General features: G+C 71.2%; 54 protein-coding genes, 2 tRNA genes and 1 riboswitch (1 of these 57 only partly in view). Of the genes, 18 read left to right on the top strand and 38 right to left on the bottom strand.

The window, feature by feature from the left end; translation table 11 throughout:
- The 3 genes in view from ACZ7MF_RS22720 to ACZ7MF_RS22710 are tightly spaced (at most 32 nt apart) and all read right to left on the bottom strand, a layout consistent with a single transcriptional unit that may run on beyond the window.
- Positions 1 to 490, bottom strand: the beginning of a protein-coding gene (locus tag ACZ7MF_RS22720; protein WP_471480090.1) for an ABC transporter ATP-binding protein. It extends 554 nt beyond the left edge of the window; the window shows 490 of its 1,044 coding nt (coding positions 1–490); it begins with the start codon at positions 488 to 490; its stop codon lies off the left edge, out of view.
- Positions 491 to 522: 32 nt separating this feature from the next.
- Entirely contained in the window at positions 523 to 1,374 is an 852-nt protein-coding gene (locus tag ACZ7MF_RS22715; RefSeq protein WP_471479165.1) for an ABC transporter permease, read from the bottom strand.
- The gene (locus tag ACZ7MF_RS22710) at positions 1,367 to 2,173 is read right to left on the bottom strand and encodes an ABC transporter permease (protein WP_471479163.1); all 807 of its coding nucleotides are present in this window, start codon (positions 2,171 to 2,173) and stop codon (positions 1,367 to 1,369) included. Before ACZ7MF_RS22710 ends, ACZ7MF_RS22715 begins: the two co-directional genes overlap by 8 nt.
- A gap of 194 nt (positions 2,174 to 2,367) precedes the next feature.
- Here ACZ7MF_RS22710 and ACZ7MF_RS22705 point away from each other — a divergent pair, with 194 nt between their 5' ends.
- Entirely contained in the window at positions 2,368 to 4,830 is a 2,463-nt protein-coding gene (locus ACZ7MF_RS22705; RefSeq protein WP_471479161.1) for a transglycosylase domain-containing protein, read from the top strand.
- Here ACZ7MF_RS22705 and ACZ7MF_RS22700 read toward each other — a convergent pair.
- From ACZ7MF_RS22700 to ACZ7MF_RS22690, 3 genes are all read right to left on the bottom strand, one after another.
- The gene (locus tag ACZ7MF_RS22700) at positions 4,824 to 5,144 is read right to left on the bottom strand and encodes a DMT family transporter (RefSeq protein WP_003975912.1); all 321 of its coding nucleotides are present in this window, start codon (positions 5,142 to 5,144) and stop codon (positions 4,824 to 4,826) included. The two genes, ACZ7MF_RS22705 and ACZ7MF_RS22700, sit on opposite strands and share 7 nt — an antisense overlap.
- Positions 5,145 to 5,175: 31 nt before the next feature.
- A riboswitch (guanidine-III (ykkC-III) riboswitch) is annotated at positions 5,176 to 5,243 on the bottom strand.
- A 61-nt stretch (positions 5,244 to 5,304) separates the two neighbouring features.
- The gene (locus tag ACZ7MF_RS22695) at positions 5,305 to 5,661 is read right to left on the bottom strand and encodes a GroES family chaperonin (protein ID WP_003975911.1); all 357 of its coding nucleotides are present in this window, start codon (positions 5,659 to 5,661) and stop codon (positions 5,305 to 5,307) included.
- A gap of 23 nt (positions 5,662 to 5,684) precedes the next feature.
- Positions 5,685 to 6,017: a DUF3618 domain-containing protein gene (locus ACZ7MF_RS22690; RefSeq protein ID WP_356858505.1), complete on the bottom strand. Its 333-nt coding sequence runs from the start codon at positions 6,015 to 6,017 to the stop codon at positions 5,685 to 5,687.
- A gap of 94 nt (positions 6,018 to 6,111) precedes the next feature.
- Between ACZ7MF_RS22690 and bcp the strand changes: the two genes are divergently transcribed.
- Both bcp and ACZ7MF_RS22680 read left to right on the top strand, forming a co-directional pair.
- Positions 6,112 to 6,579 carry a thioredoxin-dependent thiol peroxidase gene (gene bcp, locus ACZ7MF_RS22685; RefSeq protein WP_471479158.1) on the top strand — a complete coding sequence of 156 codons (468 nt, stop codon included), beginning with the start codon at positions 6,112 to 6,114 and terminating at the stop codon, positions 6,577 to 6,579.
- A 42-nt stretch (positions 6,580 to 6,621) separates the two neighbouring features.
- Positions 6,622 to 6,708: transfer RNA gene (locus tag ACZ7MF_RS22680), tRNA-Leu, on the top strand.
- A gap of 16 nt (positions 6,709 to 6,724) precedes the next feature.
- On the opposite strand, the gene rdgB is transcribed toward ACZ7MF_RS22680, so the two are convergent.
- The 4 genes from rdgB to ACZ7MF_RS22660 all read right to left on the bottom strand — a co-directional run bounded on the left by rdgB (position 6,725) and on the right by ACZ7MF_RS22660 (position 8,983).
- On the bottom strand, positions 6,725 to 7,327 hold the full coding sequence (gene rdgB, locus ACZ7MF_RS22675) for an RdgB/HAM1 family non-canonical purine NTP pyrophosphatase (RefSeq protein ID WP_471479156.1): 603 nt from the start codon (positions 7,325 to 7,327) through the stop codon (positions 6,725 to 6,727).
- A gap of 46 nt (positions 7,328 to 7,373) precedes the next feature.
- The gene (locus tag ACZ7MF_RS22670; protein ID WP_356858511.1) at positions 7,374 to 7,778 is read right to left on the bottom strand and encodes a hypothetical protein; all 405 of its coding nucleotides are present in this window, start codon (positions 7,776 to 7,778) and stop codon (positions 7,374 to 7,376) included.
- Positions 7,779 to 7,935: 157 nt separating this feature from the next.
- Positions 7,936 to 8,673, bottom strand: coding sequence for a ribonuclease PH (gene rph / locus ACZ7MF_RS22665; protein ID WP_471479152.1), 738 nt, complete (start codon positions 8,671 to 8,673; stop codon positions 7,936 to 7,938).
- Between the two features lie 76 nt (positions 8,674 to 8,749).
- Positions 8,750 to 8,983: a PTS sugar transporter subunit IIB gene (locus tag ACZ7MF_RS22660; protein ID WP_003975905.1), complete on the bottom strand. Its 234-nt coding sequence runs from the start codon at positions 8,981 to 8,983 to the stop codon at positions 8,750 to 8,752.
- A gap of 159 nt (positions 8,984 to 9,142) precedes the next feature.
- Between ACZ7MF_RS22660 and ACZ7MF_RS22655 the strand changes: the two genes are divergently transcribed.
- Both ACZ7MF_RS22655 and ACZ7MF_RS22650 read left to right on the top strand, forming a co-directional pair.
- Entirely contained in the window at positions 9,143 to 10,438 is a 1,296-nt protein-coding gene (locus tag ACZ7MF_RS22655) for a PTS transporter subunit EIIC (RefSeq protein ID WP_356858516.1), read from the top strand.
- Positions 10,439 to 10,664: 226 nt separating this feature from the next.
- Positions 10,665 to 11,915, top strand: a complete 1,251-nt coding sequence (locus tag ACZ7MF_RS22650; RefSeq protein ID WP_471479149.1) for a PTS transporter subunit EIIC — start codon at positions 10,665 to 10,667, stop codon at positions 11,913 to 11,915.
- 111 nt (positions 11,916 to 12,026) lie between these two features.
- Here ACZ7MF_RS22650 and ACZ7MF_RS22645 read toward each other — a convergent pair whose 3' ends face one another.
- Entirely contained in the window at positions 12,027 to 12,779 is a 753-nt protein-coding gene (locus ACZ7MF_RS22645; protein ID WP_003975902.1) for an MBL fold metallo-hydrolase, read from the bottom strand.
- A gap of 204 nt (positions 12,780 to 12,983) precedes the next feature.
- Between ACZ7MF_RS22645 and ACZ7MF_RS22640 the strand changes: the two genes are divergently transcribed.
- Positions 12,984 to 13,151, top strand: a complete 168-nt coding sequence (locus tag ACZ7MF_RS22640; RefSeq protein ID WP_361001249.1) for a hypothetical protein — start codon at positions 12,984 to 12,986, stop codon at positions 13,149 to 13,151.
- 56 nt (positions 13,152 to 13,207) lie between these two features.
- On the opposite strand, the gene ACZ7MF_RS22635 is transcribed toward ACZ7MF_RS22640, so the two are convergent.
- The 7 genes from ACZ7MF_RS22635 to clpS form a co-directional block, all read right to left on the bottom strand.
- Positions 13,208 to 14,158 (bottom strand): PLP-dependent cysteine synthase family protein, encoded by a 951-nt coding sequence (locus ACZ7MF_RS22635; RefSeq protein WP_471479146.1) that lies wholly within the window; start codon positions 14,156 to 14,158, stop codon positions 13,208 to 13,210.
- Between the two features lie 6 nt (positions 14,159 to 14,164).
- A complete protein-coding gene (locus ACZ7MF_RS22630; RefSeq protein ID WP_388517616.1) occupies positions 14,165 to 14,443 on the bottom strand; it encodes a MoaD/ThiS family protein in 279 nt (92 codons plus the stop codon).
- A 99-nt stretch (positions 14,444 to 14,542) separates the two neighbouring features.
- Positions 14,543 to 14,638, bottom strand: a complete 96-nt coding sequence (locus ACZ7MF_RS22625) for a putative leader peptide (RefSeq protein WP_356858523.1) — start codon at positions 14,636 to 14,638, stop codon at positions 14,543 to 14,545.
- A gap of 79 nt (positions 14,639 to 14,717) precedes the next feature.
- Entirely contained in the window at positions 14,718 to 15,140 is a 423-nt protein-coding gene (locus ACZ7MF_RS22620; RefSeq protein ID WP_030180146.1) for a M67 family metallopeptidase, read from the bottom strand.
- A 166-nt stretch (positions 15,141 to 15,306) separates the two neighbouring features.
- Positions 15,307 to 16,734, bottom strand: a complete 1,428-nt coding sequence (locus ACZ7MF_RS22615) for an amino acid permease (RefSeq protein ID WP_471479144.1) — start codon at positions 16,732 to 16,734, stop codon at positions 15,307 to 15,309.
- 351 nt (positions 16,735 to 17,085) lie between these two features.
- Positions 17,086 to 17,694 (bottom strand): DUF2017 domain-containing protein, encoded by a 609-nt coding sequence (locus tag ACZ7MF_RS22610; RefSeq protein ID WP_471479142.1) that lies wholly within the window; start codon positions 17,692 to 17,694, stop codon positions 17,086 to 17,088.
- Positions 17,695 to 17,747: 53 nt separating this feature from the next.
- Positions 17,748 to 18,065: an ATP-dependent Clp protease adapter ClpS gene (clpS, locus tag ACZ7MF_RS22605; protein ID WP_087809089.1), complete on the bottom strand. Its 318-nt coding sequence runs from the start codon at positions 18,063 to 18,065 to the stop codon at positions 17,748 to 17,750.
- Positions 18,066 to 18,174: 109 nt separating this feature from the next.
- Here clpS and ACZ7MF_RS22600 point away from each other — a divergent pair, with 109 nt between their 5' ends.
- Together ACZ7MF_RS22600 and ACZ7MF_RS22595 are read left to right on the top strand one after the other, a co-directional pair.
- Entirely contained in the window at positions 18,175 to 19,521 is a 1,347-nt protein-coding gene (locus ACZ7MF_RS22600) for a nicotinate phosphoribosyltransferase (RefSeq protein WP_471479140.1), read from the top strand.
- Between the two features lie 94 nt (positions 19,522 to 19,615).
- Positions 19,616 to 20,203 carry a nicotinamidase gene (locus ACZ7MF_RS22595; RefSeq protein ID WP_003975893.1) on the top strand — a complete coding sequence of 196 codons (588 nt, stop codon included), beginning with the start codon at positions 19,616 to 19,618 and terminating at the stop codon, positions 20,201 to 20,203.
- Positions 20,204 to 20,213: 10 nt separating this feature from the next.
- Here the strand turns inward: ACZ7MF_RS22595 and ACZ7MF_RS22590 are convergent, their stop codons facing one another.
- Complete coding sequence (locus ACZ7MF_RS22590; protein ID WP_003975892.1) at positions 20,214 to 20,558, bottom strand: hypothetical protein; 345 nt, start codon at positions 20,556 to 20,558, stop codon at positions 20,214 to 20,216.
- Between the two features lie 146 nt (positions 20,559 to 20,704).
- Complete coding sequence (locus ACZ7MF_RS22585) at positions 20,705 to 23,050, bottom strand: immune inhibitor A domain-containing protein (protein ID WP_471479138.1); 2,346 nt, start codon at positions 23,048 to 23,050, stop codon at positions 20,705 to 20,707.
- Positions 23,051 to 23,487: 437 nt separating this feature from the next.
- Here ACZ7MF_RS22585 and ACZ7MF_RS22580 point away from each other — a divergent pair, with 437 nt between their 5' ends.
- Entirely contained in the window at positions 23,488 to 23,787 is a 300-nt protein-coding gene (locus ACZ7MF_RS22580; RefSeq protein ID WP_360999672.1) for a hypothetical protein, read from the top strand.
- Between the two features lie 13 nt (positions 23,788 to 23,800).
- On the opposite strand, the gene ACZ7MF_RS22575 is transcribed toward ACZ7MF_RS22580, so the two are convergent.
- Complete coding sequence (locus ACZ7MF_RS22575; RefSeq protein ID WP_471479136.1) at positions 23,801 to 24,454, bottom strand: RDD family protein; 654 nt, start codon at positions 24,452 to 24,454, stop codon at positions 23,801 to 23,803.
- Positions 24,455 to 24,716: 262 nt separating this feature from the next.
- On the bottom strand, positions 24,717 to 26,243 hold the full coding sequence (locus ACZ7MF_RS22570) for an RDD family protein (RefSeq protein WP_471479135.1): 1,527 nt from the start codon (positions 26,241 to 26,243) through the stop codon (positions 24,717 to 24,719).
- A 245-nt stretch (positions 26,244 to 26,488) separates the two neighbouring features.
- Between ACZ7MF_RS22570 and ACZ7MF_RS22565 the strand changes: the two genes are divergently transcribed.
- Positions 26,489 to 26,917, top strand: a complete 429-nt coding sequence (locus tag ACZ7MF_RS22565; RefSeq protein ID WP_356858543.1) for an SsgA family sporulation/cell division regulator — start codon at positions 26,489 to 26,491, stop codon at positions 26,915 to 26,917.
- A gap of 28 nt (positions 26,918 to 26,945) precedes the next feature.
- Here the strand turns inward: ACZ7MF_RS22565 and ACZ7MF_RS22560 are convergent, their stop codons facing one another.
- Positions 26,946 to 28,406 (bottom strand): FAD-binding oxidoreductase, encoded by a 1,461-nt coding sequence (locus tag ACZ7MF_RS22560; RefSeq protein WP_471479134.1) that lies wholly within the window; start codon positions 28,404 to 28,406, stop codon positions 26,946 to 26,948.
- Between the two features lie 91 nt (positions 28,407 to 28,497).
- Here ACZ7MF_RS22560 and ACZ7MF_RS22555 point away from each other — a divergent pair, with 91 nt between their 5' ends.
- Positions 28,498 to 29,934, top strand: coding sequence for a tetratricopeptide repeat protein (locus tag ACZ7MF_RS22555; protein ID WP_471479132.1), 1,437 nt, complete (start codon positions 28,498 to 28,500; stop codon positions 29,932 to 29,934).
- Between the two features lie 23 nt (positions 29,935 to 29,957).
- On the opposite strand, the gene hppD is transcribed toward ACZ7MF_RS22555, so the two are convergent.
- Entirely contained in the window at positions 29,958 to 31,103 is a 1,146-nt protein-coding gene (hppD, locus tag ACZ7MF_RS22550; protein ID WP_471479131.1) for a 4-hydroxyphenylpyruvate dioxygenase, read from the bottom strand.
- Positions 31,104 to 31,228: 125 nt separating this feature from the next.
- Here hppD and ACZ7MF_RS22545 point away from each other — a divergent pair, with 125 nt between their 5' ends.
- Genes ACZ7MF_RS22545 through ACZ7MF_RS22525 form a run of 5 tightly spaced genes read left to right on the top strand, consistent with a single transcriptional unit; the run spans position 31,229 to position 35,502 of the window.
- On the top strand, positions 31,229 to 31,720 hold the full coding sequence (locus tag ACZ7MF_RS22545; RefSeq protein ID WP_109032672.1) for an Lrp/AsnC family transcriptional regulator: 492 nt from the start codon (positions 31,229 to 31,231) through the stop codon (positions 31,718 to 31,720).
- A gap of 33 nt (positions 31,721 to 31,753) precedes the next feature.
- Positions 31,754 to 32,401, top strand: coding sequence for an ABC transporter permease (locus tag ACZ7MF_RS22540; RefSeq protein ID WP_115742374.1), 648 nt, complete (start codon positions 31,754 to 31,756; stop codon positions 32,399 to 32,401).
- Positions 32,394 to 33,644 (top strand): betaine/proline/choline family ABC transporter ATP-binding protein, encoded by a 1,251-nt coding sequence (locus ACZ7MF_RS22535; protein ID WP_471479129.1) that lies wholly within the window; start codon positions 32,394 to 32,396, stop codon positions 33,642 to 33,644. The genes ACZ7MF_RS22540 and ACZ7MF_RS22535 overlap by 8 nt, the downstream gene beginning before the upstream one ends.
- Positions 33,641 to 34,537, top strand: a complete 897-nt coding sequence (locus ACZ7MF_RS22530; RefSeq protein WP_471479127.1) for an ABC transporter permease — start codon at positions 33,641 to 33,643, stop codon at positions 34,535 to 34,537. Before ACZ7MF_RS22535 ends, ACZ7MF_RS22530 begins: the two co-directional genes overlap by 4 nt.
- Positions 34,534 to 35,502: a glycine betaine ABC transporter substrate-binding protein gene (locus ACZ7MF_RS22525; protein WP_471479125.1), complete on the top strand. Its 969-nt coding sequence runs from the start codon at positions 34,534 to 34,536 to the stop codon at positions 35,500 to 35,502. Before ACZ7MF_RS22530 ends, ACZ7MF_RS22525 begins: the two co-directional genes overlap by 4 nt.
- Positions 35,503 to 35,523: 21 nt before the next feature.
- Here ACZ7MF_RS22525 and ACZ7MF_RS22520 read toward each other — a convergent pair whose 3' ends face one another.
- From ACZ7MF_RS22520 to ACZ7MF_RS22505, 4 genes are all read right to left on the bottom strand, one after another.
- Entirely contained in the window at positions 35,524 to 36,303 is a 780-nt protein-coding gene (locus ACZ7MF_RS22520) for a S16 family serine protease (protein ID WP_471479124.1), read from the bottom strand.
- Between the two features lie 58 nt (positions 36,304 to 36,361).
- Entirely contained in the window at positions 36,362 to 37,024 is a 663-nt protein-coding gene (locus ACZ7MF_RS22515; protein ID WP_471479122.1) for an IclR family transcriptional regulator, read from the bottom strand.
- A 301-nt stretch (positions 37,025 to 37,325) separates the two neighbouring features.
- Positions 37,326 to 39,122 (bottom strand): DEAD/DEAH box helicase, encoded by a 1,797-nt coding sequence (locus ACZ7MF_RS22510; protein ID WP_471479120.1) that lies wholly within the window; start codon positions 39,120 to 39,122, stop codon positions 37,326 to 37,328.
- Between the two features lie 155 nt (positions 39,123 to 39,277).
- The gene (locus ACZ7MF_RS22505) at positions 39,278 to 40,759 is read right to left on the bottom strand and encodes an MFS transporter (RefSeq protein WP_471479119.1); all 1,482 of its coding nucleotides are present in this window, start codon (positions 40,757 to 40,759) and stop codon (positions 39,278 to 39,280) included.
- Positions 40,760 to 40,961: 202 nt separating this feature from the next.
- Between ACZ7MF_RS22505 and ACZ7MF_RS22500 the strand changes: the two genes are divergently transcribed.
- Positions 40,962 to 41,036: transfer RNA gene (locus ACZ7MF_RS22500), tRNA-Cys, on the top strand.
- Here the strand turns inward: ACZ7MF_RS22500 and ACZ7MF_RS22495 are convergent.
- The 10 genes from ACZ7MF_RS22495 to ACZ7MF_RS22450 form a co-directional block, all read right to left on the bottom strand.
- Positions 41,005 to 41,679 carry an SUKH-4 family immunity protein gene (locus tag ACZ7MF_RS22495; RefSeq protein WP_471479117.1) on the bottom strand — a complete coding sequence of 225 codons (675 nt, stop codon included), beginning with the start codon at positions 41,677 to 41,679 and terminating at the stop codon, positions 41,005 to 41,007. The two genes, ACZ7MF_RS22500 and ACZ7MF_RS22495, sit on opposite strands and share 32 nt — an antisense overlap.
- A gap of 161 nt (positions 41,680 to 41,840) precedes the next feature.
- Entirely contained in the window at positions 41,841 to 44,162 is a 2,322-nt protein-coding gene (locus ACZ7MF_RS22490) for a xanthine dehydrogenase family protein molybdopterin-binding subunit (protein WP_471479115.1), read from the bottom strand.
- Positions 44,159 to 46,435, bottom strand: a complete 2,277-nt coding sequence (locus ACZ7MF_RS22485; protein WP_471479113.1) for a (2Fe-2S)-binding protein — start codon at positions 46,433 to 46,435, stop codon at positions 44,159 to 44,161. The genes ACZ7MF_RS22490 and ACZ7MF_RS22485 overlap by 4 nt, the downstream gene beginning before the upstream one ends.
- Positions 46,432 to 47,325, bottom strand: a complete 894-nt coding sequence (locus tag ACZ7MF_RS22480) for an FAD binding domain-containing protein (protein ID WP_052841719.1) — start codon at positions 47,323 to 47,325, stop codon at positions 46,432 to 46,434. Before ACZ7MF_RS22480 ends, ACZ7MF_RS22485 begins: the two co-directional genes overlap by 4 nt.
- Before the next feature lie 242 nt (positions 47,326 to 47,567).
- Positions 47,568 to 49,205: a beta-N-acetylhexosaminidase gene (locus tag ACZ7MF_RS22475; RefSeq protein WP_471480088.1), complete on the bottom strand. Its 1,638-nt coding sequence runs from the start codon at positions 49,203 to 49,205 to the stop codon at positions 47,568 to 47,570.
- A 13-nt stretch (positions 49,206 to 49,218) separates the two neighbouring features.
- Positions 49,219 to 50,064, bottom strand: coding sequence for a carbohydrate ABC transporter permease (locus tag ACZ7MF_RS22470; RefSeq protein WP_356858578.1), 846 nt, complete (start codon positions 50,062 to 50,064; stop codon positions 49,219 to 49,221).
- Complete coding sequence (locus tag ACZ7MF_RS22465) at positions 50,061 to 51,053, bottom strand: carbohydrate ABC transporter permease (RefSeq protein ID WP_471479112.1); 993 nt, start codon at positions 51,051 to 51,053, stop codon at positions 50,061 to 50,063. The genes ACZ7MF_RS22470 and ACZ7MF_RS22465 overlap by 4 nt, the downstream gene beginning before the upstream one ends.
- Positions 51,050 to 52,348 (bottom strand): extracellular solute-binding protein, encoded by a 1,299-nt coding sequence (locus tag ACZ7MF_RS22460; protein ID WP_471479110.1) that lies wholly within the window; start codon positions 52,346 to 52,348, stop codon positions 51,050 to 51,052. The genes ACZ7MF_RS22465 and ACZ7MF_RS22460 overlap by 4 nt, the downstream gene beginning before the upstream one ends.
- A 242-nt stretch (positions 52,349 to 52,590) precedes the next feature.
- Positions 52,591 to 52,875: a DUF3039 domain-containing protein gene (locus ACZ7MF_RS22455; protein WP_356858584.1), complete on the bottom strand. Its 285-nt coding sequence runs from the start codon at positions 52,873 to 52,875 to the stop codon at positions 52,591 to 52,593.
- 30 nt (positions 52,876 to 52,905) lie between these two features.
- A complete protein-coding gene (locus ACZ7MF_RS22450) occupies positions 52,906 to 53,478 on the bottom strand; it encodes a YqgE/AlgH family protein (RefSeq protein WP_042826249.1) in 573 nt (190 codons plus the stop codon).
- Between the two features lie 233 nt (positions 53,479 to 53,711).
- On the opposite strand from ACZ7MF_RS22450, the gene murA reads away from it, so the two are divergent.
- Entirely contained in the window at positions 53,712 to 55,058 is a 1,347-nt protein-coding gene (gene murA / locus ACZ7MF_RS22445; protein ID WP_356858586.1) for a UDP-N-acetylglucosamine 1-carboxyvinyltransferase, read from the top strand.
- Positions 55,059 to 55,197: the final 139 nt, after the last annotated feature.

Genomic DNA, 55,197 nt, shown 5'->3' with positions numbered 1-55,197 from the left:
GGAGGAGTTCGACACAGCGGTCCAGGTTCTCGCGGTAACGGGCGTCCGGGATGCGGTACATGCGGTGCATCAGCCGGTAGGAGTCGATCAGCGGCAGGTCCCACCACAGCGTCGTGCGCTGCCCGAACACCACCCCGATGCGGTGCGCCAGCCGGACCCGCTCCCGGGACGGGTCGATGCCCGCCACCCGCAGCCGGCCGCCGCTCGGCGTCAGGATGCCGGTGAGCATCTTGATCGTCGTCGACTTCCCGGCGCCGTTCGGGCCGATGTAGCCGACCATCTCGCCGCGCGACACCGTGAACGACAGCCCGTCCACCGCCCGCACCTGCCGCCGCTCCCGCTTCAGGAAGCCCGTCTTCTTGCGCACGTCGAAGACCTTCTCGACGCCGTCCAGCTCGATGAAGGCCGCGGCGTCGGCCCCCGCCGCGGCGTCCGCCTCCGCCGCAGCCCCCGGTCCCGCCGTGTCCGCCGTGTCCGCCGTCTTCGCCATGTCCGCCATCTCCGTCGGCTCCCTCAGCCCTCTCAGCTCCCCGTACTCCGGTACGAACGCAGGCCCGCCCGCCAGGCCAGCCCCGCCAGCGCACAGCAGGCCGCGGCCGCCAGCGGCGGCGTGAACGCCACCCACCCGGGCAGGTCCAGCGGATACGGCCGCCCCAGCACATAGCTCGCCGGCAGCCAGTTCACGAACGCCAGCGGCAGCACGAACGTCGCCCCGCGCACCAGGTCCAGCGCGAACACGGTCGGCGGGTACTGAAGCATCGTCGTACCGCCGTAGGTGAAGGCGTTGGCCACCTCCGAGGCGTCCTGCGCCGCGAACTGGAACGCCCCCGCCGCCACGAACACCGCGCAGAAGATCCCCGCCCCGCTGATCAGCGCCACCGGCAGCAGCAGCACCTTCGCCGCCGTCCACTCGATGTCGACGACCACCAGCGCGTACCCGAGCACCAGCAGCCCCTGCACCACCCGGCCGAGACGGCGCAGCGCGAACCGGTCCGCCGCCACCTGCGCCAGCACCGGCGCCGGACGTACCAGCAGCGTGTCCAGCGTGCCGTCGCGCACCCGGCGGCCCAGCCGTTCCATGGAGCCGATCGCCAGGTCGGCCAGCCCGAACGACACCCCCGACAGCCCGTACAGGAACGCCACCTCGGGCAGCGAGTAGCCGCCCAGCGCGTCCACCCGGGAGAACATCAGCAGGATCGCCACGAAGTCCAGCGCGGTCATCGCGAAGTTCCCGAACGCCGTCAGCACGAAGGACGTCCGGTACGCCATCGTCGACCTGATCCACATCCCGGCGATCAGCCCGTACGTGCGCACCCCCTCGACGACGCGCCCGCGCCGTACCTCCGTCCGGGCCGCCTCGGCCACCTCAGCCACCCTGGACCACCACCCGTCGCGTCGCCGCCGACTGCACCAGCCGCCCCAGCGCCAGCAGCGCCACCGCCCAGGACGCCTGGAACAGATACGTCCGCAGCGGATCCGCCTCCCCCAGCAGCACGTCCGCCGGGCCCTGGAGCAGCGACGACCAGGGCAGCGCCCGCACCACGTCGCCGAGCACTCCCGGGAACACGTTCAGCGGCAGCAGCATCCCCGAGCAGAACAGCCCCGCCAGCCACGCCATCTGCGTCACGCCGGTGCCGTCGAGCAGCCAGAACGCCGACAGCGCCACCAGATAGCGCAGCGCGAAACCCACCACCATCGCCAACACCACCGTCACCAGGAACGCCGCCCACACGGACACCTCCCGCGGCAGCGCCACCGGGAAGAACAGCGACCCGAACACGAACGGCACCACCCCGCGGCCCAGCAGCTGGAACACCGCCCGCCCCACGTCCGCCGCAAGCCACCACAGCTGAAGATCCACCGGACGGTACAGATCGACGGCGACGTCACCCGTACGGATGCGCTCCATCAGCTCGTCCTCGAACCCGCCGCCCCCGATCGCCAGCGCCGCCAGCAGCGCCTGCCCCAGCCACACGAACGTCACGGCCTGCGCCTGGTCGTATCCTCCGAGCTGCGGTTTCTCGTCCCACAGGGCCAGATAGGTGTAAACCAGGATCAAACCGAAGACCGTGTTGGTGAACACCCCGGCGGCGGTGGCCGCCCGATACGTCGCGTACCGTCGGAATCCCCCCGCCGCGACGGCCACGTACAACCGCCCCGAGCCCGCACTCACAGCCCTCCCCTTCCGACCGGCACCAAAGCGCAGGAGCCTAGTGCGCCCCCGGGGACCCCTGCCACGGAATTTCACGGGTGTGCCGTCGAGTGGGAACGGAACCCGCGGTGCGAGAGTCTTCACCAGAAGAAACTCAGACGTTCCGAAAACCGTACGAAGCGAAGCAGAAGCCGAAACAGGAGTCCGTGCACGAGATGAGCGACGAGCCGCAGCCGCAGCCGCCGAACCAGGGCCGGGCCCCGAGAGAGTCCCAGGCGGCCGGCGAGGGGCAGACGGGCGAACAGGCAACGCCCGGAGCGCCCGCAGAGCCCGGGAAGGCGAAGAAGCCCAAGCGGCCGGGGCGCACCGGATGGCGCCGGCTGATCCCGACCTGGCGCATCGTGCTGAGCACCGTCGTCGTCGGCCTGCTGCTGATCGTCGGCGGCTTCTTCCTCGGCTACCACCTCGTGCAGATCCCCGCCGCCAACGCGCTCGCCACCAAGCAGTCCAACGTCTACCTGTACGCCGACGGCAGCGTCCTCGCCCGCGACGGCGAGGTCAACCGCGAGAGCGTCGGCCTCGCCCGCATCTCCAAGGACGCCCAGCACGCCGTCCTCGCCGCCGAGGACCGCGACTTCTACAGCGAGTCCGCCATCGACCCCATGGCGATGGTCCGGGCCGGCTGGAACACCGCCACCGGCAAGGGCAAGCAGTCCGGCTCCACCATCACCCAGCAGTACGTCAAGAACTACTACCTGGCCCAGGACCAGACCGTCACCCGCAAGGTGAAGGAGTTCTTCATCTCGATCAAGCTCGACCGGGAGAAGAGCAAGAGCGAGATCCTCGAGGGCTATCTCAACACCAGTTTCTTCGGCCGCGGCGCCTACGGCATCCAGGCCGCCGCCCAGGCCTACTTCGGCGTCGACGCCAAGGACCTCACCGCCGCCCAGGGCGCCTACCTGGCCTCCCTGCTCAACGCCCCCAGCCAGTACGACGTCGTCGCCCATCCCGAGAACCGGCCCGCCGCCGAGGCCCGCTGGAAGTACGTCATGAACGGCATGGCCGACAAGGGCTGGATCAGCACCGCCGAACGCGCCGCCGCGAAGTTCCCCAAGCCCAAGCAGTCCACCATCTCCACCAACATGTCCGGACAGCGCGGCTACGTCGTCAACATCGTCAAGAAGTACCTGATCGAGAACGACATCGTCGACGAGGAGGAACTCGGCCGCGGCGGCTACCGCATCACCACCACCCTCCAGAAGGACAAGCAGGACGCCTTCGTCAAGGCCGTCGACGACAAGCTGATGTCCCAGCTCGACAAGAAGGAACGCAAGGTCGACAGCTACGTCCGCGCCGGCGGCGCCTCCGTCGACCCGAAGACCGGCAAGGTCGTCGCGATGTACAACGGCATCGACTACGTCAAGCAGTACACGCCCAACGCCGTCCGCCGCGACTTCCAGGTCGGATCGACCTTCAAGCCCTTCGTGTTCACGTCCGCCGTGGAGAACCACTCCGAGACGCAGAGCGGGCAGATGATCAACCCCAACACCCGCTACGACGGCACCAGCGAACGCCCCGTCCAGGGCTGGAGCGGCGGCCGCTACGCCCCGGAGAACGAGGACCACCGCGACTACGGCCACGTCACCGTCCGCGAGGCCACCGACAAGTCCATCAACGCCGTGTACGCCCAGATGGCCGTCGACGTCGGTTCCGACAAGGTCAAGCAGACCGCGATCGACCTCGGGCTCTCCCCCGACACCCCCGAGCTGACCCCCTCCCCCTCCATCGCCCTCGGCGTCGCCACCGCCAGCCCGCTCGACATGGCCGAGGCCTACGCGACCCTCGCCAACCACGGCAGGCACAGCACCTACACGCTGGTCGAGAAGGTCATGAAGGACGGCAAGCAGGAGGTCGAGCTGCCCGAGCGGCGCGAGCACCAGGCGGTCAGCCGCGAGTCCGCCGACACCACCACGTCCGTCCTGCGCAGCGTCGTCCAGAACGGCACCGCCACCGCCGCCCAGGCCGCAGGGCGCCCCGCCGCCGCCAAGACCGGCACCGCCGAGGAGGACACCGCCGCCTGGTTCGCCGGATACACCCCCGACCTGGCCACCGTCGTCGCCGTCATGGGCCAGGACCCGAAGACCGCCGCCCACAAGCCCCTGTACGGCGCCATGGGCCTCGCCCGCATCAACGGCGGCGGGGCACCCGCCGAGATCTGGAGCCAGTACACCCGCAACGCCCTCAAGGGCGAACCGGTCACCGACTTCGACCTCCAGCTCCAGGACGGCGCCGACGTCACCGCGCCCCCGAGCAGCGACGCCTCGGACGAACCGGGCGACGGCGACGAGAGCGGCAGCAGCGACGCCTCCGACGGACCGGGCGACGAGGACGGCACCGGCTCCGAAACCCCGGGCGACTCCAACAGCGGCAGCACCCCGCCCGGCGACGACGGCGGCACCGAGTCCGACCCCCCGTCGACCGGCGGCGGCACCCCCACCACGGGCGGCCCCAGCACCGAGCCCGGCCCCACGGGCGGCGGCGACGGGGGCGGCGACGACTCCTCGAACGGCGGCACGGGACCGGGCGGCGGCGGGGACACCGACGGCGCGGGCGGCGGCGATTCGGACACCACCGCCGGCACGGTCGCCGGCATCCCCGTCACACCCCGGCGTCAGTGACCGGAGGTCGCCTTCAGCCCCACCACGGCGACCAGCAGCAGACAGATGAAGAAGATCCGGGCGGCGGTCGCAGGCTCCCCCAGCACCACCATGCCGAGCACCGCCGCCCCGGCCGCACCGATGCCCACCCACACGCCGTAGGCGGTACCGATGGGCAGCGTCCGCGCCGCGTACGACAGCAGCATCATGCTCGCGACGATCCCGGCACCCGTGAACACACTCGGCCACAGCCGCGTGAAACCGTCGGTGTACTTCATCCCGATCGACCAGCCGACCTCGAGCAGACCGGCGACGAACAACAGAACCCACGCCACGACAGACACCTCCGTGAACGAACTGAACGGTGGTGCGTCGTCTTTGCCTTCAGCCCGGTACGGCGCGTCTCGTCGGGGTGCTTCCCAAGGTAGCAAAGACAGGGGAAAGGGGCTGGTGACCTTGATCACCAGCCCCTGAAGTCCGACCTGGACCCGTGATTCAGAGGTACAACCCGGTGGAGTCCTCCGACCCCTCGAACCGGTCCGCCGCCACGGCGTGCAGATCACGCTCGCGCATGAGCACGTAGCCCACACCCCGCACCTCGACCTCGGCACGGTCCTCCGGGTCGTACAGCACCCGGTCGCCCGGCTCCACGGTCCGTACGTTCTGACCGACCGCGACCACCTCGGCCCAGGCCAGCCGCTTGCCGACGGCCGCCGTCGCGGGGATCAGGATGCCGCCCCCGGAACGCCGCTCGCCCTCACCGGTGTCCTGCCGCACGAGCACGCGGTCGTGCAGCATCCGGATGGGCAGCTTGTCGTCCTGGGGACCGTGCTCGTTTCTCTTGGCGCTCACGCCCTGAACCTACCTGCCCCCGCTCAGCGCCCGCGCCGCCGGGTGCCGCCGAACGCGAGCAGCCCCACGACCCCGACCACCACCAGCGCGACGGGCACGACCCGCTCCATCCGCGGGGCGCCCTCCTCGTCCACGAACTGCGCCTTCACGTCGCTCACCACGCGATTGACCTGGACGTATGCCCGCCCCAGCGTGTGATCGACACTGGAGGCGACCTTGGCCTTCGCGTCGTCGACGATCGTCTTCGGGTGCACCCGCATCCCGAGCTCGTCGAGCGTCTCGGCCAGCACCTCGCGGCGGCGCTTGATGTCCGCCTCGATCTGCGCCGGGGTCCTGATGTCCGACGTGTCCGCCACCGTACGCCTCCGAAGTCTGCTCTGACGCTGTCCCGGACAGTCTGTCAGCTCCGGGCCCCGCCGCACTGTCAGGACCCCCCGTTACGCTGGATCGATGAGCGAGCGACTCCAGCCCGGGGACACGGCCCCCGCCTTCACCCTCCCGGACGCCGACGGCAACGAGGTGTCCCTGTCCGACCACAAGGGCCGCAAGGTCATCGTCTACTTCTACCCTGCCGCGCTTACCCCCGGCTGCACGAAGCAGGCCTGCGACTTCACGGACAACCTGGAGCTGCTGACCGGCGCCGGGTACGACGTCATCGGCATCTCCCCCGACAAGCCGGAGAAGCTGGCCAAGTTCCGCGAGGCCGAGTCCCTGAAGGTCACCCTCCTCGCCGACCCGGACAAGAAGGTCCTCGACGCGTACGCCGCCTTCGGCGAGAAGAAGAACTACGGCCGCACCTACATGGGCGTCATCCGCTCCACGATCGTCGTGGACGAGGACGGCAAGGTCGAACGCGCCCTGTACAACGTCCGCGCGACGGGCCACGTGGCCAAGATCATCAAGGACTTGGGGATCTGACGGCGCTGCCCGACCAGTAGCATGGCCGGGCAGCAGCGCCGGGCGGCCGTGGTGGAATTGGCAGTCACGCTGGGTTTAGGTCCCAGTGGGGTAACTCCCGTGAGGGTTCGAGTCCCTCCGGCCGCACCAGTAGGTTTTCCGCTGCTCAGCCGAGCAGTTCCCGCACCACCGGTACCAGCGCCCGGAACGCCTTGCCGCGGTGGCTGATCGCGTTCTTCTCCGCTGCCGTCAGTTCCGCGCAGGTGCGGGTCTCGCCGTCCGGCTGGAGGATCGGGTCGTAGCCGAAGCCGCCCGTGCCGGCGGGGGCGTGGCGGAGGGTGCCCTTCAACTGGCCCTCGACCACTCGTTCCGTGCCGTCCGGGAGGGCCAGGGCCGCCGCGCAGGCGAAGTGGGCGCCCCGGTGTTCGTCGGCGATGTCGGCGATCTGGGCGAGGAGGAGGTCGAGGTTGGCCTTGTCGTCGCCGTGGCGGCCGGCCCAGCGGGCGGAGAAGATGCCGGGGGCGCCGTTCAGGACGTCGACGCAGAGGCCCGAGTCGTCGGCGACGGCGGGCAGGCCGGTGGCCTCGGCGAGGGCGTGGGCCTTGAGGAGGGCGTTCTCGGCGAAGGTGACGCCGGTTTCCTTGACGTCGGGGATGTGCGGGTAGGCGTCCGCGCCGACGAGGTCGTGGGGCAGGCCCGCGTCGGCGAGGATGGCCCTCAGTTCGGTGATCTTGCCGGGGTTGCGGGTGGCGAGGATGAGGCGGGTCATGGGGGCCAGTATTCCGGACCCCCCGCCCGGTCCGACCGAGCCCTCCCTACGGCGTGCAGACCTTCGTCAGTTCGCCCGCCGCGTCGGTGACGGGGCTGAGGTCGGGGGTCTCGTCGCCGTTCTCGACCGAGGTGCGGACGTTGTCGACGGCCTTGCCGAGGTCGTCGACGGCCTTGTTGACGTCCGTGTTGTCGGTCTGGTCGCCGATCTTGTCGAGGTTCTTGTCGATGGAGTTGAGGGATTCCTCCCACTGGGTGGGGTCGTCCGCGTTCTCCACGGCCTGCTGGAGTTCGGTGACGCTGTCGGCTATCGCGTCGGCCGTGCGTACGCAGTCGAGTGCCTTGTCGACGGCGTCGCAGCCGGTGGTGAGGCCGGCCGTCAGGGCGATGGTCGCCACGGTGGCGACGGCGGTGGCGGTGCGGCGAAGGCGGCGGTGGCTGCTCGCGGCCATGGGTCTCGGTCCTCCCCTTGGGACAGGGCCGGGCGGCCCGTGTGCGGTGCGGCGTCGGGCGTACGGCAAGGTCTGCCGTACGCCCGTGGTGCTGTACTGCTAGGGACGCGTCCGCGGGCGGCCCAGTTGCCTGCCGTTGGCGTTCCCTTTACTCGCTTTACCTTTCGAGGACCGCGTCGAGCGCCTTGCGCTGGAGTTCGGCCAGTTCCGTGCAGCCGGCGGTGGCGAGGTCGAGCAGGGTGTTGAGTTCGTCGCGGGCGAAGGGTTCGGCCTCGGCGGTGCCCTGGACCTCGACGAAGCGGCCGTCGCCGGTGCAGACGACGTTCATGTCGGTGTCGGCGCGGACGTCCTCCTCGTAGCGCAGGTCGAGGAGCGGGGTGCCGTCGACGATGCCGACGGAGACGGCGGAGACGGTGCCGGTGAGCGGCTTGCGGTTGGCCTTGATCAGCTTGCGGCCCTGGGCCCAGCCGATGGCGTCGGCGAGGGCGACGTAGGCGCCGGTGATGGCGGCGGTGCGGGTGCCGCCGTCGGCCTGGAGGACGTCGCAGTCCAGGACGACGGTGTTCTCGCCGAGTGCCTTGTAGTCGATGACGGCACGCAGGGACCGGCCGATGAGGCGGCTGATCTCGTGGGTGCGGCCGCCGATGCGGCCCTTGACGGACTCGCGGTCGCCGCGGGTGTTGGTGGCGCGGGGAAGCATGGCGTACTCGGCGGTGACCCAGCCTTCGCCGCTGCCCTTGCGCCAGCGGGGGACGCCTTCGGTGACGGAGGCGTTGCAGAGGACCTTGGTGTCGCCGAAGGAGACGAGGACGGAGCCTTCGGCGTGCTTGCTCCAGCCGCGTTCGATGGTGACGGGGCGGAGCTGCTGGGGGGTGCGGCCGTCGATTCGTGACATGCGGGTGAGCCTAGCCGCCCATGGGGAAGGGGCCCGTCCCGGTGTGGGAAAGGCCCCTTGCCGGTGAGCCGGTGGCTCACATCATGTCTTCGATCTCCGCCGCGATCGGGTCGGCGTCGGTGCCGATGACGACCTGGATGGCGGTGCCCATCTTGACGACGCCGTGGGCGCCGGCGGCCTTGAGGGCGGCTTCGTTGACCAGCGCGGGGTCGTTGACCTCGGTGCGGAGTCGGGTGATGCAGCCTTCGATCTCGTCGATGTTGTCGATGCCGCCGAGGCCGGCGACGATCTTTTCAGCCTTGCTGGCCATGTTCCTTCTCCCTGATCCGAACCGCTTTTGTGGCAGTAACCCACAGTTGGCCCATCTTCGCGAGCGGTCATGCGGTGGGTACCGAATGATGGCGTCACGGCGGCGGAGCCGTCTGTCAACTGGTCTACACCAGTGTACCGGCGACCGGATGGAGACCGGATGAGTGCCGACAGCGCGGTCAGTCCCGCTCGCGCCCGCTGGAACACGGCGTTCCAAGGGTTGCAGAAGATGGGTCGCTCTCTTCAGTTGCCCATCGCGGTCCTGCCCGCCGCCGGCATTCTCAACCGGCTGGGGCAGCCGGACGTGTTCGGGGACGACGGTCTGGGCTGGACGAACGTCTCGAAGGTGATGACGGGCGCGGGCGGTGCGCTGCTCGACGGGTCGCTGGGGCTGCCGCTGCTGTTCTGCGTGGGCGTGGCCATCGGGATGGCGAAGAAGTCGGACGGTTCGACGGCGCTCGCGGCGGTGGCGGGGTTCCTCGTCTACTACAACGTGCTGCGGCAGTTTCCGGAGGACTGTCCGGAGGGATCGAAGGTGGTCCCGCAGGTCGGGTGTCAGGTGACCGACGGTTCGGGGGAGGTGACGGCGTTCGTCTTCCAGAATCCGGGGGTGTTCGGCGGCATCGTGATGGGGTTGCTGACGGCGTACTTCTGGCAGCGTTTCCACCGGACGCGGCTGGTGGACTGGCTGGGCTTCTTCAACGGCCGTCGGCTGGTGCCGATCATCATGGCGTTCGTGGCGATCGTGTTCGCGGCGCTGTGTCTGTGGGTGTGGCCGCCGATCGGTGACGCGCTGGAGAGTTTCAGTGACTGGATGACCGGGATCGGCGCGTGGGGCGCGGGGGTGTTCGGTCTGGCGAACCGGGCGTTGCTGGTGATCGGTCTGCATCAGTTCCTGAACGTGCCGATGTGGTTCCAGTTCGGTTCGTACACGAAGCCGGACGGCACGGTGGTGCACGGTGACATCAACATGTTCCTGGCGGGCGATCCGGACGCGGGGCAGTTCACGACCGGCTTCTTCCCGATCATGATGTTCGCGTTGCCCGCGGCGGCGCTGGCGATCACGCACTGCGCGAAGCCGAACCGGCGCAAGGAGGTCGGCGGCCTGATGCTGTCGGTGGGGCTGACGTCGTTCGTGACGGGGATCACCGAGCCGCTGGAGTACTCGTTCCTGTTCATCGCGCCGTTGCTGTACGCGGCGCACGCGGTGCTGACGGGTGTGTCGATGGCGGTGACGTGGGCGCTGGGGGTGAAGGACGGGTTCAGCTTCTCCGCGGGGCTGATCGACTACGTCATCAACTGGAATCTGGCGACCAAGCCGTGGCTGATCATTCCGATCGGGCTGTGTTTCGCGGTGGTGTACTACGTGGTCTTCCGGTTCGCGATCACGAAGTTCGATCTGAAGACGCCGGGGCGGGAGCCCGACGAAGAGGTGGAGGACGTCACCAAGGTGTAGACCAGTTCCGCACTCACGTACCCTTTGAGGGTGGTCTCGCGAAGGCCCCCGGACCGGCGGTCCGGGGGCCTTCGCCGCGCCCTCGCACGTGTGTGAGCAGGGGACTTGGCCGGGTACTGCGCGTAGCGGCCCGGTCGCGGAATCACGGGTTCCTTACGCCGCCTTCATCGTGCTACAACAGGTCTACACCACTGAGTGGTGTAGACCACCACCCGATGGAGGAAGCATGAGCACCGCCACCGACACGGCGGCCCCCGCAAAGAAGCGGGGATCCGGTCTTTTCCAGGGGCTGCAGAAGGTAGGCCGCAGCCTCCAGCTCCCGATCGCCGTGCTGCCGGCCGCGGGCATCATGGTCCGCCTCGGCCAGCCGGACATCTTCGGCGCGGACGGCCTCGGCTGGGACAAGGTCGCCGCCGTCTTCAACAACGCGGGCGGTGCCCTCACCGGTTCGCTGCCGATCCTGTTCTGCATAGGCGTGGCCATCGGCTTCGCCAAGAAGGCCGACGGCTCGACCGCACTGGCCGCGGTGGTCGGCTTCCTCGTCTACAGCAAGGTGCTCGAGGCCTTCCCGGTCACCGAGGCGGTGGTCAAGAACGGCGAGGACGTCGCCGCGACCTACAACGACCCGGGTGTGCTCGGCGGCATCATCATGGGTCTGCTCGCCGCCGTGCTGTGGCAGCGGTACCACCGCAAGAAGCTGGTGGACTGGCTCGGCTTCTTCAACGGCCGGCGCCTGGTGCCGATCATCATGGCCTTCGTCGGCATCATCGTGGGTGTCTTCTTCGGTCTGGTCTGGGAGCCCATCGGCGACGGCATCTCCAACTTCGGTGAGTGGATGACCGGCCTCGGCTCCGGCGGCGCGGCCCTCTTCGGTGGCGTGAACCGCGCGCTGATCCCGGTCGGCATGCACCAGTTCGTGAACACGGTGGCCTGGTTCCAGCTCGGTGACTTCACCAACTCCGCCGGGGACGTCGTGCACGGTGACATCACCCGCTTCCTGGCCGGTGACCCCTCCGCCGGCATCTTCCAGTCGGGCTTCTTCCCGATCATGATGTTCGGTCTGCCGGCCGCCGCCCTGGCCATGGCGCACACCGCCCGCCCGGAGCGCCGCAAGGCCGTCCTCGGCATGATGCTCTCGCTGGCCGCGACCTCCTTCGTCACGGGTGTGACCGAGCCGATCGAGTTCTCGTTCATGTTCATCGCGCCGGTCCTGTACGTGCTGCACGCGGTGCTGACCGCCGTGTCGATGGCCGTGACGTGGGGGCTGGGTGTGCACGCCGGGTTCAACTTCTCGGCCGGTGCCATCGACTACGCGCTGAACTGGCACCTCGCCACCAAGCCATGGCTGATCATCCCGATCGGTCTGGTGTTCGCGGCGATCTACTACTTCACGTTCCGCTTCGCGATCGTCAAGTTCAACCTCAAGACCCCGGGCCGCGAGCCCGAGGAGGAGATCGAGGACCTCACCAAGGCGTGAGCCCCGGCCGTACGGCGTGACGAAGGCCCCGGAACCGCGAAGGTTCCGGGGCCTTTGCGCTGCTGTCCCGCGGGGGTCGCGGGGGGCGCGGGCGTCGCTGGTGTCGTCGGCTCAGATCTCGTACACCGCGCCCGCGGCGGCCACCTCCACCGTCCCGTCGTACACCTCGCGCGCGTCGGCCAGGTTGACCGCGGGGTCGGTCCACGGGGGGATGTGGGTGAGCACCAGGCGCCGGGCGCCGGCCCGGGCGGCGCTCTGGCCCGCCTCGCGTCCGTTGAGGTGCAGGTCGGGGATGTTCTCCTTGCCGTGCGTGAAGGCGGCCTCGCACAGGAACAGGTCGGTGTCGCGGGCGAGTTCGTCCAGCACGGGGGTGGCGCCCGTGTCGCCGGAGTACGTCAGGGAACGGCCGCCGTGCTCGACCCGGACGGCGTAGGCCTCCACGGGGTGGGCGACGCGCTCGGTGTGCACGGTGAACGGGCCGACCTCGAAGGTGGACGGCTTGACCGTGTGGAAGTCGAACACCTCGCTCATGGAGGAGGCGGACGGGGTGTCGGCGTAGGCGGTGGTCAGCCGGTGCTCGGTGCCCTCGGGTCCGTAGACCGGGAGCGGGGCGCAGCGGCCGCCGTCGTGCCGGTAGTAGCGCGCCACGAAGTAGGCGCACATGTCGATGCAGTGGTCGGCGTGCAGATGGCTGAGGAAGATCGCGTCGAGGTCGTAGAGACCGCAGTGGCGCTGCAGCTCGCCGAGGGCGCCGTTGCCCATGTCGAGGAGCAGCCGGAAGCCGTCGGCCTCGACGAGGTAGCTCGAGCAGGCCGATTCCGCGGACGGGAACGACCCCGAGCAGCCGACGACGGTGAGCTTCATGAAGCAGAAACCTCCGCTGGCGCGTGTGGAGAGACGGGGGTCGTGCGGTCCGTCGAGCGTAAGGCGCAAAACCTGCGGTCGCTCCTCCACCAGGGGCCGTTGTGGGCGAACTCACCTGTGGGATCACCGGTTCGGCTGGAAGCGGGGAGTGCGGGGCCACGGAAGGGGCGCGCGGTTGCGGCGTGCGCCGGTACCGTCGTCGGTATGGACACGTCCTGGTGGCTCGTCTTCGCGGCGGTGGTGCTGCTCGCGCTCGTGGCGACGCTCGTCGACGGCTGGGGCCGGGGCCGGCGGCCTCGTGGCCGGGGGCGGCGTCCCCGGGGCCGGCGGGACGGGCGCGGCGGGCCCGGCGGGCGGGGGCCCGAGAGCTGAAGCGCCCCGCGACGCGTACGTCGCGGGGCGCTTCGCCGTTCTCCGGGGAGGAGCCGTCAGGCCCAGAGCTGACCGTGGAGGGTCTCGATGGCCGCCTCGGTCGTCTCGGCGGTGTAGACGCCGGTCGACAGGTACTTCCAGCCGCCGTCGGCGACGACGAACACGATGTCCGCGCTCTCCCCCGCCTTGACCGCCTTCTTCCCGACGCCGATCGCCGCGTGCAGGGCGGCGCCGGTGGAGACGCCCGCGAAGATGCCCTCCTGCTGGAGCAGCTCACGGGTGCGGGTGACCGCGTCGGCGGAGCCCACCGAGAAGCGGGTGGTGAGGACGGAGGCGTCGTAGAGCTCGGGGACGAAGCCCTCGTCGAGGTTGCGCAGGCCGTAGACCAGGTCGTCGTAGCGCGGTTCGGCGGCGACGATCTTCACGTCCGGCTTGTGCTCGCGCAGGTAGCGGCCGACGCCCATCAGCGTGCCCGTCGTCCCCAGGCCCGCGACGAAGTGCGTGACCGAGGGCAGGTCGGCGAGGATCTCGGGCCCGGTGCCGGCGTAGTGGGCGCCGGCGTTGTCCGGGTTGCCGTACTGGTAGAGCATCACCCAGTCCGGGTGTTCGGCGGAGAGTTCCTTGGCGACGCGTACGGCGGTGTTGGAGCCGCCCGCGGCCGGGGAGGAGATGATCTCCGCGCCCCACATGGTGAGCAGGTCCCGGCGTTCCTGGGAGGTGTTCTCGGGCATGACGCAGACGATGCGGTAGCCCTTGAGCCTGGCGGCCATGGCCAGGGAGATGCCGGTGTTGCCGCTGGTCGGCTCCAGGATGGTGCAGCCCTTGGTGAGGCGGCCGTCCTTCTCGGCCTGCTCGATCATGTGGAGCGCGGGGCGGTCCTTGATCGAGCCGGTCGGGTTGCGGTCCTCCAGCTTGGCCCAGATGCGGACGTCGGCGGACGGCGACAGCCGCGGCAGGCGCACCAGAGGGGTGTTGCCCACCGCGGCCAGCGGGGAGTCGTAGCGCATCGGCGATCAGGCCATGCCACCGGCGACCGCCGGCAGGATCGTGATGCTGTCGCCGTCGGACAGCTTGGTGTCGATGCCGTCCAGGAAGCGGACGTCCTCGTCGTTCAGGTAGACGTTGACGAAGCGGCGGAGCTGCTCACCCTCGACGATGCGGGCCTGGATGCCCGTGTGCCGGGTCTCGAGGTCGGCGAAGAGCTGGGCGAGGGTGTCCCCGGTGCCCTCCACCGCCTTCTGGCCGTCGGTGTACTGGCGGAGGATGGTCGGGATGCGGACCTCGATGGCCATGGCTGAGTGCTCCTGTCGGAAGTTTGTCGTGGGTTCGTAGGGCGCGCGGCGGCACACGTCTGCACGCCGCGGCTCACGGCCGTACGGCGGCAACGAAGATCAACAGATGGCGCTTTTCAGCCTGCACAGGTCGACGTGCAGCCGCGCCACGAGCAGCATGCCCGGCGCCTTGTCGCTCACGTCGAGAAGAACCATGGGCTCATCGTATCGATTCCCGGTCCGGCATCCGGAGTGTGATCTCACCTGCTGGACCATTTCCGTCCGCTGAATGGGATCAGTACGCCTCGACGACCTTGACCTCCTCTTCCGTGACCTCGCCCTCCACGATGCGGAACGAGCGGAACTGGAACTCACCGGCACCGTCGGTGTCCGCGGTGGAGACGAGGACGTAGTGGGCGCCGGGCTCGTTGGCGTAGGAGATGTCGGTGCGGGAGGGGTGCGCCTCGGTGGCGGTGTGCGAGTGGTAGATGACCACCGGCTCCTCGTCGCGGTCGTCCATCTCGCGGTAGAGCTTGAGGAGGTCCTGCGAGTCGAACTCGTAGAACGTGGGCGAGCGGGCCGCGTTGAGCATGGGGATGAACCGCTCGGGGCGGCCCTCGCCGACGGGACCGGCCACCACGCCGCACGCCTCGTCGGGGTGGTCCTCGCGCGCGTGGGCGACGATCTGGTCGTACAGGGCCTGTGTGATGGTCAGCATGCGGCCAGGATAGACAGACGGGCTCCCCCGTACCGATGGGTGGTACGAGGGAGCCCACATGCCGGACATCCTGAGCGGTGGCCTTAGGGGAAGCCACGAGCGTCCCCGGCGGCCGGACGTCCGCGGTGCGCGCGAAGGCGCTGGTCAGCGGCGTTCGGTGGGTCCGTCAGCCGATCTTCTCGAACTCCGGCTCGCCGGGCCGCTCGGTGATCCGCGGGTTGCGGCTCTTGAGCACCGCCCAGCCGATGCCGAGGGCGGCGGCCCAGCCGGCCATCACGTACAGGCAGACGCGGGCGTCGGCGTCGTAGGCGATGAGGCAGGTGACGAAGAGGAGGAAGGCGATGGCGATGTAGGAGCAGACCGAGCCGCCCGGCGCCGGGAAGGAGGAGGCGGGCAGGCGGCCCGCGACGACCTTGCGGCGGTAGCGCACGTGGCTGATCAGGATCATCAGCCAGGTCCAGATGCCGGCGGCGGTGGCGACGGAGGTGACGTAGCCGAAGGCCTTCTCCGGGACCAGGTAGTTCAGGACCACGCCGATGGCCATGAAGACCACCGAGACGGCGATGCCGATGGCCGGGGTCTTCGTCGAGGACAGCTTGTTGAAGATCCTGGGCGCCTCGCCGTTGTCCGCGAGGGTGCGCAGCATCCGGCCCGTGGAGTACATGCCGGAGTTGCAGGAGGACAGGGCGGCGGTGAGCACGACGAAGTTGACGATGCCCGCGCCGGCCGGGATGCCGATGACCGCGAAGGCCTCCACGAAGGGACTGACGCCCTCGGCGAACTCGGTCCACTTGACCACCGCCAGGATCACGGTGAGGGCGCCGACGTAGAAGAGGGCGATGCGCCAGGGCAGGGTGTTGATCGCCTTGGGGAGGGTCTTCTCCGGGTTCTCGGACTCACCGGCGGTGACGCCGACCAGCTCGACGGCGAGGTAGGCGAACATGACGCCCTGGAGGGTCATCAGGGACGAGCCGATGCCCTTGGGGAAGAAGCCGTCGAACTCCCACAGGTTGGAGACGGCGGCGGTGTCGCCGGCCTGGCTGAAGCCGAGGGTGAGCACACCGATGCCGATCACGATCATGCCGATGATGGCGGTGACCTTGACCATCGAGAACCAGAACTCGATCTCGCCGAACAGCTTCACCGAGATCAGGTTGGCCACGAACAGCAGCACCAGGAAGACCAGGGCCGAGACCCACTGCGGGATGTCCGGGAACCAGTAGTGGATGTAGATGGCGGCGGCGGTGAGCTCCGCCATGCCGGTGACCACCCACATCAGCCAGTACGTCCAGCCGGTGAAGTAACCGAAGAAGGGGCCGAGGAACTCGCGCGAGTACTCGGCGAAGGAGCCGGAGACGGGTCGGTAGAGGAGCAGCTCGCCGAGCGCCCGCATGATGAAGAAGATGATCACACCCGCGAGGGCGTACATGAGGATGATGCTGGGGCCGGCCTTGGCGATGTTGGCCCCGGCGCCCAGGAAGAGACCGACGCCGATGGCGCCGCCGATCGCGATCATCTGGACCTGGCGGCTGTTGAGACCGCGCTCGTAGCCCTCTTCGGGGGCCTTGTCCGTGTCGACCTGCGCAGAGGTCATGTGTGGTGCGCCTTTCTCCATGCCGATCCGGACCTTCTGTCGGCCTCGGATCGGGTCTCGATCCCCCCGGATGATGGAGCTGAGCGGGCCTCACATCCCGCTCGGTGCCTGGCCGGCGGTCTGCCGGCTCGGTGGCGCACCCGGCCGAACATTCGGGTGGTGTTCGCCGGGCGGTCGTGAAGATTTACCACGACGGCGGCGCTGATCACAGGGGCGGACTGTGACGTGTCACACAGGGAGAAGCGGACGAAAGCCGCACCTCCGGGACAAAGGAGGCGCGGCTTTGACGGGATCGTTATCCGGATTTGAGGCCCCGCTGAGCGGACACGGAGAGTGACGAAACGGTCTCGTTCAGGGCATAAGGGTCGCGACGAGCGACTCCTGGAGTCCGCCGAGCCACAGGTAGGCCATCACCATCGGCTTGCGCGGGTCCTCGTCCGGCAGCCGGTAGAGCAGGTCGGTGTCGTCCTCGTCGACGATCTCCAGGCGGGAGCCGATCGCCAGGCGCAGGTCGTTCAGGGCGCGCAGCCACTGCTGGGACTCCTGGGGCGACAGCTTCAGCACCGCGCCCTCCTCGCCCGCCGACGCCGAGGAGAGGGCGTCCAGGGTGCGGACCACCGCCAGCGCGTTGTCCCGCTTGCCGGCCCGCAGGTCGTTCTCGGTGTAGCGACGGAACTCCGCGGAGTGCGCCCGCTGCTCCTCGGCCTCCTGGGCCTGCGGGGCGCCCTCGGGGTCGCCGTAGGCGTCCGGGAACAGGCGGCGCAGCACCGGGTCGGAGGGCGGCTCGCTCGGGCCCTCGGCGAACAGCTCGGCGAGCGGGTCGTCGGAGGCGTCCTCGGCGGGCCCTGGGCCGATCAGCTCCAGGAGCTGCACGGCCAGCGAGCGGATGATGGAGATCTCGACGTCGTCGAGCGCGACGGCCGCGCCGCCGCCGGGGAGCGGTTCGAATTGTCCGGGCATGAAGGCGATTCAGCTGCTTCCGTCCTGCGGGCGGGCGTGGGTCGTTTCCGGGCTCATTTCCGGTCCTGCTGGAGGGTGGCCCACAGACCGTAGCCGTGCATGGCCTGTACGTCCCGTTCCATCTCCTCCCGGCTGCCGCTGGAGACGACCGCCCGGCCCTTGTGATGGACGTCCATCATGAGCTTGGTGGCCTTGTCCTTGGAGTAGCCGAAGTACGACTGGAAGACGTACGTCACGTAGCTCATGAGGTTGACGGGATCGTTGTGGACGATCGTCACCCAGGGCACGTCGGGCTCGGGTACGGCGAAGACCTCCTCCGTCGGCTCGGTCTTCTCGATCTCCATGGGTGCGGCTGCCGTCACACAGCCCATGCTGCCACCACAGGGGGGCACCCGCACAAACGGGCCTGTGGCGGGCGCCACGCGCACCGGACGGCCATCGAAATCGTCAGAGTGACGAAATGGGGGTACGATCCGTCGTATGAACACAGCGGACCTTGGGCTGCCGGTGGACGTCCCCTCGACGGCGCTCTTCACGGACCAGTACGAGCTGACCATGCTGCGCGCAGCCCTGAAGGCCGGTACGGCCGGGCGGCGGAGCGTGTTCGAGGTCTTCACCCGGCGGCTGCCGGACGGCCGCCGCTACGGCGTGGTGGCGGGCACCGGGCGGGTGCTGGACGCGGTGGAGAACTTCCGCTTCGATGCGGACGTGCTGCGCTTCCTGCGCGAGCAGGACATCGTCGACGAGGAGACCCTGGACTGGCTCGCCCAGTACCGGTTCAGCGGCGACATCTGGGGCTATCCCGAGGGCGAGGTCTACTTCCCGGGCTCGCCGATCATGCGGGTCGAGGGCACCTTCGGCGAGTGCGTGCTGCTGGAGACGGTGATCCTGTCTATCCTCAACCACGACTCGGCGATCGCGGCCGCCGCCTCCCGCATGTCCTCCGCGGCCGGACAGCGCCCGCTGATCGAGATGGGCGCCCGCCGCACCCACGAGCTGGCCGCCGTCGCCGCCGCCCGCTCGGCCTACGTCGGCGGCTTCGCGACCACCTCCGACCTGGCCGCCGGCTTCCGCTACAACATCCCCACCGTCGGCACCTCCGCCCACGCCTTCACCCTGCTGCACGACAACGAGCGGGACGCCTTCCGCGCCCAGGTGGATTCGCTGGGCCGGGACACCACGCTCCTGGTGGACACCTACGACGTCGCCGAGGCGGTCCGTACGGCCGTGGAGGTCGCCGGGCCCGAGCTGGGCGCGGTACGCATCGACTCCGGCGACCTGCTGCTGGTCGCGCACCGGGTGCGCCAGCAGCTGGACGAGCTGGGCGCCACCGAGACGAAGATCGTCGTGACCTCGGACCTGGACGAGTACGCCATCGCCTCGCTGGCGGCGGCGCCCGTGGACGCCTACGGCGTCGGCACCCAGCTGGTGACCGGCTCCGGGCACCCGACGGCCTCGATGGTCTACAAGCTGGTCGCCCGCGCCGAGTCCGGCGAGGAGGGGGCGCCGCTGGTGCCGGTGGCCAAGAAGTCCAGCGGCGGCAAGACCTCCATCGGCGGCCGCAAGTGGGCCGCACGCCGCCTGGACGCGGAGGGGTACGCCGAGGCCGAGGTGGTCGGCACCGGTCCGGTGCCCGACGATCTCGCCGGCCGGCAGCTCCTGGTCGAGCTGGTCAAGGGCGGCGAGGTCGTCGCCCGCGAGCCGCTGGACGCCGTCCGGGACCGGCACGCGGCCGCCCGCGCCAACCTCCCGCTGTCCGCCACCCAGCTCTCCCGAGGGGAACCCGTCATTCCGACGGAGTACGCACACGGGGGGTCGGGTAGCTAAAGCTGGTGCGGTCCCACAAGGGCCGAATCAGCCCCGCGTCCCCCGTCCCGTCCGTCCCCCATCCCACAGTCGACCCAGTCGAAGGACACCGATCATGCGCCGCGCCTTGATCGTCGTAGACGTGCAGAACGACTTCTGCGAGGGAGGCAGCCTCGCGGTGTCCGGCGGTGCCGACGTGGCCGCCGCCATCACCGAGCTGATCGGGCAGGCGCCCGCCGGCTACCGCCACGTCGTGGCCACCCGCGACCACCACGTCGCCCCGGGCGGCCACTTCGCCGACAACCCGGACTACGTCCACTCCTGGCCGGCGCACTGCGTCGCGGGCACCGAGGGGGTCGGCTTCCACCCGAACTTCGCGCCCGCCGTCGCCTCCGGCGCGATAGACGCCGTCTTCGACAAGGGCGCGTACGCGGCCGCCTACAGCGGCTTCGAGGGCGCCGACGAGAACGGCACGGGCCTCGCCGAGTGGCTGCGCTCCCGCGAGATCGACGAGGTCGACGTCGTGGGCATCGCCACCGACCACTGCGTGCGGGCCACCGCCCTGGACGCCGCCCGCGAGGGCTTCCGCACGCAGGTGCTGCTCGACCTGACGGCCGGAGTGGCCGCGGAGACCACCGAGCGGGCGCTGGAGGAGCTGCGGGAGGCGGGCGTGGAGCTGTCCGGGAAGCCGGTCGTGCAGTAGCCGGCTCCGCCTAGGTCTGCGCGGTCGGGCGTCTGAGCAGGGCGCGGATCGGGTGCCACAGCTCCTGGACCAGGTCCGGGCCGCCCACGGCGCCCGCCACCGGCGCCGTACGCCATATCAGGCCGTCCGGGTGGTGCAGGACCGCGGTGATCTCGTCCGGGGTGGGCGGAGCCGCGTTGCCCCGCAGGTAGACGCTGCGCAGCCCCAGGTTGCGCAGCCTGGTCAGGGCGCGCGCCCGGTTCTGGGCGTGGACGAGAAAGCGCACGCTGCCGGCGCTCGCCGGGGCGGGGCTGGGCAGGTTCAGTGCCACCACCACCGTGCCGTTCGGCAGCTTGCAGAAGCCTCCTGCGGCCATGCGGTCATACCCCCGAGTCAGCCTGTGCCGGTCCGGTTGTCGGACCCGGTGTCAATAAGAGAACCACAGGACGCACCTAAACACGGATCGGCGGCGACCCGCCAGGGGGTCACCGCCGATCATGCTCTGACCTGGGCAGATGCTATTTACCTGCCCGCGGGGCCAACCTCGAGCTCGATCGTCGAGCCGTTCTTGGCCTCCTTCAGAATCTTGATCTTCGTGTTGGTGTCAGTGATCTGGACACCGCCGGTCGGGTTCGCCGGGTCGTAGTAGTCGTTCTTGCGGTCGTTGAAGACCGAGACGCCCTTCGAGCCCGGGACGTACTTCGCGACGTCCGCCTTGTGCAGCGTCATGCCGTCCGTGCGGTAGAGGCTGAACGGCGAGTCGTACGCCTGGAAGCGGTTGCGCATCAGCGTCCCGTCCTTCCACTTCAGCGCGGTCGGGTGCGAGTCGATCGGCAGGACCAGGCCCTTGCCCGGGTGCTGGCTGGTGTTGTTGTCAGCCTGGGAGGTGTCCCACTTCCAGATCAGCAGGCCGTTCTGGTACGCGTAGTGCTCGACCCAGTTCGGGCGCTCCGAGAAGCCGAAGTTGTACGGGCCGGTCTTCAGCGTCTTGTCGTACGACACGTACTGCCGGTTCTCGGCGATGTAGTACTGCGCGTACTCCTTGGTGAAGGAGGCGCCCTTGCGGGTGAAGCCGACCGCCGTCCACGCGTCGTCCGCGGTCTCCGCGTTGTCGGAGAAGAGCGTCTCGCCGTCGGCCGTCACCGCGATCTCGTCGGCGGTGAAGCCCTTCATGGCCAGGCCGCCGTCGGTCTGGTAGCGGAAGCGCAGGTCGATCTTCTTGCCGGCGTAGGCGTCCAGCGGGTAGACCAGCTTGCCGTAGGCGTCCACGGTGGCGCTCAGGGCGGGCTTGTCACTGCCGTCGCGCTGGATCGGCTGCCCGTCGAACGTGCCGTCGATGGCGGTCCAGTTGGCGCCGCCGTCGGTGGACACCTCGGTGTAGAGGAAGTCGTAGTCGGCCTCGATGTCGTACCAGCCGTCCAGGGTGAGGGAGGCGGCCGACTTGCCGGTGAGGTCGACGCTGCGGCTCAGGGTGTTCTTGAGGTCGTTGCCGCTGCCGCTCCACCACTGGGTCTTGCCCTCGGCGGGGGTCACGATCTCGGTGGTGACCTCCTCCTTCGGCAGCTCGACGACCAGGCCCTGCTTGTGCTTGGTGTTGTACTCGGCCAGGCCCAGCTTGTGCCAGGAGTTGACGCCCGCCTTGGCGGTGTCGTAGTTCAGCCAGCCCAGCTGGAGCTTGTCCCAGGCGTTCATGTCGCCGGGCAGGTCGCCGATCTCGTTGCGGCCGGTGCCCAGCCACGAGCCGGACGACATCAGCGTCCAGAAGCCGGTGGAGTTGTCGCCGCCTGCGGTGTCGTAGTGGTCCGGCAGGCCGAGGTCGTGGCCGTACTCGTGCGCGTAGACGCCGAGTCCGCCGTTCTCCGGCTGGATGGTGTAGTCGCCGACCCAGACGCCGGTGTCGCCGATCTGGGTGCCGCCGAGCTTGTTGTCGGCGGGGCCGGTGGCGCCGGCGTCGGTGCCGAAGGCGTACCAGCGGTGGGCCCAGATGGCGTCCTCGCCCTGCGCGCCGCCGCCCGCGGACTCGTCCTCGCCGGCGTGCACGATCTGGAAGTGGTCGATGTAGCCGTCGGGCTCGTTGAAGTCGCCGTCGCCGTCGAAGTCGTAGCGGTCCCACTGGTCGTACTGGGTCAGCTGGGACTTGATCTGGGCGTCGGTGCGGCCGGCCGCCTTCTGGTCCGCGACCCAGGCGGTGACGCCGTCCTGCACCGCGTACCAGGCGCAGTTGTCGGGGTCGCACTTGTTGGAGCCGTAGCGGGCCTCGTTGTACGGGACCTTGACCCAGTCGGAGACCTCGCCGTCGACCGAGTAGCGGCCGGAGGACTGCTTCTCGTAGTAGGTCTTGACCGAGTTGACGCCCTTGCCGGAACCGAAGTACAGGTCCTGGAAGTGCTCCTGGTCGTAGTCCTCCTGCCAGGCCGTGGAGTTGTCCGTCTTCCGGTTCGGCTTGGCTATCTCGTTGTGCAGCGGGCCGGCGTCGCCGCCGTAGCGGCTGTCGACCTGGTCGCCGAACTCGACCAGGATGGTGAAGATCTTGTCGGTCTTCTCCCGGCCCAGCTCGACGTACTTGGCGTCGCCCTTCTTGCTCTTCAGCTGGACGACGTTGGAGCCGTCCTTCTTCTTCACCGACGCGTTGCCGGATATGACCTGCTTCAGGGCCTCCTCACGCTGGGCGGCCTGAGTGTCGCTCAGGGGGCCCTTCAGGTCGTGGGAGCGCGTGGTCTTGTCCGGGCTGGGGTCGTGGCGGTCCACGGCCTCCGGCCGGGACGGCGAGTCCGCCTGCGCCACGCCGGCCGCCGACATCGTGGCGGTGGCTGCGGCGAGTGCGACGGTGGTCGCCGCCGTTCTGAACGTCCAGGATCTTCTGGTCACTTGAGTTCCTCCCCCGCGTCCACGCGCGCGGATGGGGGGACCAGGACATGGCAAAGTCCGCGCACACGTGCTCAACGCGTGTAGTCAAGTGACGACATTCGACTAGAGGTTCACCGGAAAAGACAGACCTTGACTTGAGCAGAACAAGTGCACTATGCGGAGTCGTCGTTCGCTTTGCGGACACCGGATCGTGACCTGAGTCCGGTACGTCGAGGGCCGGCCGGCACCCGACGGGCGCGCGGGACCGTCCACTTCCCGGACGTCATGAATCCGTGCGCCCCCCGTGCATCGGCCATGTCGGTTAGGTCGTGCTTACTGCTGGTTCCACTCGGGCACACAGCGGGTTAGAGTCGCTTGGCGGAACGCCCGGAAGCCGGCGGAAAGCCAGGCCGACAGCCCGTCTCACCCCATGATTGTCTTCCGAGGACACGATGGCCATGCCCCGTCCGACTGCCGCCCAGTTCGCCTACGGTTCGTGCACCGTGATCTTCTCGACACTCGCCATGCTGCTGCTGTCGCGGACGAGTTCGGGTCCCGGAGTCGCCCTCATCGCCGTCGCGGCCCTCGCCCTCGGCCTGTTGGTCGCCATGACGGTCCCCCTGCCCAGGACGCGCGCGATGACCGCCGTACCCTCCCACCGCCTCGGGGCGGGCCGGGAACCGGTGCAGATGCCGGCGGCGGCCCGGGTCTCCGCGGGCGCGGGAGCGGGCGAGGCGACGCGCGGGCGGGCCGCCTGAGCGTCCGGCTCCGTCAGCGCGTGCTGACCACGACCGTCTTGGCCGCCTTGTCGTGCAGGCCCTGTTTGTAGGGCTTGTCGAAGAAGCTCCAGCCACCCGCGATGATCGTCCACACGCAGGCGCAGCAGAACGCGAACGGGATCCACAGCACCAGGGCGCGGATCAGCGACGTCTGCACCGAGGGCGTCGCCCCGTTGTCCAGGTTGGCCACCCGCATCCCGAGCCACTTCTTGCCCAGGGTCTGGCCCGTCCTGGTGGTCATGTAGGTGTCGTACGCGATGTAGAGCACGGCGGCGATCACGGACTGCCCGAAGGACTTGCCGACGGAGACGTCGTCGCCGTCCACCGTGTACTCCTGGACGTTGAACGCCCAGCTGAGCAACCAGACCACGATGCCCACGAGGATCATGTCGATGATCCGCGCGAGCGTGCGCCGCCCGCTGTCGGCGAGCGGCGGCATCCCCGCCAGCGGATCGCCGGGGTACCCGCCACCGCCGTACGGGTCACCACCGTAGGGTCCGCCACCGCCGGGCGGAGGCCCACCGTAGGGACCTCCACCACCCGGGGGCGGGGGGCCGCCGTAAGGGCCGCCTCCGCCGGGGGGCGGGGGCGGGTTGTCGTAGGGGTTCTTCCTCAGCGGGTCGTCTTCCGGCGGTTCGCTGCTCATGTCCCGAGTCGAACCCGGAGTCTCTCTCCTCGCATCCGGCGAGCGTCCGTCCGGAGTAGCGAAGGTTCGTGGTCGGGTGCGGGTGCGTTGTGGTTGCTCGCGCCCGCGCGGCGGAGCCGCATATTCGACACAGCCCCGCGCCCCTGAAGGGGCGCGTCCAGTGCACGCCCTTCTTTTAGGGGCGCGGGGAACCGCGCGACCAGCCCCCACGCACCCGCACCCGAAGACGAGACCCCCCGCTCCCCCGACCCCACTCGCCCAGCTAGCCCGCGACAAACGTGCTGGCGGCCTTGTCGTGCCAGCACTGGTGCCAGGGGCGGTCGAACAGGCACCACGCGACGCCGACCACGCCGACGGCGAGGAGGCCGGGGACGCTGTAGACCAGCCAGCGGCGCAGGGCCGCGCCGAAGGCCGGCGGCTCGTGGGACTCGATGCCCCGGACCTCGAGGCCGAGCAGTTTCTTGCCCAGGGTGCGGCCCCACTTGGCGGTGGGCAGCGCCTCGTAGACGACGCCGAAGAGCAGCAGGACCGCGAGCACGATGCCCAGGTACACGGACGTCGTGCCGTCCAGCAGCCAGACCGTGACGGTCTCGCCGGAGAGCTTGGCCTCGTCGATCTTGTCGTTGACGTGGTCGACCGCCTTGAGGCCGAGAGGTACGGCGGCCACGGCGGTGACGCCCCCGAGGACGACCGTGTCGATCAGCCGGGCGGCCAGCCGCTTGCCGAGCCCGGCGGGCCGGGCGGCGGCCTGGCGGCGGGCGGCGGCCTGGAACACGTCCTCGACCGGCGGCTTCCACGGTGCGACAGGCGGCTCCTCCGCGCCCGCCCCGGCCAGCCGGTGCACCTGCTGCGCCCAGGAGGTCTGACCGCCGCCGGGTCCGCCCGCCGCGAGCGGGGCGGGGGCGGCAGGCTGCTGCTGCGGAGGTGCCTGGTGGGGCACCGCGGGGGTGGCGGGCGTCGGGGGCGCCTGCGCGGCGGCGGCCCGGGCGGCTGCCGCCTTGCCGGCACCGAACCCGGGCCCGGAGGCGGGACCGGAGCCGGACGCGGGACCGGCTTCGGGGCCGGGGCCGCCCGGCTGCGGGCCCGGGCGCGGGGTGACCGCGCGGAAGGTCATGGTGCCCTCGTCCTGCGCGGCGGCGGGGGCGTCCTGCCGTCCCGCCGTGGGCCGGCGGAAGACGAAGGTGTTGCCGGCCTCGGCCTCCGCCCCGCCGGGTGCGGCGCCCTCCGAGGCGCCCGGACGCGCCGTGCCGGAGGCGGCCGCGGCGTCCTGCCCGGGATGGTCACCGGCCGCCGAGCCGCCCGAGCCCGCTGCCGTGCCCGCCGCGCGGGAGCTCGCAGCGCCGGAGTCCGCGGCCCCCGCGCGGGGGTCGCCCGCGCCGCCGTCGGCGGGTGGCGCCGCCTGCCGGGCGTGCGGGACGCGCGGGTCCGCGCCGCGCGCCGCGCCCGGCCAGGCGGCGCGCTGCTCCGGGGCGTCGGCGGCACCGGACGGGGCGGCGCGGTCGTCGGCCCAGGCCGCGGCGGACTCCGGACGGCTGCCGTGCTGGGACGCGGCGGCGGGCGGCGGGTCCTCGACCGGGTCCTCGTCGAAGAAGTGCGGGCCGGTCTCCTCGACGGAGGGCCGCGCGCCGGGCGGGGGCGCGAGCGGCTCGCCGTCCTTGGGGGCGGGGCGGCTCGTGCCCGCCACCCAGGAGGCGCCGTTCCAGTACCGGACGTATCCGGGAATGGAGGGGTCCGGGTAATACCCCTCGCGGGGCCTGTCGTCGCCGGGGGCCGGGGTTGGGGCGCTCATGTCCGTCGTCCCGTATCTGCTCGGGGGTTGATAGAGGGGCCTCAACATCTATCAGACGGGCGCAATCCGCACCGCCGGTCCCGCCGTACCCGCCCCTTTCCGGGCAACCTCGTGCCGGGACCTTCACATCCGGGCCGGGCCCCGGTCCGGGGTGCGGAAAAAAGTTCCCCGGACCCGCGTAATGCTCCGGGCCCGGCCCGCTCTCTCCGGGCAAGGACGTACGAGACTCGGGAGAGGAACCCGCCATGCACACCAACCCCACCGGCCCCATCGTCGTGGAACGCGAGCTGGAGCTGAGGCTCATCCTGTCGCCCGAGAGCGGCATCCCGGTGCCGGCCAGGCTCGGCTACCACACGGACGATCCCTACGCCGTGCACATCACCTTCCACATCGACTCCGGCCACCCGGTGCACTGGACGTTCGCCCGCGACCTCCTGGTGGAGGGCGTCTTCCGGCCGTCGGGGCACGGGGACGTGCGGGTGTGGCCGTCGAAGACGGAGGGCCGCAGCGTCGTACTCGTCGCGCTGAGCAGCCCGGACGGCGACGCCCTGCTGGAGGCGCCCACGCCCCAGGTGTCGGCCTGGCTGGAGCGGACCCTGCGGGCGGTGCCGCCGGGGACCGAGGGCGCGCAGCTCGGGATCGACGACGGGCTGGCCGAGCTGCTCGCCCGGTGAGGAGCGGCACGGGACGAAGGAGCGAACGTCAGAAGAGCTTGCCCGGGTTGAGGATGCCCAGCGGGTCGAAGACCTGTTTGACGGCCCGCTGCATCTCCAGGCCCACCGGGCCGATCTCCCGCGCCAGCCACTCCTTCTTCAGGACGCCCACGCCGTGCTCGCCGGTGATGGTGCCGCCGAGTTCCAGGCCGAGCGCCATGATCTCGTCGAAGGACTCGCGGGCCCGCCGGGACTCGTCGGGGTCCTGGGCGTCGAAGCAGACGGTGGGGTGGGTGTTGCCGTCGCCCGCGTGGGCGCAGACCCCGATGGTGAGGCCGTACTTGGCGCCGACGCGCTCGATGCCCGCCAGCATGTCGCCGAGCCGGGAGCGGGGCACGCACACGTCGTCGATCATCGTGGTGCCCTTGACGGCTTCGAGGGCGGTGAGGGCCAGGCGCCTGGCCTGGAGGAGGAGTTCGGACTCGGCGGCGTCCTCGGCCGGGACCACCTGCGTGGCGCCCGCGGCCTCGCACAGGGCGCCGACGGCGGCGAGGTCGGCGGCCGGGTCGGCGGTGTCGAAGGCGGCGAGGAGCAGGGCCTCGGTGGTCTCCGGCAGGCCCATGTGGGCGAGGTCGTTCACCGCCTTGACGGTCGTACGGTCCATCAGTTCGAGGAGGGAGGGGACGTGACCCCCTTCCATGATCCGGCAGATCGCGTCGCAGGCGGCGGACGCGGAGGCGAACTCGGCGGCCAGCACCAGCTGCTCGGGCGGCTGGGGACGCAGCCCCAGGACGGCCTTCACGACGATGCCGAGTGAGCCCTCGGAGCCGACGAAGAGCCGGGTGAGGTCGTACCCGGCGACGCCCTTGGCGGTGCGGCGGCCGGTGGACATCAGGCGGCCGTCGGCGAGGACGACGTCGAGGCCGAGGACGTACTCGGCGGTCACCCCGTACTTGACGCAGCACAGGCCGCCCGAGGCGGTGCCGATGTTGCCGCCGATGGTGCACATCTCCCAGCTGGAGGGGTCCGGCGGGTAGTAGAGGCCGTGTTCGTTCACCGCGCGGGAGAGCGCGGCGTTGACGACGCCCGGTTCGACGACGGCGACGCGGTCGACCGGGTTGATCTCCAGGATGCGGTCCATCTTCGTCAGGGAGAGGACCACGCAGCCGTCGGTGGCGTTGGCCGCGCCGGACAGGCCGGTGCGGGCGCCCTGCGGGACCACGGGTACGCGCAGCTCGGTGGCGGTGCGCATGACGTGCTGGACGTCCTCCACGGTGCGCGGCAGGACGACCGCGGCGGGGGCGCCGGCCGGGCAGAAACTGGCCATGTCGTTGGCGTAGGCGGACGTGACGTCGGGGTCGGTGAGGACCGACGCGGCGGGCAGACCGGCCAGCAGCCGGTCGACGAGAGTGCTCCGATCGCCGAGGGTGCTCCGGTCGCCGGGGGTGCGGTGGACCGTCGCGGCTGCGTCGTCTTCGTCGCGAGGCGCTTCGATACGGCTCATGATCACAGGCTCGCATCCACGGCCATCGGTGTGAACCCCGCGGGCGGCTGCCGTCGCCTGCCCGGTGTGATCGTCATATGGGCGCACAGTGGGCGCCATGGAGGTCATGGAGAGGCTCACCCGGCGGGAACAGGGCGGGGCACCGGCACCCGGGCGGCGGTCGCGCCGTGGGCGCCGGGTGCTGATCGCCTCCGTCGCCGGGGCCGCCGTACTCGGCGGGGTCCTGGTGCTGCTCCCCTGGGGAGCCGGTGATGCTCCCCCGCCCGCGCCGGGGCCCGCGGCGCTGGCGCGCGGGGCGGTCACCACCGGTGTGCCGGCCGCGCTGCCGGACCTGGCCGCGCTGATCGGCGACCGGGAGACCCATCTGCGGGCGCATCCGCTGGACGGGGCGTCGTGGGCGGTGCTCGGCGCCGCGTACGTGGAGCAGGGCCGCCGGACGGCCGACGGCGCGAACTGGCCGAAGGCCGAGAAGGCGCTGCGCACCTCGCTGAAGACGGGACCGGAGCGCAACCCGCAGGCCCTGGAGGGGCTCGCGGCGCTGGCGGTGGCCCGCCGGGACTTCCCGGCGGCGAAGAAGTGGGGCGAGAGCGCGGTGAAGGCCGCGCCGAAGCGGTGGACGGCGCACGCGGTGCTGATCGGCGCCTACACCGGGCTCGGCGACGACAAGGGCGTGGGCCGCGCCCTGGACAAGGTGATGGAGCTGCGCCCGGGCACCGCGGCGGTGGGCGCGCTGGCGGCGGCCGTCTACCGGGACCGGGGCTGGCGGGAGGACGCGGCGGCCCGGATCTCGGACGCCGCGGCCGCCGCCGGGGCACCGGCCGAGCGGGCGGCGTACCTGGAGCAGGCCGGGCGGCTGGCGTTCGAGCGCGGGGACCGCGAGGAGGCGCTGCGCTTCTTCCAGGAGGCGCTGCGCACCGACCCGGACCAGCGGGCCGCGCAGGCCGGGCAGGGCCGGGCGCTGGCGGCGCTGGGCCGGACGACGGAGGCGCTGTCGGCGTACCAGGCGGCGCTGGCCAAGCGGCCGAGCCCCGAGTACGCGCTGGAGCTGGGCGAGCTGTACGAGTCGCTGGGCCTCGGCCAGGCGGCGCGGGTGGAGTACGACCTGCTGCGGGAGCGGGCGCGGGGCGCGGAGGCGGCCGGGGCCGACGAGCAGCTGGTGCTGGGGCGGCTGGACGCGGACCACGGCGATCCGGCGGCGGCGGTGGAGCGGCTGCGGGCCGAGTGGGGGCGGCAGCCGGGGACCGCGGTGGCCGACGCGCTGGGCTGGGCACTGCACCGCGCCGGTGCGGACGAGGAGGCGCTGGAGTTCGCGACGATCGCGACCGACGGCGACAAGGGCGGCGGGGTGCGCAGCGCGCTGTACGTGTTCCACCGGGGGGTGATCGAGAAGGAGCTGGGGCAGCACGCGCCCGCGCGGCGGCACCTCGGGGAGGCGCTGACGATCAATCCGTACTTCTCGCCGCTGCGGGTGCCGGAGGCGAAGCGGGCGCTGGCGGAGCTGGGCGAGCCCCCGGTGGAGGGCCCGCCCGCCTGAGATCTGCCGGTGCGGAGCTGGTCTCAGAGGTTGCCGCGCTTCTCCTGCTCGCGCTCGATCGCCTCGAACAGGGCCTTGAAGTTGCCCTTGCCGAAGCCCATGGAGCCGTGACGCTCGATCATCTCGAAGAAGACCGTCGGACGGTCCTGGACCGGCTTGGTGAAGATCTGCAGCAGGTAGCCGTCCTCGTCCCGGTCGACGAGGATCTTCAGCTCGCGCAGGATGTCGACGGGCACCCGGGTCTCGCCGGCCCACTCGCCGAGCGTGTCGTAGTACGAGTCGGGGGTGTCCAGGAACTCGACGCCGGCCGCCCTCATCGCGCGGACGGTCGACACGATGTCGTTGGTGTTCAGCGCGATGTGCTGGACGCCGGCGCCGCCGTAGAACTCCAGGTACTCGTCGATCTGGGACTTCTTCTTGGCGACGGCGGGCTCGTTGATCGGGAACTTCACCTTGAGGGTGCCGTCGGCCACGACCTTCGACATCAGCGCGCTGTACTCGGTGGCGATGTCGTCGCCCACGAACTCCTTCATGTTCGTGAAGCCCATGACCTTGTTGTAGAAGCCGACCCACTCGTTCATGCGGCCGAGTTCGACGTTGCCGACGCAGTGGTCCACGGCCTGGAAGACACGCTGCTCGGGCGGGGCGACCATCGGCTTGGCGGCGACGTACCCGGGCAGGTACGGGCCGTCGTAGCCGGTGCGCTCCACGAGGGTGTGCCGGGTCTCGCCGTAGGTGGCGATGGCGGCGAGGACGACGGTGCCGTGCTCGTCCTTGACCTCGTGCGGCTCGGCGAGCGAGCGGGCGCCGTGCTCGACGGCGTAGGCGTGGGCGGCGCGCGCGTCCGGCACCTCGATGGCCAGGTCGACGACGCCGTCGCCGTGCTCGGCGACGTGCTGGGCCAGGAAGGTGCCCCAGTCGGTCGAGGGCTTGATCACCGAGGTGAACACGAAGCGGGCGGAGCCGCTCTCCAGGACGTAGCTCGCGGTCTCCCGGCTGCCGTTCTCCGGTCCGGAGTACGCGACCAGCTTCATGCCGAAGGCGGTGGAGTAGTAGTGCGCGGCCTGCTTGGCGTTGCCCACGGCGAAGACGACCGCGTCCATTCCCTTGACCGGGAAGGGGTCGGCCTGCCGGGCGGTGTCGGGAGTGTGGTGTGTGGTCTGCGTCATAGCCGCAGGTTCTCCCCTGTTCGCAAGGTGCGCAATAGTTTGCGTTTTCAGTGGGCAACATGACCAGTGCTCTGCCGGTACGGGCGGGCGATCTGTACAGGATGACCAGCAGGGAGGGTGTGGGTATGGCGGGTACGGGGATCGACCGGCTGGACGGGCGGATCATCGGTCTGCTGGCACGGGAGCCGCGGATCGGGGTGCTGGAGATGTCCCGGCGGCTCGGGGTGGCGCGCGGCACCGCGCAGGCGCGGCTCGACCGGCTTCAGTCGAACGGAGTCATCCGCGGCTTCGGTCCCGAGGTGGACCCGGCAGCCCTCGGCTACCCGGTCACCGCCTTCGCCACGCTGGAGATCCGGCAGGGTCAAGGGGCCGACGTACGGGCGCACTTGGCGACGGTGCCAGAGGTGCTGGAGCTGCACACCACGACCGGCACCGGGGACATGCTGTGCCGCCTCGTGGCCCGCTCGAACGCCGATCTCCAGCGGGTGATCGACCGGGTTGTCGGTTTTGATGGCATCGTCCGGGCCGCCACGGCGATCGTCATGGAGAACCCCGTTCCGCTGCGGATCATCCCGCTGGTGGAGCAGGCGGCCGGGGACAGCGGCGGACACGACTGAGGCAGGCCGGCCCGATCCCGGAGGTGAGCGGACGTGAACTTCTGGGACTTTCTGGGCAGCCGCCACCAGCAGTTGCTCGCCGACGCCTACCAGCACGCCAGCGCGGTCTTCCAGTGCATGGTCGTGGCGACCCTGATCGGGGTGCTGATCGGTGTCCTCACCTACCGCAGCGACTGGGCGGGGAACCTGGCGACCCTGTCCACGTCGACCATCCTCACCATCCCGTCGCTGGCGATGATCGGTCTGCTCATCCCGATCGTCGGCCTCGGCGTGCCGCCGACGGTGACGGCGCTGACCCTGTACGGGCTGCTGCCGATCGTGCGGAACTCGATCGTGGGCCTGCGCGGGGTGGACCCGGCGCTGGTGGACGCGGCCAAGGGCATCGGGATGTCGCGTCCGGCGCGGCTGCTGCGGGTGGAGCTGCCGCTGGCCTGGCCGCCGATCCTGACCGGCATCCGGGTCTCCACACAGATGCTGATGGGCATCGCGGCGATCGCCGCCTACGCCTCCGGGCCGGGCCTCGGCAACGAGATCTTCCGCGGGATCGCCTCGCTGGGCAGCAAGAACGCGCTCAATCAGGTCCTCGCGGGCACGCTCGGGATCATCGTCCTGGCCCTGCTGTTCGACGCGGCGTACGTGCTGCTGGGACGGCTGACCATTCCGAGGGGGATCCGTGTCTGAGAACGGTCACGACAGCGCCACCGGGGCGACCATCGAGCTGGAGGCCCTCACCAAGCGCTACCCGGGCACTCCGCAGCCCGCCGTCGAGAACGTGTCGATGGAGATCAAGGCCGGGGAGACGGTCATCTTCGTGGGCCCCTCGGGCTGCGGGAAGTCCACCACCCTGAAGATGATCAACCGGCTGATCGAGCCCAGCGGCGGCCGCATCCGCATCAACGGCGAAGACGTCACCGACATCGACCCGGTGAAGCTGCGCCGCAAGGTCGGCTACGCGATCCAGTCCTCCGGTCTCTTCCCGCACATGACCGTCGCCCAGAACATCGCGCTGGTGCCGAAGATGATCGGCTGGTCGAAGGCGCGGATCCGGGAGCGGGTGGAGGAGATGCTGGACCTGGTCGGCCTGGACGCCGGGGAGTTCCACGGCCGCTATCCGCGCCAGCTGTCCGGCGGCCAGCAGCAGCGGGTGGGGGTGGCGCGGGCGCTGGCGGCCGACCCGCCCGTGCTGCTGATGGACGAGCCGTTCGGCGCGGTCGACCCGATCACCCGGGACCACCTCCAGGACGAGCTGATCCGCCTCCAGCACGAACTGCACAAGACGATCGTCTTCGTCACCCACGACTTCGACGAGGCGATCAAGCTGGGCGACCGGATCGCCGTGCTCCGCGAACGCTCCCACATCGCGCAGTTCGACACCCCGGAGGCGATCCTCACCAACCCGGCGGACGACTTCGTGTCCGGCTTCGTGGGGGCGGGCGCGGCCCTCAAGCGCCTGAACCTGACCCGGGTGCGGGACGTGGGCATCACGGACTACCCGACGGTGACCGTGGAGGACCCGCTCCAGCACATCTTCGACCGGCTGCGGGATTCGGGCACCAACGAGATCCTGCTCCTGGACCGACGCGGGCGCCCCTACAAGTGGCTGCGGCGCGGCGACCTGATGCGGGCCAGGGGCTCGCTGGCGCGGGCCGGGACGCTGGTCCACGACACGGTGACCCGGGACGCGACGCTGCGGGACGCGCTGGAGGCGGTGCTCACCGACAACGCGGGGCGGGTCGCGGTCACCGGGCGGCGCGGCGCGTACGAGGGCGTCGTCGACATGGAGACGCTGATGAACTCCGTGCACGAGCTGCTGGAGGCCGACCGGCTGGACGCGCTGGAGCACCAGCACGATCTGGAGGAGACCCGGGCCACGCAGACACACACCGAGCAGGAGGGCTTCGGCGAGGTCGGAGGCCGCGCGTGAGCAGCTCCGCCCGCCCCTCCCCCGGCCGCCGCCCCGAGGGCGAGCACGAGGTCAAGGGGCTCGCCTTCCGGGACGAGGGCGGGGGCGAGAACGGGGACGAGGCGGAGGGCGGGGGGCAGGGCGGGACAGCGCCGCCGTCGCCGGTGGCGGCGGGCCCCCGGGTCGGCTGGCGCAAGCTGACCTTCCTGCCGGTCGTGCTGATCGCCGTACTGCTGGCGACCTGGCTGTGGTTCCGGCAGGCGGACCTGGACGCGCTCAGCCGGAACGCCCTGGGCAACGGCCAGGTCACCAAGGCCCTGTGGCAGCACGTCCAGCTGACCGTGATCTCCACCTTCTTCGTACTGATCATCGCGATCCCGCTGGGCATCCTGCTCACCCGCAGGGCGTTCCGGAAGGCGACCCCGTTCGCGATGGCGTTCGCCAACATGGGCCAGGCGACCCCGGCGATCGGCCTGCTGGCGCTGCTGGTGATCTGGCTGGGCATCGGCCGCCGGGCCGCCCTGATCGGCATCATCATCTACGCCATCCTGCCCGTCCTCTCCAACACCATCGCCGGCCTGAAGGCGAACGACCCGACGCTCCTGGAGGCCGCCCGCGGCATCGGCATGTCCCCGCTGGGCGTGCTCACCCGGGTGGAACTCCCGCTGGCCGTCCCGCTCATCCTGGCCGGCGTGCGCACGGCCCTGGTCCTGAACGTCGGTACGGCGACGCTGGCCACCTTCGGCGGCGGCGGTGGCCTGGGCGTCCTGATCACCACCGGCATCACCAGCCAGCGGATGCCGGTGCTGGTCCTCGGTTCGATCCTCACCGTCGCCCTGGCGCTGCTGGTGGACTGGCTGGCCTCACTGGCGGAGCTGCTGCTGCGGCCGCGGGGCCTGGAGGTGGGCACATGAGACGGCGTACCTGCTGGGCGCTGGCCGCCGCACTCCTTTCCGCCTCCGCCGGGTGCGGTCTGACCAGCGGCTCCCCGATGGTCGACGACGTGGAGCCGGGCTCGATCGGGAAGGGACGCCCCCTGGAGGGCGCCGATCTGACGGTCACGTCGAAGGAGTTCACCGAGCAGCTGGTCCTCGGCGCGATCATGGGCATCGCCTTCGAGGCGGCCGGGGCGGAGGTGCTCGACCGCACCGGCATCCAGGGCTCGGTGGGCACCCGCGCGGCGGTCGAGAACGGTGACGCCGACGCCACGTACGAGTACACCGGCACCGCGTGGATCACGTACCTGGGCAACAGCAAGCCGATCCCCGACCCGGAGCAGCAGTGGAAGGCGGTGAAGGAGGCCGACGCGAAGAAGGGCCTGACGTGGCTGGAGCCGGCCCGCCTGAACAACACGTACGCGTTGGCGATGAACCAGGCCAACTACAAGAAGTACCGGACGAAGACCCTCTCGGAGGTCACCGCCCTGTCCAAGTCGGACCCGGGCGCGGTGACGCTGTGTGTGGAGGGCGAGTTCGCCAACCGCGCGGACGGCCTGCCGGGCCTGGAGAAGGCGTACGGCATGTCGCTGCCCGCCGGGAACATCACGCAGATGGACACCGGCATCATCTACACCCAGACCGCGAAGGGCGCCTGCACCTACGGCGAGGTGTACACCACCGACGGGCGGATCAAGTCCATGAACCTGGTGGTGATGGAGGACGACAAGAAGTTCTTCCCGAACTACAACGCGGCGCCCATGGTCCGCACGGCCACCCTGAAGAAGTGGCCGGCGATCGCGTCCGTCCTGGACCCGGTCACGGAGGCCCTGACCAACGACGTGGCGCAGACCCTGAACGCGAAGGTCGACGTGGACGGCGAGGACCCGCACCAGGTGGCGCTGGACTGGATGAAGGAGAAGGGCTTCGTGAAGGAGGGGTAGTGAGGTCCGGGGCCGCGGTGCTCAGCAGGCGGGGACGCTCCCCTTCCCGCTCTCCAGCGCCTTCAGCGAGTCGACGGCGCCCTTGAGCGTCGTCACCGGGATCAGCCGGAGCCCCTTCGGCAGCTCGGCCCGCGCGTCCGAGCACTCGGCCTTCGGCACCAGGAAGACGGTGGCCCCGTCCCGCCGGGCGGCCTGCGTCTTGAGCGGAACCCCGCCGACGGCACCGACCTTGCCGCCGTCGGTGATGGTCCCGGTCCCGGCGACGACCTTGCCCCCGGTCAGGTCCCCGGCGCCGAGCTTGTCGACGATGCCGAGCGAGAACAGCAGCCCGGCGCTGGGCCCGCCGACGTCCTCCAGCCGGAGCTTGACGTCGACGTCGCCCTTGTCCATCCGCAGATACCGGAGCGCGGCCGTGGTGGCCGAGTCCTGCGACTCCTTCATCTGCTCCTGGTTGTACTGCTCGATCTCGCTCACGTCGTCGCCGCTCGGGTAGACGGCGTCGCGCGGCATCACGGCCCGGTCGGTGTCGAACCAGCTGCCGAGCACGTCCCCGAGGTGGATGCTCGCGTCCGGCCCGGTCGCCTCGATCGTCGTCATCCGCAGCTGACCGCTGGTGTCGTGCGTCGGCGCGCCGCTGATCGTGATCACCTCGGCGCCCTGGTTCTTCCCCAGCACGTCGGCCGTCAGCCCCGGCTGCGCCACGGAGAACGGCAGGGGCGCGAACACGGCGGTCGCGAGCAGCGCCACGACGGGCAGACCGCAGACGGCGAGGAACTGGGGACGCGTGAGACGAGAGAGCACGGAGTCAATCTAACGTGGCGCGATCCCCGTGGCTCCGACGCCCGGGCACGACCCCGTCTCACCGCAGTGCCTCCGCCACCTCCCGGGCGGCGTGCTTCACGCGTTCGCCGACTCGTTCGGGGACCACGTCGGCCAGCATGACCACGCCGACGCTGCCCTCCACCCCCGTGACGCCGAGCAGGGGGGCCGCCGCTCCGCAGGCGCCGGCCTCCAGTTCGCCGTGGGTGAGGGTGTAGCCGGGGTCGTCCGCGGTCTCGCCGCCGGGGGGCTGGGGCGGCTGGCGGGCGGCCAGGATCGCCTTGCCCGCGGCGCCCCGTTCCAGGGGGTGGCGGAAGCCCGCGCGGTAGGCGACGTGGTAGTCCGTCCAGGTCGGCTCCACGACCGCGACGGCCAGCGCCTCGGCGCCGTCCACCAGCGTCAGGTGGGCCGTCGCCCCTATGTCCTCGGCCAGTGCGCGCAGGGCCGGCATGGCGGCCTCGCGGACGAGGGGGTGCACCTGGCGGCCCAGGCCCAGTACGCCGAGGCCGACGCGGGCGCGGCCGCCCAGATCGCGGCGTACGAGTGCGTGCTGCTCCAGCGTGGCGAGCAACCGGTACACGACGGTCCGGTTGACGCCCAGTTTGTGGGACAGCTCGGTGACGGTCAGCCCGTGGTCCGTATCGGCCAGCAGTTTGAGGACCCGCAGTCCCCGGTCGAGCGTCTGAGAGGTCTCCGCGGTCACGACGCCCACTCCTTAGTGGTGAGGTCGGCGGCCCTCCTCGCGGGGTATGCGTCACCGAGTCCCGTCAGTGACGCGCTTCAGAGGCCGCCGATCGGCTGACGGCCCGGCCTTGTCCCGGGCCCAGTCGCTTCACGGCTGCGCTCCGCGGCGGCGCTGCCACGGGGCGTGCGTAGCGGGACAGTAAAGGACCCGGTTCGCTCAGCGGAAGGCTCCGTCCAGAATCCGGGCGCCAACCGTTATCAACCGCCTGTGTTTGTCCCAGTACGTACCGCGCACGCCCTCGGCACCGGCGCCCCGCGGGTCACTTCATCCGCGTCGCCCACTCCTGGACCTTGGCGATGCGCTGGCGCAGCTGGCCGCCGGTCGCCTCGGCGCTGGGCGGGCCGCCGCACACGCGGCGCAGTTCGGTGTGGATCACGCCGTGCGGTTTGCCGCTCTGGTGGACGTAGGCGCCGACCATGGTGTTGAGCTGCTTGCGCAGCTCCATCAGCTCCTTGTGCGAGACCACCGGGCGGCGGTCGGCGGGCAGTTCGAGCAGGTCGGCCTCTTCGTCGGGCTTCTTGCGGCTGTGCGCGATCTGCCGGGCCTGCCGCTTCTGGAGCAGCATCTGCACCTGGTCGGGCTCCAGCAGGCCCGGGATACCGAGGTAGTCCTGCTCCTCCTCGCTGCCCGGGTGGGCCTGCATGCCGAACTCGGCGCCGTTGTACATGACCCGGTCGAAGGTGGCCTCGGACTCCAGCGCCTCGAAGGAGAACTGCTCCTGCTCGCCGGTGTCCTCGTCCTGCTCCCGGTTCGCCTCGTCCATCTCCTTCTCGGACTCGGCATAGGGGTCCTCCTCGCCCTCCTTCTTGGGCTTGTCCAGGACGTGGTCCCGCTCGCGCTCCATCTCGTTCGCGAACGTGAGCAGGTCCGGGACGGTCGGGAGGAAGACCGAGGCGGTCTCGCCGCGGCGCCGGGAACGGACGAAACGGCCGACCGCCTGGGCGAAGAAGAGGGGGGTGGAGATGGTGGTGGCGTAGACGCCCACCGCGAGGCGGGGGACGTCGACGCCCTCGGACACCATGCGGACGGCGACCATCCAGCGGTCGGTGCTCGCGCTGAACGCGTCGATGTTCTTGGACGCGCCGGTGTCGTCGGACAGCACGACGGTGGCCTTGTCGCCGGTGATCTCGCGGATCAGCTTCGCGTAGGCGCGGGCGGAGTCCTGGTCGGCGGCGATGACGAGCGCCCCGGCGTCCGGGATGGCCTTCCTGACCTCGGTGAGCCGCTGGTCGGCGGCGCGCAGCACGGCCGGCATCCACTCGCCTCGCGGGTCGAGCGCGGTGCGCCAGGCCTGGCTGACGGCGTCCTTGGTCATCGGCTCGCCGAGGCGTGCGGCGATCTCGTCGCCCGCCTTCGTCCGCCAGCGCATGTTGCCGCTGTAGCTCATGAAGATGACGGGCCGCACGACACCGTCGGAGAGCGCGGAGCCGTACCCGTAGGTGTAGTCGGCGGCGGAGCGGCGGATGCCGTCGTTGCCCTCCTCGTACGCCACGAAGGGGATGGGGTTGGTGTCGGAGCGGAACGGCGTGCCGGTGAGCGCGAGGCGGCGGGTGGCGGGCTCGAAGGCCTCCAGGCACGCCTCGCCCCAGGACTTGGAGTCACCGGCGTGGTGGATTTCGTCGAGGATGACGAGGGTCTTGCGCTGCTCGACGCGGTTGCGGTGCAGCATGGGGCGCACGCCGACGCCCGCGTAGGTGATGGCGATGCCCTGGTACTCGCGGCTGAGCGGGCCCGCGCTGTACTCGGGGTCCAGCTTGATCCCTATCCGCGCCGCGGCCTCGGCCCACTGCTTCTTCAGGTGCTCGGTCGGCGCGACGACGGTCACCTGCTGCACGACGTGGTGGTGCAGCAGCCAGGACGCCAGCGTCAGCGCGAAGGTCGTCTTTCCGGCGCCGGGGGTGGCGACGGCCAGGAAGTCCCGGGGCTGGTCCTGGAGGTACTTCTCCATCGCCCCCTCCTGCCAGGCCCGCAGCTTGCCGGCGGTGCCCCAGGGGGCACGGCCCGGGAAGGCCGGGGACAGGTGGTGCGAGGTGCTGGAGCTGGCGGTGGTAGTCACGGTCTCCGAAGGGGGTAGAGCGGTCGGCCACGTATGACAACCGGGCCACCCTACCGGCGGGCCGGCGCGCTCACCGCGCGCACGGGGGCGGGTCACCCCCGGGTGGGACGGACGTCACAACCCGCGCCCGGCTGCGGTACGAGGGTCCGGGAGGCTCACCGCTCCCGCACCCGTGTCGCCACCCACGCCCCGGCCAGTGCCACCGCCGCCATCGGCAGGAACACCGCCGCGAACGCCGCCGGGTGGGAGCCGGAGGCCTCGGTGGCCGCGTGGCTGACCGTGCCGCCGCCGAGGGCCGCGAAGGCCGCGCCCCCGGCCGACAGCAGGACGACGTTGGAGAGGCCGTCGGAGATCTGGAGGGCGGCGGAGTTGGTGCCGGCCTCCTCGGGGGCGGAGAGCTTGAGCAGGAGCACGCTGGTGGAGGAGATCACCAGGCCCATGCCGAAGCAGCCGAAGGCCCAGGCGACGGCCACCGTCCAGGCCGGCACGGCGTCGATCAGCACGCTCGGCGCCGTCGCGACGGCCGCCGCGACCAGGAGCATGCCGAGGGCCATCAGACGCTCCCGGTACGGCTCCAGACGCGGCCGGGACTGGAGCCACGAGCCCCCGGCCCAGGTCGCGCCGCCGGCCGCCAGGGAGAGTCCGGCCAGCGTCGGGCTCAGTCCGCGCTGGGTGACCAGCATCAGCGGGACGAAGGACTCGGCGGCGATGAAGGACCCCGCGGCCACCCCGCGCAGCAGGACCACGGAGGGCAGGCCGCGCACCGCCCGGTAGGTGCCGCGCGGCAGCAGTCCGAGGACGGCGGGGACGAGCAGCGCCACGCCCGCCGCGCCGGGCAGCAGGGAGATCGGGCGCAGGTCCTGGGCGGCGTACTGGAGCAGGCCCGCGCCCAGCGAGATGGCGAGGGCGAGGCGGATCCGGCGGCCGTCGAAGGAGGCCGGCGCGTCCCCGTCCTCCGCGGCTCCCCGTACGGCGCCGGACGCGCGGCTGCGTATCTGCGGCAGCGCGAGGGCGAGCGGGACGACCACCAGCACCGGGATGCCGACGAACACCCAGCGCCAGCCGAGGTGCTCGGTCACGGCGCCGGAGGCCAGCGGTCCGACGACGGACGGGACCACCCAGCCCGCCGCGAACGCCGCCATGATCGCGGGCCGCAGCCGCTCCGGGTAGGCCCGCCCGACGACGACGTACAGCGCGACGATCACCAGCCCGCCGCCGAACCCCTGCACGGCCCGCCCGAGGATGAACAGCCACATCGCGCCCGCCGTCCCGGACAGCACGAGCCCGGCCGCGAAGGCGGCGATGCCGGTCGTCAGCGGGGCCAGCGGCCCGCGCCGGTCCGACCACTGACCGGAGAGCACCATCCCGAACAGGCTGGTCGTGAAGTACCCCGAGAACGCGAACGCGTACAGCGACACCCCGTCCAGCTCCCGCGCCGCCACCGGCATCGCCGTGCCGACCGCCGTCGCCTCGAAGGCGATCAGCACGATGACGGAGACGATGCCGATGCTCAGCGCCCGGTAGGCACGGCTCAGCACGGTCTCGTCGGGGGCGGCGGGAGCGGCGGCTCCGCCGGTACCGGCGGAGGGCTCGGCGGGGGCCGCGACATCGGTGTCGCGGGGCTCAGGGACGGTCATGGTCGCCAGAGTAAGGGCCGCTGCCCGCTTTTACCCCTGTCGGGAGGCGGTACGGGACCGGGACCTTGGTCGTACGACCCGGCGGCCCGGGAGGCCGTTGATGAACGGCGCATGGCAGTCGTGTTGCGGCCCGCCCGGATCCCTTGAGCACCTCACCCGCCCCGCCCTACCGTCGAGTCAACGAGTTCGAGTTCGCAAACACGACCGTGTACCCGAGTGGTCCAGGGGCCGGCCTGCAAAGCCTGTTACGTGGGTTCGAATCCCACCACGGTCTCCAACTGCGCCGCCCGGCGCAGTGCCCAGAGGGTGAGGGCGAGGGCGGAGACGTCCGCCATCAGGGGGTGGAGGGTGCCGTCGGGCGCCCGCCACGTCAGGACGGTGCCCGTCGTGCCGTCGACGGCGACGTGGGCGCCGTCCGCCAGCAGTCCCAGGCGGATCAAGTGCTCCGCGTCCGCCGGGACCGGGTGCTCGGGGTGGTCCTCGCCGTACTCCGCCAGCGTTGGCAGCGGCAGGTCCTCCGTGTCGAGGCGGAAGGGGTGGGCGTCCTCGGGCAGGCCCGTCTCGCGCAGGAAGCGGCGGGTGGGCTCGTGGGTGAGGGTCCTCGGGAAGTCGATGTCCTCGAAGCGCGTCACCCGGTCGCGGCCGAACTCCTGGTCCAGGAAGCGGGGCGGCAGGTCCCGGGAGTCTCCTGGCTCCGCGCGGTGGCTCACCGCCAGGAGCAGGCAGCTCATCAGGGTGGACGTGTTCCACAGCGACGGCCGCTCGCCGCTCCCCTGGGGCCGCCGGGACGCGCCGCGGGTCCAGGACGGGTCCTCCACCGTCGTGGCGAGGCGGACCCGGGTCAGCAGCGAGGGACCCGCCGTCCGGGCGTCCGTCGCGGTGCCCCGCGTGATCGTCGTACCGCCGGTGACCGCGTGCATCGTCTCCCCCGAGAAAGTGTGGCCGTCCGCGTGCCGGCGGCTGCCGTTCGCGCTCCTTCGGAGACTACGCGCCACCACTGACAACGCGCCTGCGCACGGACCCCGTTCGCCTCGTAGGACGCACCGGGGCGCGCGCCCGTTGCCTCATGCGCGCGAGTGGCTCAGTGACCGGTGGCCACCGCGGCCTGCGGGCGGATCGGGAGCCGGTTCACCGGGCGTCCCGTGGCCGCGCGCACCGCGGAGGCGACGGCCGCCGGGGAGGCCACCACCGGTACCGCGCTGACGGCCTTGGCGCCGAAGGGCGCGACCACGTCGCGTTCCTCGACGAGCTTCACGATCCGGATGTCGGGGGTGTCGAGCGCCGTCGGGAGGGCGTAGCCGGTCAGGTCGGGGTGGCGGATCAGGCCGCGCGGGGTGCGGAGGTTCTCCGTGAGCGCGATACCGACGCCCTGGGTGACGCCCGCCTCGATGCGGGCGGTCAGCTGGGCCGGGTTCAGGACGCGGCCGACGTCCTGGGCGACGGCCAGCTCCACCACGCGTACCGAGCCGATCTCGATGTCGACGTCGACCACCGCGCGGATCGCGCAGAAGGCCATGCCGACGAACGCGTCGCCCTGCCCGGCCTCGTCGAGCGGCTCCGTGGGGTGCGGGCGGCACTGGGCGGTGGCCCACAGTTCCTTGCCGTCCAGCGCCTCGGTGACCGTCGTCGACAGCACGCCGTCGTACGAGGTGATCTTGCCGTCGGCGATCTGGAGCAGCTCCGTGGACATCCCGAACTGGTGGGCCAGCGGCTGGAGGAGCTGGGTACGGACCATCTTGGCCGCCCGTTCCACCGCGCCGCCCGACACCCAGGTGTGCCGCCCGCGGCAGCCCGGGCCCGCCGGGGGCTGGTCGGTGTCGACGGGCGCCACCTGCACCTCGTCGACGCCGAGGGTGTCCTGCACGATCTGCCGGGCCAGGGTGGTGAAGCCCTGGCCGGTCTCGACGGCCGCGCACAGCACCGTCGCCACGCCGTCCTGGACCTTCACGGTGGCCGTGGAGACCTCGTCCGCGCCCTCGGCGCCGAGCATGTGCACCATGCCGATGCCGTAGCCCACGCCCCGGCGCACCGCGCCCGGTTCGCCCGCGCCCTCGGGGCCGCCGGGCAGCAGCCACTCGTCCTCGGGCGTGTCCTTGGGCAGGGCGGGCAGGGGGAAGTCGCGGACCGCCTGGAGGAGTTCGGCGACCGGGGCGGGACACGTGACCGTCTGGCCGGTGGGGAGCACGTCGCCGGTGGCCAGGACGTTGCGCAGCCGCACCTCGGCCGGGTCCAGGCCGAGCTTCTTGGCGACCTTGTCCATCTGCGCCTCGTACGCCGCGCAGACCTGCATCGCGCCCTCGCCGCGCACATGGCCGGAGGGCGGGTTGTTGGTGCGCACCGCCCAGCCCTCGATGAAGGCGTTCGGCACGACGTACGGGCCGCAGGCGAAGGACACCGCGGCGGCCAGGGCGTCGGACGAGGTGTCCGCGTAGGCGCCCGCGTCGAGCAGGATCTGCGCCTCGACCTTCACGATCCGGCCCTCGGCGTCCGCGTGGTGGCGGTAGCGCAGGAGGGTGGGGTGGCGGTGGGTGTGCCCGAGGAAGGACTCCTCGCGCGTGGCGGTCAGTTTCACCGGGCAGCCGGTCTTCAGCGCCAGCAGTCCGAGCGGCAGCTGGAAGCCCTGGTCCTCGCGGTCGGCGGTGGCACCCGGCACCCCGGTGACGACGATCTTCACCTGTTCGGGCGACAGGCCGTAGCAGGCGGCGGCGATGTCGCGGTCGCCGTGCGGGTCGGTGGAGGCCAGGTACAGCTCCACGCCGCCGTCGGGGCGCGGTACGGCCAGACCCGCCTCGGCTCCTATGGGGGCCGGGTCCTGGCGGCCGATGCGGTACAGGCCCTCGACGACGACCTCTCCGGCCGCGTCCGGGTCGCCGTGGCGCAGCGGGATGTGCCGGATCAGGTTGCCGTCGGGGTGCAGCGGCTCGGCCTCGAAGGCCTGCTCCGGGTCGGTGACCGGGTCGAGCAGCTCGTACTCGACGATGACGGCGGCGGCGGCCATCCGCGCGGTGTCCGGGTGGTCGGCGGCGACGGCGGCGAGCGGCTCGCCGTGGTGGCGTACGGCCTCGGAGGCGAACACCGGACGGTCGGCCTGGCCACCTCGGCCGTGCAGCGGGGTGCCGGGCACGTCCTCGTGCGTGACGACCGCCCGTACGCCGGGCATCTCGCGCGCGTGGGTGGTGTCGATGGACACGATGCGGGCGCGCGGGTGCGGTGAGCGCAGCACGGCGGCCCACAGCAGGCCCTCGGCCCACAGGTCGGCGGCGTACGGGAAGGTGCCCTCGGTCTTGGCGCGGGCGTCGGCGGGCGGCAGGGAAGCGCCGAGGCCGTGCGGGATCGGGTCGGGGACGGGGGTCGCCGCCTCGGCGGTCCCCTCGGCCTCCGCAGTCGCGGCGTCGTTGCTCACGCGTGGCCTCCGTCCCGGCCGTGGGTGCCGTGGTCTCCGTGGTCGCCGTAGGGCGGCCGGTCGTGCGGTCCGGTCGCGTCCCGCGCCCCCGGTGGTGGCTGTGCCTCGAACGCCGCCGGGTTGACGCCGCCCGCGCCGGGACCGGCCTGGTGCGGGATGCGGGGCTCCTCGGGGTCCGGTCCGGCCTGCGCGTCGGCGTCGGTGTGCGCCGCGCGTTCGGCGACGACCTCCTGGACCGCCTCCAGGACGCCCCGGTAGCCGGAGCAGCGGCACAGGTTGCCGCACAGGGCCTGGCGGGCCTCCAGCTCGGTCGGGGCCGGGTTGCCCTCCAGGAGGTTGTGCACGGTCATCGCCATGCCGGGCACGCAGAAGCCGCACTGGACGGCGCCGCGCCGGGCGAGCGCCCGCTGCACGTCCGAGGGCTGTCCGTCGGTGGCCAGGCCCTCGACGGTGCGCACCTCGCTGCCGGCCGCGGTCACGGACGGGACCAGGCAGGAGGCGACGAGCCGCCCGTCGACCTGCACGTTGCAGGCGCCGCACTCGCCCTGCGAGCAGCCGTCCTTGGCGCCCGCGAGGCCGAGCCGCTCGCGCAGCACGTACAGCAGCGACTCGCCGATCCAGGCGTCGGTGACGGGGCGGTCGGCGCCGTTGACACGCAGCACGTAGGAGGCGAGGGGGTGCTCGTCCTGCGGCCCGGCGGGCACCGACGGCTCCTGGGCCGCGTCGGGGACGCCGTCGGCGGCGGGCTCGGGTCCGTCCGTGTCGCTCCCGGCGTCCGCCGCGTCGGTACGGGCGTCGCCCGGGTCCGCCGCCTCGGTCGCTCCGTGCTCCCGGGCGGGCTCGGGCATGCGCTCCCGGCCGGCGGTCGGCGCCCGGCCCGTCACGGGGCCTTCAGCGGCCTCCGGACGGGATCCGGCCCTCGGCTCCTCGCGGGGGCCCGCGGAACGCCCTGCCGGGCCTTCAGGGGCCTCCTCGGCCCCACGGGGCCCGTCGGTGACCGTCCCGCTACCCGCGGGCGTCCCGTCGGGCACCCGGACGCCGGGACCGGGCCCGGCGGCTTCGGCCACGGGCTCGGCGTCGTCACCGGGCGCGTGGGCGTACGAACCGTCGGCGGGGCGCGGCCCGTCCGGGCTCACGGCGGGGTCGTGCCGGTGCACGGATGCGGCCGGGTCAGGGCCGTGCCCTTCCCCGTGCCCGCTCGCGGTGGAGCCGTGTCCGTGCACGTTCGGAACGGGGTCGGCCCCGGGCGCGGGCGAGCCCCGCCCGTGCGAGCCGGCGGCAGCGTCGGGGCCACGGCCCGCGTCGGCGCCGGAATCGGAGCCGTACCCGGTCGAGTCCGGCCCGTACGCGGTCGAGTCCGGCCCGTGCGTGCTCACGTCGGCGTCGGAACGGTGGCCCGTGTCGGCGCCGTGCCCCGCCCCGTGTCCGCTCGTGGGGGAGCCGTATTCGTGCCCGCTCGCGGCGGGTCGCTCCTCGTCGGCCGGTCCGGCCGGTCCGGCCGGTCCGGCCGGTCCGGCCGGTCCGGTCCGCGGCGCGTCCTCGCCCCAGGGCTGCCCGGCCGGCTGCGTCGCCCAGGGCGCCGGAGCGCCGCCGGGGAGGGTGGCCGGGGCACCGGTGCCCCACTGCTCGGCCAGGGACGACGTGGTGAACTCGCCCGACTCGTCCGGCAGGTCGCCGTCGGCGACGGGGATGGACCACTGCCCGGTCACGTCCTGGCCGGCCGCCTGCCGGGCCGCCGCGGCGTCCGCCTCGGCCTGGGACGCCTGGGCGGCCTGCGCGGCCTGGGAGAAGTCCCACTGTCCGGTGGGGCCCGGCTGGTAGGCGAACCGGTCGTCGTGCCCGGGGACGCCCGGCCCGGCGTTCACGTCGTAGGGCGCCGCCCCGCCGTACGGGTCCTGCTGGGCCGGGTACGTGTCGTACCCCTGGTGGGCGGCGGGGTCCTGACCGGCGTCCGGAACCTGCCACTGGGTGCCGTCCACGGGCGCGGACGGTGCCGACGGCACCGCCCAGGAGCCGGTGGCGGAGGGGTCGGTGCCGGCGGTGGTGGCGGGCGCGACCGTGATCTGGGGCGGCACGTAGCCGTGTCCCGGCGCGGCGAGCGGGCTGTCGGAGGAGGCGAGGAGCGCGTCCACGCCGCCCTCGGGGAGTTTCACGAAGGCGGTCGCGCCGTCGTCGTAGTCTCCCTGGGGCAGCGGGTCCCAGCGGCTGCCGCCCGGCGGGGCGCCCTGGCCGTGCTGATCGCCGTGCGGGTCGCCGTGCTGGTCGTCGGTCACGACAGGGCCCTCCCCAGTGCTCGTCGGGCCAGCGCGGCGACGGTGCGCCGCAGGTGCAGTACGGCGGGCGGAAGTTGCGGCACGGAGCCGTCCTCGTCCGGGGCCGCGTCGGGGATGCAGGCCGCGGCCACGTACTCGCCGAAGCCGTGCAGCGCCTCGGGGACGACGGCCCGGCCGTTGTCCCAGTCGATGAGCGAGGCCACCCACTGCTCGGCCTCCAGGGGCCGCAGCGGCATCGGCGCGATGGCGCCCACCGCGCACCGCACACCGCGCCTGGCCGGGTCGAGGACCAGCGCCACGGAGGCCGTCGCGCGGCCGGGTCCGGTGCGGCCGGTCGCCTTCAGGAAGACCTGCGGCGCGTGCAGCAGCGGCACGCGCACGTAGCCGATGAGTTCTCCCGCGCGGAGCATCTCCATGCCCGCCAGCAGGTGCGAGACCGGCATCTCCCGGCGGGCCCCGTCCGGGCCCGCGATGATCAGTGTGGCCTCCAGGGCGGCCAGCACCGGCAGCGCGTCCCCGGTGGGGGCGGCGGAGGCGATGTTGCCGCCGAGGGTGCCCGCGTTGCGGATCTGCGGCGGTCCGGCGGCGCGTGCGGCGGCGGCGAGCGCCGGGATGAGCGCGGCGAAGTCGGGGCGGCCCATGCGGGCATGGGTGAGGCCCGCGCCGAGCAGCGCGTGCCCGTCCTGGTACTGCCAGCCGCGGATCTCGCTGATCCGGCCGAGACCCACCAGCGCGGCGGGCCTGAGCTGCCCGGAGTTGACGGCCGCCATCAGGTCGGTGCCGCCCGCGACCGGAACGGCCGCGGGCATCGCGGTGAGCGCCGCCACGGCCTCGTCCAGTGTCGTGGGCAGCGTGACGGCCTGCGCCGCCTGCGGTGCGTGCGTGGTCAAACCGACTGCCCCTTCCCGCTGTCCCACCTGGTCCCGCCCATGTGGCCGTACGGTACGACCCGACAGGGTGGACGTGGCAACTCTGGCACATCTTCGCAGGGCCCGAACGCAGGGGTCCGCTAGGAGGCATTCGCCCGCCTCGCCGGTGAGATGGTCCGTTTTCGTACGGGATCTCCGATGATCGGAGCTACGCGTGATGCGCGCGAGTTGCCACTCTTCGGTGACGTTTAGGGGCGTTTCTCTTACTTGTTCGGTGGCGGCCCGTCCATCGGGCGGCCGAGCACACCGGGCCGCCGCTGCCAGGGCCGCGGGCCGGTCGGCGGGCGGTAGGCGACGCCCAGGGCGTCGAGCCGCCGGTAGTGGGTGGCCATCCGCCGCTCGAAGGCGGCGTAGTCCCGGTCGGCAGGGGCGGGCAGGTCGCTCCAGGCGACCTCGGCGAAGGCGGCGAGCCGCGGGAAGAGCTGGTAGTCCACCCGCTCCTGGTTCTCCGTCACCTCGGTCCACAGGTTCGCCTGGGTGCCGATCACATGTCCGGACTCCTGAGGGGTCAGTTCCGCCGGAACCGGCTCGAACCGGTAGACGTCCTCCAGGGTGCGTACGAAGGCGATCGGCACCGGTTCGTCCTCGCCGCCGTCCTCCCGGAAGTTCAGGTACACCTGCTGCTCGGGGCACATCACGACGTCGTGCCCCGCGCGCGCGGCGGCGATCCCGCCCGCGTAACCGCGCCAGGAGGAGACGGCCGCGCCCTTGGCGAGTCCGCCCTCCAGGATCTCGTCCCAGCCGATGAGCCGGCGCCCGCGTCCGGCGAGCCAGGTGTCGAAGTGCTGGATGAACCAGGACTGGAGTTCGTCCTCGTCGGCGAGGCCGAGTTCCGCCATCCGCGCCTGCGCGGTGGCCGAGGCCCGCCACTGGTCCTTGGGGCATTCGTCGCCGCCGATGTGGACGAACTCGGAGGGGAAAAGCTCCAGGATTTCCTCGAACACGCCCTCGTAGAAGCGCAGCGTGTTCTCGGTGGGGGCGAGGACGTTCGGGGACACCCCCCAGGTGTCCCAGACGGAGAGCGCGGTGGTGTCGGTCACATCGGTGTTGCCGAGTTCCGGATACGCCGCGATGGCGGCCTGCGAGTGTCCGGGCACGTCGATTTCGGGAACGACGGTGATGTGCCGTGCGGCCGCGTAGGCGACGATCTCCCGGATGTCCTCCTGCGTGTAGTAGCCGCCGTGGGGTTTGTCCTCCCACAGCGGCGAGGCCCGGTGACCGTATTTCGTGCGGGAGCGCCAGGAGCCGGTCTCGGTGAGCTTCGGGTGGCGTTTGATCTCGATGCGCCAGCCCTGGTCGTCCGTCAGGTGGAAGTGCAGGACGTTGAGTTTGTGGGCGGCCATCAGGTCCAGTTGGCGCAGGACGCCGTCCTTCGGCATGAAGTGCCGGGAGACGTCCAGCATCAGTCCGCGCCAGCCGAAGCGGGGCGCGTCCTCGATGCGGCCCAGCGGCAGCCGCCACCGGCGGCCGGGCAGCGGGGCACGCCGGAAGGCGTCCGGGCCGAGCAGCTGGCGCAGGGTCTGGGCGCCCCAGAAGAGGCCGGCGGGCCCGCCGCCGGTGAGCCGCACGCCGTCCGCCGCGATGTCGAGGCGGTAGCCCTCGTCGGCGAGTTCCCCGTCAAGGGACAGCCGGACGACGCCGCCGCCACCCGCGCCGGGAGCCAGCGGCAGGCCGGTGGCCGCGCCCAGGGTGGCGCGCAGCCAGCGCTCGGTGTGCTCGGCGCCTTCGCCGGCCACCAGCCGTGTGTCGGGGCCGAGGTCGAAGAAGGCGTCCCGGGCCGCCGCGTGCCGCGGCCGGGGAATCACGTCGGTCGCGTCCGTCACGTCCGTCAGGTCCGTCAGGTCCGTCACGTTGTCAGTCCTTTACCGCTCCGCCGAGGCCGGAGACGAGTCGTCGTTGTACGAGTACGAAGAAGACCAGCACCGGAATCGTCATCACCGTGGACGCGGCCATGACGCCGCCCCAGTCGGGATCGTCCGGCTTGTAGAAGACCAGCAGCGCCATCGGCAGCGTCGACTGGGAGGTGTCGCTGATGATGAACGACTTGGCGAACAGGAAGTCGTTCCAGGTCGAGATGAAGGAGAAGACGCTGGTGGCCACGAGACCCGGGAAGACCAGCGGGAAAAGGATCTGCCAGAGAAAGCGGCTCCGGCTCGCCCCGTCGATGTGGGCGGCCTCTTCCAGGGCCTCCGGCACCGCTTTCACGAAGCCCCGCAGCATCCAGATCGCGAAGGGCAGCGAGAAGGCGATGTGGGGCAGGATCAGCGAACCCAGCGTGTTCAGCTGGCCGAAGTCCCGCATGAGGAAGAACAGCGGGATGGTGAGCGCCTCCACGGGCACCATCTGGGCCACCAGGAACATGATCAGCAGGGTGGTCCGGAAACGGAACCGGAAACGCGTCACCGCGGTCGCCGCGAGGAACGCGATCAACGCCGAGGCGATCACCACGGAACCCGCCACGATCAGGCTGTTGAGAAAGTAACGGCCGAATTCCTGCTGCTCGAACACCCGCCGGAAGGAGTCCAGCGAGGGGGTCAGCGTCCAGGGCCGGGGCTCGCTCGACTCGATCTCCCCGGCCGGTTTGAAGGCGCTCAGCACCATCCAGTACAGCGGGAAGGCGACGACCACCGCGATCAGCAGTGCGGACACCTCGGCCGCGAGCCGCCACGGACGGCGCACTCGCGCGCGCAGAAGATTCACAGCTCCTCCCCCTGGCGGCGCAGCAGCCGCAGGTAGAGCAGCGTCACCGCGAGCAGGATCAGCAGCATGACCACGCCGATCGCGGAGCCGAGGCTGTACTGCGAGGACGCGAAGGCCTTCTGGTAGGCGTAGACGTTCAGGACCATGTTCTGGCCGGCGATGCCGCCGCCGTTGGTCATGACGTAGATCTGGGTGAAGACCTTGAAGTCCCAGATGACCGACTGGATGGTGACGACCACCAGGATCGGCCGGAGCATCGGCGCGAGCACCGAGCGCCAGATCCGCCACTGCGAGGCCCCGTCCAGTGACGCGGCCTCCAGCACCTCGGACGGTACGGCCCGGATCCCGGCGTAGACGGTCACCATGACGAACGGGAAGGAGCACCAGACCACTTCGAGCAGCACCAGCAGGAAGGCGCTGTAGCGCCCGTACGTCCAGGAGTGGTCGCCGAGGCCCAGCATCCGGTTGACGGGCCCGAAGTCCGGGTCGAACAGCAGCAGCCAGACCGTCGACCCGGTGACCGCCGGGGTCGCCCAGGCGCCCAGTCCCGCCAGCATCAACGCCAGTCGCGGCAGGGCCCGCACCCGCGTCAGCAGCACGGCGAGCGCACACCCGACGGCCAGCGTGGACACCACACAGGCGGCCGCGAACACGACGGTGGCGAGCAGCACCCGCCAGAACTCCCCGTCCCCGAACAGCTCGGCATAGTTCCCGAACCCCTGGAACGTCGCCGGCTCCCCACCACTGACCTGGGCCTGCGTGTACTCCAGAAAGGAGATCAGCCCGAGCTGGTAAACGGGGTAAACGAGCAGCCCACCAAGGACGACAAGAGCGGGGGCGAGATACAACCAAGGGGTACTGGAGGAGCCCCGGAAGGGGCGCGGGGCTGTGTTGGATTTGCGGCTACCGCCGCGCGGGCGCGACAAGCCACGACGACGCCGCACCCGCCCACGCACCACACTCCCCGAGCTCATAGGCGAACCCGTCATCCGGCGGAGCCAAACGCGTCGTCCATCTTCTTCGCGGCATCCCCAGCGGCAGCGCCCACGTCCTTCTTGCCGCTGACCACCTCCTGGAACATCGTCGGCAGCACCAGCGAGGAGTCGATCGTCGCCCACGCGGGAGACGCCGGGACGAACTTCGTGCCCGCGGCGAGCGTGTCGACGAACGGCTTCACGAACGGCTCCTTCGCCGCCACCTGCTGCCGTACGTCCGTGAAGGTCGGCAGGAAGCCCATCGCGTCGAACAGTTCGCCCTGCGCCTTCTTCGACGCGAGCCGCTTCATCAGGTCGACGGCGAGGGTGCGGTGCGAGGTGCTCTTCAGCACGCCGATGTTGTTGCCGCCCGCGAAGGCGGGAGCGATGGACCCGGACTCGACGCCCGGCAGCGGCACGACCGCGTACTTGCCCTTCGCCTTGCCGGCCTCCACGGCCTGGTGGCTGAAGTCGCCGCCGATGGCCATGGCCGCCTTGCCGGAGGCGAAGGCGGTGACGGTGTCGTTGCCGGTCATGCCGGCGCACTTGGCGGCGGGGCAGTTGCCGTCCCCGAACAGGGACGTGTACGCCTCGATGCCCTTCTGGGCGGCGGCGCTGTCGATCGCGGAGGCGTACGAGCCGCCCTTGCCGGTGGCGAGTTCACCGCCGTTGGCCCAGATGAACGGCATCGCGCCGTAGGTGTAGGCGCCGCCGACCGCGATGCCGTAGAGGTCGGGCTTCGCGGCGTGCACCTTCTTGGCGGTGGACGCCAGTTCCGCCAGCGACTTGGGAGGTTCGAGACCGAGCTCGTCGAAGACGTCGGTGCGGTAGTAGAGGGCGCGGACGCCGACGAAGTAGGGGGCGCCGTAAACCTTTCCGTCCACGGTGACCGACTGGCGGGCGGTGGGGTCGGCGTCCTTGGCCTCGTCCCAGGCCGCGAACTCCCCGGATATGTCGGCGAGTCCGCCGTCCTTCACGTAACCGGCGGTGTCGGTGTTGCCGAACTCGATGACGTCGGGGGCGCTCTTCGGGTCGTTGAAGGCGGCCTTGATGCGCTGGGCGCGGGTCTCGACCGGGATGTACTCCACGGTGACCTTCGTGTCCGCATGCGCCTTCTCGAAGTCGGCGAGGGCCGCGTCGACGACCTTTTCCTTCGGCTTGTTGTTGACCTCCTGGAACAGCCAGACGCGCAGGGTGCCGCTCTTCTCGTCCTTGCCGGAGGAGGAGTTGTCGGACGCCTGGGGTGCGCAGGCCGTCGCGGCGACGACGGCCGCGGCCAGCAGTACGGCAAGGCGGGGGGCGAGCTTCATGGAGTCTTTCCTCCGAGCGTGCGTTGCAACATATGCAATGACGGTTTCGCTCTGCACAACACCCAGGAGCGTAGGGAGACATGAACCTGTCCACAAGAGGTCTGAACCAATTCGTAAACCTCTTTGTTAATCAGCCCGGACGCACGAAGGCCCCCGGAGTGCGCGCGGGCACACTCCGGGGGCCTTCGGGAAGATCTGCGAGGTCTGTACGGGCAGCGGCGCCGCTTCCCGGCGCCCGGCGCCTACTTCTTGTCGCCGCCCTTGCCCTCGTCCCCGCCACCGCTCATGGACTCGTAGATCTCCTTGCACATGGGGCAGACGGGGTACTTCTTCGGATCGCGGCCCGGTACCCAGACCTTGCCGCACAGCGCCACGACGGGGGTGCCGTCGAGGGCGCTCGCCATGATCTTGTCCTTCTGGACGTAATGCGCGAAGCGCTCGTGATCGCCGTCGCCGTGGGACGTCTGCGGCGCCGGCTCGACGAGGGTTCCCGTACCTGTCCCGCGCTCGGGCTCGAGAGTGCTCATAACGGCCAAGGGTACTGAAGCTCACACGCTTCAGTTGAGCGAAGGGTCGTCCGGATACGTCGCCACCATCGCCAGGTCGCCCCGCTGGCGGCGCAGCACCTCGCGCCAGAGTCTCTCCGGGAACGGCGAGGAGACGTCACCGGGCTCGGACTCGACCACGTACCAGGCACCCTCGGTCAGCTCGTCCTCCAGCTGGCCGGGCCCCCAGCCCGCGTACCCGGCGAAGATCCGCAGCGCGCCCACGGCGGACGCCAGCAGCTCCGGCGGCGCCTCCAGGTCCACCAGGCCGATCGCGCCGTGCACCCGGCGCCAGCCCAGCGGCGCCCGCTCGCCCGACGCCCCGCCGGGGACGACGGCGACACCGAGGGCCGAGTCCAGGGACACCGGGCCGCCCTGGAAGACGACGCCCGGCTCACCGGCCAGGTCCGCCCAGTCCTCCAGGATGTCGCCCACGTCGACGGGCGTGGGACGGTTGAGGACGACACCGAGGGAGCCCTCCTCGTCGTGGTCGAGGAGGAGCACCACCGCACGCTCGAAGTTCGGGTCCGCCAGGGCGGGCGTTGCCACGAGCAGCCGCCCCGTGAGCGAGGACACCTCGGTCATGCCAGACATGATCCCGCATGTTCCCCTCCGGTGGGGAGGCAATCGGGGGCACGGGAGTGAACACGCACCCGCGCACGCCCCTGGATCGTGACCCCCCGTACGCGCCGGTGAACACCGCGTGTTGTGACAAATCCATGACGTTGCCGGACCGTGCGCAGGCGCATGGATGGGGGGTACAAGACGATTACCCTTTCCCTTCTGGCCCCTGCCCAACCCCACGGAACGCGAGATTCATGACCGTCAACGGCGCTGATGACGTACTGCTTGTCCACGGCGGAACCCCGCTGGAGGGCGAGATCCGGGTCCGCGGTGCGAAGAACCTCGTGCCGAAGGCCATGGTGGCGGCCCTGCTGGGCAGTGCGCCGAGCCGGCTGCGCAACGTGCCGGACATCCGCGACGTGCGGGTCGTACGCGGACTGCTGCAGCTGCACGGGGTGACCGTCCGTCCGGGCGAGGAGCCCGGCGAGCTGGTGATGGACCCGACGCACGTGGAGAGCGCGAACGTCGCCGACATCGATGCCCACGCGGGCTCGTCGCGCATCCCGATCCTGTTCTGCGGCCCGCTGCTGCACCGTCTCGGGCACGCCTTCATCCCGGGCCTGGGCGGCTGCGACATCGGCGGGCGGCCGATCGACTTCCACTTCGACGTGCTGCGGCAGTTCGGCGCGACGATCGAGAAGCGGGCGGACGGCCAGTACCTGGAGGCTCCGCAGCGGCTGCGCGGTACGAAGATCAACCTGCCGTACCCGTCCGTCGGCGCGACCGAGCAGGTGCTGCTGACGGCCGTGCTGGCCGAGGGCGTCACGGAGCTGTCCAACGCGGCCGTCGAACCCGAGATCGAGGACCTGATCTGCGTCCTGCAGAAAATGGGCGCGATCATCGCGATGGACACCGACCGCACGATCCGCATCACGGGCGTGGACGAGCTGGGCGGTTACACCCACCGTGCCCTCTCGGACCGCCTGGAGGCCGCCTCCTGGGCCTCCGCGGCCCTGGCCACCGAGGGCAACGTCTACGTCCGCGGGGCCCAGCAGCGCTCGATGATGACGTTCCTCAACACCTTCCGGAAGGTGGGCGGCGCCTTCGAGATCGACGACGAGGGCATCCGCTTCTGGCACCCGGGCGGCCGGCTGAAGTCCATCGCCCTGGAGACGGACGTGCACCCCGGCTTCCAGACCGACTGGCAGCAGCCCCTGGTGGTGGCGCTGACGCAGGCCACGGGACTGTCCATCGTCCACGAGACGGTCTACGAGTCCCGGCTGGGCTTCACCTCGGCGCTCAACCAGATGGGCGCCCACATCCAGCTCTACCGGGAGTGCCTGGGCGGTTCCCACTGCCGTTTCGGCCAGCGCAACTTCCTGCACTCGGCCGTGGTCTCCGGGCCGACCAAGCTGGAGGGCGCCGACCTGGTCATCCCCGACCTGCGCGGCGGCTTCTCGTACCTGATCGCCGCCCTCGCGGCCCAGGGCACCTCCCGGGTGCACGGCATCGACCTGATCAACCGCGGCTACGAGAACTTCATGGACAAGCTCGTCGAACTGGGCGCGAAGGTGGAACTCCCGGGCAAGGCACTCGGCTGACGCACGCACATACGCCGGTGGGGGGGGGGACCGGGGGGGGGGGGGAATACCCCCCGGGTATGTGTGTTCGTTCTCACAATGTGTTTTCCTGGGGGTTCACCTCTTTTCCCCATTCTCTGAGATCTTTCCCGCAGCTCTT

Source organism: Streptomyces sp. NPDC111628 (genome assembly GCF_055635195.1).
Note: the sequence above shows the minus strand (reverse complement) of the source record. Positions and strands in the feature narration are given on the sequence as shown.

Coding starts and splice junctions, on each gene's coding strand:
- ACZ7MF_RS22705 (WP_471479161.1), top strand. CDS start 2,368: ATGAGCGACGAGCCGCAGCCGCAGCCGCCGAACCAGGGCCGGGCCCCG.
- bcp (WP_471479158.1), top strand. CDS start 6,112: ATGAGCGAGCGACTCCAGCCCGGGGACACGGCCCCCGCCTTCACCCTC.
- rdgB (WP_471479156.1), bottom strand. CDS start 7,327: ATGACCCGCCTCATCCTCGCCACCCGCAACCCCGGCAAGATCACCGAA.
- ACZ7MF_RS22670 (WP_356858511.1), bottom strand. CDS start 7,778: ATGGCCGCGAGCAGCCACCGCCGCCTTCGCCGCACCGCCACCGCCGTC.
- rph (WP_471479152.1), bottom strand. CDS start 8,673: ATGTCACGAATCGACGGCCGCACCCCCCAGCAGCTCCGCCCCGTCACC.
- ACZ7MF_RS22660 (WP_003975905.1), bottom strand. CDS start 8,983: ATGGCCAGCAAGGCTGAAAAGATCGTCGCCGGCCTCGGCGGCATCGAC.
- ACZ7MF_RS22655 (WP_356858516.1), top strand. CDS start 9,143: ATGAGTGCCGACAGCGCGGTCAGTCCCGCTCGCGCCCGCTGGAACACG.
- ACZ7MF_RS22650 (WP_471479149.1), top strand. CDS start 10,665: ATGAGCACCGCCACCGACACGGCGGCCCCCGCAAAGAAGCGGGGATCC.
- ACZ7MF_RS22645 (WP_003975902.1), bottom strand. CDS start 12,779: ATGAAGCTCACCGTCGTCGGCTGCTCGGGGTCGTTCCCGTCCGCGGAA.
- ACZ7MF_RS22640 (WP_361001249.1), top strand. CDS start 12,984: ATGGACACGTCCTGGTGGCTCGTCTTCGCGGCGGTGGTGCTGCTCGCG.
- ACZ7MF_RS22635 (WP_471479146.1), bottom strand. CDS start 14,158: ATGCGCTACGACTCCCCGCTGGCCGCGGTGGGCAACACCCCTCTGGTG.
- ACZ7MF_RS22630 (WP_388517616.1), bottom strand. CDS start 14,443: ATGGCCATCGAGGTCCGCATCCCGACCATCCTCCGCCAGTACACCGAC.
- ACZ7MF_RS22625 (WP_356858523.1), bottom strand. CDS start 14,638: ATGGTTCTTCTCGACGTGAGCGACAAGGCGCCGGGCATGCTGCTCGTG.
- ACZ7MF_RS22620 (WP_030180146.1), bottom strand. CDS start 15,140: ATGCTGACCATCACACAGGCCCTGTACGACCAGATCGTCGCCCACGCG.
- ACZ7MF_RS22615 (WP_471479144.1), bottom strand. CDS start 16,734: ATGACCTCTGCGCAGGTCGACACGGACAAGGCCCCCGAAGAGGGCTAC.
- ACZ7MF_RS22610 (WP_471479142.1), bottom strand. CDS start 17,694: ATGCCCGGACAATTCGAACCGCTCCCCGGCGGCGGCGCGGCCGTCGCG.
- clpS (WP_087809089.1), bottom strand. CDS start 18,065: ATGGGCTGTGTGACGGCAGCCGCACCCATGGAGATCGAGAAGACCGAG.
- ACZ7MF_RS22600 (WP_471479140.1), top strand. CDS start 18,175: ATGAACACAGCGGACCTTGGGCTGCCGGTGGACGTCCCCTCGACGGCG.
- ACZ7MF_RS22595 (WP_003975893.1), top strand. CDS start 19,616: ATGCGCCGCGCCTTGATCGTCGTAGACGTGCAGAACGACTTCTGCGAG.
- ACZ7MF_RS22590 (WP_003975892.1), bottom strand. CDS start 20,558: ATGGCCGCAGGAGGCTTCTGCAAGCTGCCGAACGGCACGGTGGTGGTG.
- ACZ7MF_RS22580 (WP_360999672.1), top strand. CDS start 23,488: ATGCCCCGTCCGACTGCCGCCCAGTTCGCCTACGGTTCGTGCACCGTG.
- ACZ7MF_RS22575 (WP_471479136.1), bottom strand. CDS start 24,454: ATGAGCAGCGAACCGCCGGAAGACGACCCGCTGAGGAAGAACCCCTAC.
- ACZ7MF_RS22570 (WP_471479135.1), bottom strand. CDS start 26,243: ATGAGCGCCCCAACCCCGGCCCCCGGCGACGACAGGCCCCGCGAGGGG.
- ACZ7MF_RS22565 (WP_356858543.1), top strand. CDS start 26,489: ATGCACACCAACCCCACCGGCCCCATCGTCGTGGAACGCGAGCTGGAG.
- ACZ7MF_RS22555 (WP_471479132.1), top strand. CDS start 28,498: ATGGAGGTCATGGAGAGGCTCACCCGGCGGGAACAGGGCGGGGCACCG.
- hppD (WP_471479131.1), bottom strand. CDS start 31,103: ATGACGCAGACCACACACCACACTCCCGACACCGCCCGGCAGGCCGAC.
- ACZ7MF_RS22545 (WP_109032672.1), top strand. CDS start 31,229: ATGGCGGGTACGGGGATCGACCGGCTGGACGGGCGGATCATCGGTCTG.
- ACZ7MF_RS22525 (WP_471479125.1), top strand. CDS start 34,534: ATGAGACGGCGTACCTGCTGGGCGCTGGCCGCCGCACTCCTTTCCGCC.
- ACZ7MF_RS22505 (WP_471479119.1), bottom strand. CDS start 40,759: ATGACCGTCCCTGAGCCCCGCGACACCGATGTCGCGGCCCCCGCCGAG.
- ACZ7MF_RS22495 (WP_471479117.1), bottom strand. CDS start 41,679: ATGCACGCGGTCACCGGCGGTACGACGATCACGCGGGGCACCGCGACG.
- ACZ7MF_RS22465 (WP_471479112.1), bottom strand. CDS start 51,053: ATGACGGGTTCGCCTATGAGCTCGGGGAGTGTGGTGCGTGGGCGGGTG.
- ACZ7MF_RS22460 (WP_471479110.1), bottom strand. CDS start 52,348: ATGAAGCTCGCCCCCCGCCTTGCCGTACTGCTGGCCGCGGCCGTCGTC.
- ACZ7MF_RS22455 (WP_356858584.1), bottom strand. CDS start 52,875: ATGAGCACTCTCGAGCCCGAGCGCGGGACAGGTACGGGAACCCTCGTC.
- ACZ7MF_RS22450 (WP_042826249.1), bottom strand. CDS start 53,478: ATGACCGAGGTGTCCTCGCTCACGGGGCGGCTGCTCGTGGCAACGCCC.
- murA (WP_356858586.1), top strand. CDS start 53,712: ATGACCGTCAACGGCGCTGATGACGTACTGCTTGTCCACGGCGGAACC.